Origin of the sequence: Methylobacterium terricola, assembly GCF_006151805.1 — a bacterium.
Lineage (GTDB): Bacteria > Pseudomonadota > Alphaproteobacteria > Rhizobiales > Beijerinckiaceae > Methylobacterium > Methylobacterium terricola.
This window is the reverse complement of the sequence record NZ_VDDA01000031.1, coordinates 1-50517: the sequence shown is the minus strand read 5'-3', so window position 1 is coordinate 50517 and position 50517 is coordinate 1. Positions and strand designations below refer to the sequence as shown.

44 protein-coding genes, 1 rRNA gene and 2 pseudogenes are annotated in these 50517 nt (G+C 70.0%); 19 read left to right on the top strand and 28 right to left on the bottom strand.

The features are described from left to right. Positions 1-180, bottom strand: a pseudogene (glyA, locus tag FF100_RS31550) (serine hydroxymethyltransferase); the annotation flags it as partial. A 474-nt stretch (positions 181-654) separates the two neighbouring features. Between glyA and FF100_RS31545 the strand changes: the two are divergent. The 3 genes from FF100_RS31545 to FF100_RS31535 all read left to right on the top strand — a co-directional run bounded on the left by FF100_RS31545 (position 655) and on the right by FF100_RS31535 (position 3709). Then, positions 655-1986: a quaternary amine ABC transporter ATP-binding protein gene (locus FF100_RS31545; protein WP_139039993.1), complete on the top strand. Its 1332-nt coding sequence runs from the start codon at positions 655-657 to the stop codon at positions 1984-1986. Continuing rightward, positions 1902-2753: an ABC transporter permease gene (locus tag FF100_RS31540; protein ID WP_139039992.1), complete on the top strand. Its 852-nt coding sequence runs from the start codon at positions 1902-1904 to the stop codon at positions 2751-2753. The genes FF100_RS31545 and FF100_RS31540 overlap by 85 nt, the downstream gene beginning before the upstream one ends. A 119-nt stretch (positions 2754-2872) precedes the next feature. After that, positions 2873-3709: a glycine betaine ABC transporter substrate-binding protein gene (locus tag FF100_RS31535; protein WP_139039991.1), complete on the top strand. Its 837-nt coding sequence runs from the start codon at positions 2873-2875 to the stop codon at positions 3707-3709. A gap of 159 nt (positions 3710-3868) precedes the next feature. Here FF100_RS31535 and FF100_RS31530 read toward each other — a convergent pair whose 3' ends face one another. Further along, positions 3869-4828, bottom strand: a complete 960-nt coding sequence (locus tag FF100_RS31530) for a GlxA family transcriptional regulator (RefSeq protein WP_246102592.1) — start codon at positions 4826-4828, stop codon at positions 3869-3871. A 295-nt stretch (positions 4829-5123) separates the two neighbouring features. On the opposite strand from FF100_RS31530, the gene FF100_RS31525 reads away from it, so the two are divergent. The 6 genes from FF100_RS31525 to FF100_RS31500 all read left to right on the top strand — a co-directional run bounded on the left by FF100_RS31525 (position 5124) and on the right by FF100_RS31500 (position 12625). Further along, positions 5124-6377, top strand: a complete 1254-nt coding sequence (locus FF100_RS31525; protein ID WP_139039989.1) for a sarcosine oxidase subunit beta family protein — start codon at positions 5124-5126, stop codon at positions 6375-6377. Positions 6378-6412: 35 nt separating this feature from the next. Continuing rightward, positions 6413-6745 carry a sarcosine oxidase subunit delta gene (locus tag FF100_RS31520; RefSeq protein WP_139039988.1) on the top strand — a complete coding sequence of 111 codons (333 nt, stop codon included), beginning with the start codon at positions 6413-6415 and terminating at the stop codon, positions 6743-6745. Beyond that, positions 6745-9729, top strand: coding sequence for a sarcosine oxidase subunit alpha family protein (locus FF100_RS31515; RefSeq protein WP_139039987.1), 2985 nt, complete (start codon positions 6745-6747; stop codon positions 9727-9729). Before FF100_RS31520 ends, FF100_RS31515 begins: the two co-directional genes overlap by 1 nt. Further along, positions 9722-10303, top strand: a complete 582-nt coding sequence (locus FF100_RS31510; RefSeq protein WP_139039986.1) for a sarcosine oxidase subunit gamma — start codon at positions 9722-9724, stop codon at positions 10301-10303. The genes FF100_RS31515 and FF100_RS31510 overlap by 8 nt, the downstream gene beginning before the upstream one ends. Next, the gene (locus FF100_RS31505) at positions 10300-11652 is read left to right on the top strand and encodes an L-serine ammonia-lyase (RefSeq protein ID WP_139039985.1); all 1353 of its coding nucleotides are present in this window, start codon (positions 10300-10302) and stop codon (positions 11650-11652) included. The genes FF100_RS31510 and FF100_RS31505 overlap by 4 nt, the downstream gene beginning before the upstream one ends. Positions 11653-12394: 742 nt before the next feature. Then, a complete protein-coding gene (locus FF100_RS31500) occupies positions 12395-12625 on the top strand; it encodes an HRDC domain-containing protein (protein ID WP_139039984.1) in 231 nt (76 codons plus the stop codon). A 126-nt stretch (positions 12626-12751) separates the two neighbouring features. Here FF100_RS31500 and FF100_RS31495 read toward each other — a convergent pair whose 3' ends face one another. The 8 genes from FF100_RS31495 to FF100_RS31460 all read right to left on the bottom strand — a co-directional run bounded on the left by FF100_RS31495 (position 12752) and on the right by FF100_RS31460 (position 19405). Then, positions 12752-13423, bottom strand: a complete 672-nt coding sequence (locus FF100_RS31495; protein ID WP_139039983.1) for a DUF1989 domain-containing protein — start codon at positions 13421-13423, stop codon at positions 12752-12754. A 235-nt stretch (positions 13424-13658) separates the two neighbouring features. After that, a complete protein-coding gene (locus FF100_RS31490; RefSeq protein ID WP_139039982.1) occupies positions 13659-14258 on the bottom strand; it encodes a DUF1989 domain-containing protein in 600 nt (199 codons plus the stop codon). Beyond that, on the bottom strand, positions 14255-15268 hold the full coding sequence (locus FF100_RS31485) for an arginase family protein (protein WP_139039981.1): 1014 nt from the start codon (positions 15266-15268) through the stop codon (positions 14255-14257). The genes FF100_RS31490 and FF100_RS31485 overlap by 4 nt, the downstream gene beginning before the upstream one ends. After that, positions 15265-16053: an amino acid ABC transporter ATP-binding protein gene (locus tag FF100_RS31480; protein ID WP_139039980.1), complete on the bottom strand. Its 789-nt coding sequence runs from the start codon at positions 16051-16053 to the stop codon at positions 15265-15267. The genes FF100_RS31485 and FF100_RS31480 overlap by 4 nt, the downstream gene beginning before the upstream one ends. Further along, positions 16050-16772 carry an amino acid ABC transporter permease gene (locus FF100_RS31475; protein WP_139039979.1) on the bottom strand — a complete coding sequence of 241 codons (723 nt, stop codon included), beginning with the start codon at positions 16770-16772 and terminating at the stop codon, positions 16050-16052. The genes FF100_RS31480 and FF100_RS31475 overlap by 4 nt, the downstream gene beginning before the upstream one ends. Positions 16773-16777: 5 nt before the next feature. Continuing rightward, on the bottom strand, positions 16778-17437 hold the full coding sequence (locus tag FF100_RS31470; RefSeq protein ID WP_139039978.1) for an amino acid ABC transporter permease: 660 nt from the start codon (positions 17435-17437) through the stop codon (positions 16778-16780). A gap of 104 nt (positions 17438-17541) precedes the next feature. Further along, positions 17542-18399, bottom strand: coding sequence for a transporter substrate-binding domain-containing protein (locus FF100_RS31465; protein ID WP_139039977.1), 858 nt, complete (start codon positions 18397-18399; stop codon positions 17542-17544). A 52-nt stretch (positions 18400-18451) separates the two neighbouring features. Further along, complete coding sequence (locus FF100_RS31460) at positions 18452-19405, bottom strand: agmatinase (RefSeq protein ID WP_139039976.1); 954 nt, start codon at positions 19403-19405, stop codon at positions 18452-18454. Here FF100_RS31460 and FF100_RS31455 point away from each other — a divergent pair. Then, positions 19381-20520, top strand: coding sequence for a LysR family transcriptional regulator (locus FF100_RS31455; protein ID WP_246102591.1), 1140 nt, complete (start codon positions 19381-19383; stop codon positions 20518-20520). The two genes, FF100_RS31460 and FF100_RS31455, sit on opposite strands and share 25 nt — an antisense overlap. A gap of 189 nt (positions 20521-20709) precedes the next feature. Continuing rightward, positions 20710-21163: pseudogene (locus FF100_RS38150) on the top strand (transposase family protein); the annotation flags it as partial. On the opposite strand, the gene FF100_RS38730 reads toward FF100_RS38150, so the two are convergent. The 5 genes from FF100_RS38730 to FF100_RS38140 all read right to left on the bottom strand — a co-directional run bounded on the left by FF100_RS38730 (position 21115) and on the right by FF100_RS38140 (position 25050). Next, positions 21115-21279, bottom strand: a complete 165-nt coding sequence (locus FF100_RS38730; RefSeq protein WP_425463373.1) for a hypothetical protein — start codon at positions 21277-21279, stop codon at positions 21115-21117. The pseudogene FF100_RS38150 and the gene FF100_RS38730 overlap by 49 nt on opposite strands. Positions 21280-21442: 163 nt before the next feature. Continuing rightward, positions 21443-22657 carry a M20 family metallopeptidase gene (locus FF100_RS31445; protein WP_205825106.1) on the bottom strand — a complete coding sequence of 405 codons (1215 nt, stop codon included), beginning with the start codon at positions 22655-22657 and terminating at the stop codon, positions 21443-21445. After that, positions 22576-23514 (bottom strand): polysaccharide deacetylase family protein, encoded by a 939-nt coding sequence (locus FF100_RS31440; RefSeq protein ID WP_139039995.1) that lies wholly within the window; start codon positions 23512-23514, stop codon positions 22576-22578. The genes FF100_RS31445 and FF100_RS31440 overlap by 82 nt, the downstream gene beginning before the upstream one ends. A gap of 122 nt (positions 23515-23636) precedes the next feature. Next, positions 23637-24542 (bottom strand): polysaccharide deacetylase family protein, encoded by a 906-nt coding sequence (locus FF100_RS31435; protein ID WP_139039974.1) that lies wholly within the window; start codon positions 24540-24542, stop codon positions 23637-23639. Further along, positions 24511-25050, bottom strand: coding sequence for an aspartate/glutamate racemase family protein (locus FF100_RS38140; RefSeq protein ID WP_246102590.1), 540 nt, complete (start codon positions 25048-25050; stop codon positions 24511-24513). The genes FF100_RS31435 and FF100_RS38140 overlap by 32 nt, the downstream gene beginning before the upstream one ends. Before the next feature lie 327 nt (positions 25051-25377). On the opposite strand from FF100_RS38140, the gene FF100_RS31425 reads away from it, so the two are divergent. Both FF100_RS31425 and FF100_RS31420 read left to right on the top strand, forming a co-directional pair. Beyond that, positions 25378-26598, top strand: a complete 1221-nt coding sequence (locus tag FF100_RS31425) for a CaiB/BaiF CoA transferase family protein (protein ID WP_342779039.1) — start codon at positions 25378-25380, stop codon at positions 26596-26598. Between the two features lie 73 nt (positions 26599-26671). Then, entirely contained in the window at positions 26672-27388 is a 717-nt protein-coding gene (locus FF100_RS31420) for a histidine utilization transcriptional repressor HutC (protein WP_205825103.1), read from the top strand. A 21-nt stretch (positions 27389-27409) separates the two neighbouring features. On the opposite strand, the gene FF100_RS31415 is transcribed toward FF100_RS31420, so the two are convergent. The 3 genes from FF100_RS31415 to FF100_RS31405 form a co-directional block, all read right to left on the bottom strand. Further along, positions 27410-28195, bottom strand: coding sequence for an amino acid ABC transporter ATP-binding protein (locus FF100_RS31415; RefSeq protein WP_139039970.1), 786 nt, complete (start codon positions 28193-28195; stop codon positions 27410-27412). Then, the gene (locus FF100_RS31410) at positions 28189-28842 is read right to left on the bottom strand and encodes an amino acid ABC transporter permease (RefSeq protein ID WP_205825101.1); all 654 of its coding nucleotides are present in this window, start codon (positions 28840-28842) and stop codon (positions 28189-28191) included. The genes FF100_RS31415 and FF100_RS31410 overlap by 7 nt, the downstream gene beginning before the upstream one ends. Before the next feature lie 65 nt (positions 28843-28907). Next, positions 28908-29762 carry a transporter substrate-binding domain-containing protein gene (locus FF100_RS31405; RefSeq protein ID WP_171070405.1) on the bottom strand — a complete coding sequence of 285 codons (855 nt, stop codon included), beginning with the start codon at positions 29760-29762 and terminating at the stop codon, positions 28908-28910. A gap of 254 nt (positions 29763-30016) precedes the next feature. On the opposite strand from FF100_RS31405, the gene FF100_RS31400 reads away from it, so the two are divergent. After that, on the top strand, positions 30017-30889 hold the full coding sequence (locus tag FF100_RS31400; protein WP_246102588.1) for an NAD(P)-dependent oxidoreductase: 873 nt from the start codon (positions 30017-30019) through the stop codon (positions 30887-30889). 397 nt (positions 30890-31286) lie between these two features. On the opposite strand, the gene FF100_RS31395 is transcribed toward FF100_RS31400, so the two are convergent. The 9 genes from FF100_RS31395 to FF100_RS31355 form a co-directional block, all read right to left on the bottom strand. Then, positions 31287-31859: a prolyl-tRNA synthetase associated domain-containing protein gene (locus FF100_RS31395; protein ID WP_139039967.1), complete on the bottom strand. Its 573-nt coding sequence runs from the start codon at positions 31857-31859 to the stop codon at positions 31287-31289. An 8-nt stretch (positions 31860-31867) separates the two neighbouring features. After that, on the bottom strand, positions 31868-32689 hold the full coding sequence (locus tag FF100_RS31390; RefSeq protein ID WP_139039966.1) for an adenine nucleotide alpha hydrolase family protein: 822 nt from the start codon (positions 32687-32689) through the stop codon (positions 31868-31870). Further along, complete coding sequence (locus FF100_RS31385; protein ID WP_139039965.1) at positions 32686-33927, bottom strand: electron transfer flavoprotein subunit alpha/FixB family protein; 1242 nt, start codon at positions 33925-33927, stop codon at positions 32686-32688. Before FF100_RS31385 ends, FF100_RS31390 begins: the two co-directional genes overlap by 4 nt. After that, complete coding sequence (locus FF100_RS31380) at positions 33924-35831, bottom strand: DUF3483 domain-containing protein (RefSeq protein WP_139039964.1); 1908 nt, start codon at positions 35829-35831, stop codon at positions 33924-33926. Before FF100_RS31380 ends, FF100_RS31385 begins: the two co-directional genes overlap by 4 nt. Before the next feature lie 348 nt (positions 35832-36179). Beyond that, positions 36180-38222, bottom strand: coding sequence for an NADH:flavin oxidoreductase (locus tag FF100_RS31375; RefSeq protein WP_139039963.1), 2043 nt, complete (start codon positions 38220-38222; stop codon positions 36180-36182). 71 nt (positions 38223-38293) lie between these two features. Beyond that, entirely contained in the window at positions 38294-39433 is a 1140-nt protein-coding gene (locus tag FF100_RS31370) for an FAD-binding oxidoreductase (RefSeq protein WP_139039962.1), read from the bottom strand. Positions 39434-39437: 4 nt separating this feature from the next. Beyond that, positions 39438-40697: an aromatic ring-hydroxylating oxygenase subunit alpha gene (locus tag FF100_RS31365; RefSeq protein WP_139039961.1), complete on the bottom strand. Its 1260-nt coding sequence runs from the start codon at positions 40695-40697 to the stop codon at positions 39438-39440. 384 nt (positions 40698-41081) lie between these two features. Next, entirely contained in the window at positions 41082-42950 is a 1869-nt protein-coding gene (locus FF100_RS31360) for a TRAP transporter large permease (protein ID WP_139039960.1), read from the bottom strand. Beyond that, positions 42947-43972 (bottom strand): TRAP transporter substrate-binding protein, encoded by a 1026-nt coding sequence (locus FF100_RS31355; RefSeq protein WP_139039959.1) that lies wholly within the window; start codon positions 43970-43972, stop codon positions 42947-42949. Before FF100_RS31355 ends, FF100_RS31360 begins: the two co-directional genes overlap by 4 nt. A gap of 219 nt (positions 43973-44191) precedes the next feature. Between FF100_RS31355 and FF100_RS31350 the strand changes: the two genes are divergently transcribed. From FF100_RS31350 to FF100_RS31330, 5 genes are all read left to right on the top strand, one after another. After that, positions 44192-45133, top strand: coding sequence for a LysR substrate-binding domain-containing protein (locus FF100_RS31350; RefSeq protein ID WP_139039958.1), 942 nt, complete (start codon positions 44192-44194; stop codon positions 45131-45133). A 187-nt stretch (positions 45134-45320) separates the two neighbouring features. Continuing rightward, positions 45321-46682, top strand: coding sequence for an NAD(P)H-dependent oxidoreductase (locus FF100_RS31345; protein WP_139039957.1), 1362 nt, complete (start codon positions 45321-45323; stop codon positions 46680-46682). Positions 46683-46759: 77 nt separating this feature from the next. After that, positions 46760-47086, top strand: a complete 327-nt coding sequence (locus FF100_RS31340; protein WP_139039956.1) for a putative quinol monooxygenase — start codon at positions 46760-46762, stop codon at positions 47084-47086. Next, positions 47086-47973 (top strand): NAD(P)-dependent oxidoreductase, encoded by an 888-nt coding sequence (locus FF100_RS31335; RefSeq protein WP_171070404.1) that lies wholly within the window; start codon positions 47086-47088, stop codon positions 47971-47973. Before FF100_RS31340 ends, FF100_RS31335 begins: the two co-directional genes overlap by 1 nt. Before the next feature lie 192 nt (positions 47974-48165). Then, entirely contained in the window at positions 48166-50310 is a 2145-nt protein-coding gene (locus FF100_RS31330) for a helicase-related protein (protein ID WP_139039954.1), read from the top strand. A gap of 108 nt (positions 50311-50418) precedes the next feature. On the opposite strand, the gene rrf is transcribed toward FF100_RS31330, so the two are convergent. Beyond that, positions 50419-50517 (bottom strand): 5S ribosomal RNA (gene rrf / locus FF100_RS31325); the annotation flags it as partial.

Genomic DNA, 50517 nt, shown 5'->3' with positions numbered 1-50517 from the left:
CTGCGCCTCGAGGACGGCGCGGGAGACGATGTTCTCCGAGGCGATCAGCTCGATCTCGTGCTGCTGGCGGCCGAGCTCCTGCGCGACCGCACCGGCGAGCTCCGGATCGACGTCGGACAAGGATGCGGAGAAGAACGAGTTGGACTGGGAAGGGGCGGTGGACGTGGCGGCTGCGGACATCGGGATCCTCACATCGGTGGCGGCCTGGCGGGCCGGGCGGGGCATCGTTGCGCCGGACAGCGCGGTCGTTGTCGAAGGACGTGGACCGCGGCGCGGTGACGGGATGACCGGAACCCCAGGTTACGACGCTCCCGGCCGAGCATTGCCGTGCGAGCGACACGCGGTTGCGTGCCAGCGACCTGACCTTATGGTATCGCCCTAATGTCCAGGGCATGGACTCAAGTCTCGCTGCACATGGCATGTTCATCCGCTGCACAATATGCTGCTGAACATGCCGAAACTGGCGCCAATGTTGCGCCGCAGCGATGATTTTCGGTGGTCAATGTCGCCGGTGTCGTCCTGGCGGCAAAAAATGTCGCAGGCGGACAAGCCGCGGGGCCTGCTCGGGATAGCTTTTCATAATACAAGGTAAACAGATGCGTTTCCGAAGCTTTCGGACGACGAAGCGCGCTGCTCCAAAAGGATCATACGCCTATGAGCCGCATTGTTTTGGAGGGCATCAGCAAGATCTTCGGCTCGAAGCAGGCCGAGGGGGTCGATCTGATCAAGCAGGGCAAGCGCAAGGCTGAGATCGCGGCGGCCTGCGGTGCCGTGGTCGGTCTGTGCAACATCTCGTTCGACATCGTCGAGGGCGAGATCCTGACCCTGATGGGTCTTTCGGGCTCGGGGAAATCCACTCTCCTGCGCTGCATGAACCGGCTCGTCGAGCCGAGCTGCGGCCGCATCGCGGTCGGCGACGTCGACGTGACGAAGCTCGGGCGCAAGGATCTGCTGGCATTCCGCCAGAAGACCTTCGGGATGGTGTTCCAGCACTTCGCGCTGCTGCCGAACCGGACGATCCTGTCGAATGTCGGCTTCGGCCTTGAGCTCAAGAACGTTCCGGTTGCGCGCCGGACCGAGGCCGCGATGCAGGCGATCGAGCTCGTCGGCCTCAAGGGCTGGGAAGCCAAGTATCCGCATGAATTGTCGGGCGGGATGCAGCAGCGGGCGGGCCTCGCCCGGGCGCTCGCCGCCGATGCCGAGGTGCTGCTGATGGACGAGGCGTTCAGCGCCCTCGATCCGCTGATCCGCCGCGACATGCAATCGGAGCTGCGCGACCTGCAGCGGAAGCTCAAGAAGACCATCGTGTTCGTCTCGCACGACCTCGACGAGGCCGTCGCCCTCGGCGGCCGGATCGTCCTGATGAAGGACGGCGAGGTGGTCCAGATCGGCCAGCCCGAGGAAATCGTGGCTCGGCCGGCGACCGAATACGTCGCCCGGTTCGTCGAGCATATCGACCGCGCCGCCGTGATGCGGGTGGGGCAGGTCGCGGACCGGTCCGCCGCGGTCCTGGCGCCGACGCTCACCGTCGCCGAGGCGCGGATCCGGATCGCCGGGGAGGGCGGCGATGCCTGGCTCGTCGCCGACGACGAGAGCCGCTTCGTCGGCTGCCTGCGCGCCGACCGGCTCGCCGCCGCCCGGCCGGAGGAGACCGTCGCGAGCCTGCTCGGAGCGGGCAGCGATGCCGTCGTGGCCGATGCCCGCCTTGATGCCGTGCTGGCCCGGGTCGCCGCGGAAGGCTGCGTGGCCGTGGTCGACCCGGACGGACGCCTGCTCGGCGCCGTCGGCAGCCGCGACGTGGTGCGCGCCCTGGCCGCTCACTCCGCCGAATCCCACGCAACGGGTCACGACGCGGATTACCCCGAGACCTCGATCCTTCAGACGACGGCAGGAGCGGAGCGATGGACTGGACCGTCCCGAAATTTCCCCTCGACACGCTCAGCGACCAAGGCCTCGACTGGCTCACCGACCATGGCGCTTGGCTGACCCGCGCCGTCAGCCGCTCGGTCTCCGACTGGATCGACGTGCTGACCACGGCGCTCGTCGCGGTGCCGCCCTGGGTGTTCATCGGGCTCGCGGCCTTCGCCACCTACCGGCTCGGCGGGCGCAGGATCGGCCTCCTGACGTTGTGCGGCCTCCTGTTCCTGTGGAACCTGCGGCTGTGGCAGGCCACGGTCGAGACGCTGGTGCTCGTCAGCCTGTCGACCGTCACCGCCCTGGTGATCGGGATTCCGGTCGGGATCTGGTTCGCCCTGAGCCGGCGCGCTTGGCGGACCTTCTCGCCGATCCTCGACATGATGCAGACGCTGCCGAGCTTCGTGTACCTGATCCCGGCCCTGCCGTTCTTCGGCCTCGGCGCCGTGTCGGCGTGCTTTGCCACCATCGTGTTCTCGGTGCCGCCGGTGATCCGGCTGACGGCGCTCGGCATCCGCAACGTGCCCTCCGAGCTCGTCGAGGCTTCGGATGCCTTCGGCGGCTCGACCACCCAGAAGCTGTTCAAGGTGCAGCTGCCGCTGGCGCTGCCGACCATCATGGCGGGCGTCAACCAGACCATGATGCTCGCCCTCTCGATGGTGGTCATCGCCGCGATGATCGGGGCGGGCGGCCTCGGCCGGGCGGTGTGGCAGTCGATCCAGCGCCTCGAGGCCGGCGCCGGGTTCGAGGCCGGCATCGGCATCGTGATCCTGGCGGTCATCCTTGACCGCTCGACCCAAGCACTCGCCGACCGCGCCCGCCCGCACGGGACGGCCTGAGCCAAGCCCCCCGCTCCGGCGGGGGATCCCCGACCTCCTCCCGGCGCCCGCACCCGCGGGCGCCGGGGGCAAGACCTCACCCTCCCTTCCGTCCCACCAGCCTCCTGGATCGGCTCCCCATGCGCGCGACTGTTCTCGGTGTCCTCCTCTGCCTCACCCTCGCCCAGACGCCCGCCGAGGCGGCCGGCAAGCCGGTGCGCCTCGCCTATGTCGAGTGGAGCGACGCGGTGGTGGCCACCAACATCCTCAAGCAGGTTCTGGAGGAGAAGGGCTACGAGGTGAAGGCGATCCCGCTCGCCGCCGCGGCGATGTGGCAGGCGGTGGCGACGGGCGACGCCGACGCGACCGTCGCGGCCTGGCTGCCGCTGACCCAGGCCGCCTATTACGAGAAGCTCAAGAACCGCCTCGAGCTGATCGGCCCGAACGTCACCGGTGCCAAGATCGGCTGGGCCGTGCCGGCCTCGTCTCCGCTCAACTCGATCGAGGATCTGAAGACCAAGTCGGCCGAGGTCGACGGCAAAGTGATCGGCATCGATCCCGGCGCCGGCGTGATGAAGACCTCGGAAGCCGCGATCAAGGCCTATGGCCTGCCGGTCAAGCTCGTCGACGGCAGCGACGCGACGATGACCAGCGCCCTCAAGGACGCGATCCGTCAGAAGAAGGACATCGTCGTCACCGCCTGGACCCCGCACTGGATGTTCGCGCGCTACGAGCTGAAGTACCTCGCCGATCCGAAGAAGGTCTTCGGCGACGACGAGACCGTGAACACCCTGGCGCGCAAGGGCCTGAAGGAGGACATGCCGGAGGTCTACGGCATCCTCAAGAAGTTCAAGCTGAGCATCAAGGACGAGGAGACCATGATGGCGGAGAACGAGGAGAAGGGCGCCAAGCCCTCCGAGACCGCCGCCAAGTGGATCAAGGCCAACCGGGCGACGGTGGACGGCTGGGTGAAGTAACGGGTTTCAAGGGCGGCCTCCCCGACGATTTCGGCGCCATCCACCAAACTCAACGATGCACCGCGTCATGTCGGCCTCCGCTACGCGGGCCTGGAATGACGCGGTGCATCGTCGTGTCCGGCAGCCCGACCGCGTCCATCCTTCACGCCGGCATGGCGCTCACACCTTCCGCTCGCTGCTCGGCGGCCGGCCGAAATGGTCGACGTAGGATTTCGAGAAGTGCGACGCCGAGGTGAAGCCACACTCGATCGCGATCGACAGGAGCGGCATCGCGGTCTGGCGGATCAGGTGGCGCGCGTGCTCCAGGCGGATGCGTAGGTAGTGCTTGGCCGGTGAGCGGCCGAGATATTTCAGGAACAGGCGCTCGAGCTGCCGCTTCGAGAGATGGACCGACTCGGCCAGCTCCTGGCTGCCGAGCGGCTCGGCGAAGGTCTTCTCCATCAGGCCGACCACGTGCAGCAGCTTGGGATGCGCCACGCCGAGGCGCATCCTGAGGTCCATCCGCTGGCGCTCGCCCGATTCGCGGATGCGGTGGTGGATGAGCTGGTCGGCGACGTCCGCCGCGATGTCCGCCCCGTGGTCGCGCACGATCAGCGACAGCATCATGTCGGCCGCCGCGGTACCGCCGGCGCAGGTGAAGCGGTTGCGGTCGATCTCGAACAGGTCGGAGCCGATCTCGAGGCCGTCATGCTCGCAGGCGAGGCTCGCCTGGTTCTCCCAGTGGATCGTCGCCCGGTAGCCATCGAGGAGCCCGGCCTTCGCCAGCACGTAGGTGCCGGTACAGACCGCGCCGATCGCGCCGCCGCGGATGCAGGTCCGGCGTAAGGTGGCCTGCAGCGCCCGGTGGTCGCATCGCTGGATGTCGATGCCGCCGCAGACGATCGCCATGTCGAGGGCGGGGTCGAGGCCCTGCGCCTCGCTGAAGCTGCCCGCCACCTGGACCTCGACGCCGTTGGAGGCGGTGCAGCGCGTGCCGTTTTCCGACCACAGCGAGTAGCGATAGAGATCGCGCCGCGCCGCCCGGTTGGCGAGGCGCAAGGGTTCGATCGCGGAGGAGAAGGCGATCATCGAGAAGTTCTCGACGAGCATGAAGCCGACGGAGGTGACCTCGTCGGGCATGGCGGCGCTGCCCGTCGCCACGGCGCTGGTCGTGCCGGCCGTCATCATCCGATCCATCGTCAGACTGTCATCGCATCGTCACCCCAGAATGACTCCAGGGAATACCCCGAGGCAAGCCGGTTTCGTGCTTCCCCTTGCGAGACCGTGACGGCCTCCCACCCTCCCGGTCTCCCGAGCTCCGCCGGCGCCCAAATTCCCCGGCATCCAAGTCGCAAATCCCCAACTCGCGGTCGCCAGCGCGAAAGTCCCGAACGCCCGGCCGCACGATGATCCCTCATCACAGCGAGGCCAACCGATGCGCCGATTTTCCCTCTCGTCGCTGCTCTCGGAATCCCTGAAGGGACACCGGGGTTGGGGCCGCCAGTGGCGGGACCCGCAGCCGAAACCCGCCTACGACGTCGTCATCGTCGGCGGGGGCGGTCACGGCCTCGCGACCGCCTATTATCTCGCCACCGTGCACGGCATCACCAACGTCGCGGTGCTGGAGAAGGGCTGGATCGGCGGCGGCAATACCGGCCGCAACACCACGATCATCCGCTCGAACTACCTCTACGACGAGAGCGCCGCACTCTACGAGCACGCGCTGAAGCTCTGGGAAGGCCTGTCCCAGGAGCTGAACTACAACGTCATGTTCTCGCAGCGCGGCGTGCTGATGCTCGCCCACAACCTGCACGACGTGCAGTCCTTCAAGCGCCACGTCTATGCCAACCGTCTCAACGGCATCGACAACGAGTGGCTGACGAAGGAGGAGTGCAAGGAGTTCTGCCCGCCGATCGATATCTCGGGGTCGTTGCGCTATCCCGTCCTCGGCGGCGCCCTGCAGCGCCGGGCCGGCACCGCGCGTCACGACGCGGTCGCCTGGGGCTATGCCCGCGGCGCCGATGCCCGCGGCGTCGACATCATCCAGAACTGCGAGGTCAAGGGCATCCGCCGCGACGCCTCCGGCGCGGCGATCGGGGTCGAGACGACCCGCGGCTATATCGGGGCCGGCCGCATCGGCGTCGTCGCCGCCGGCCACACCTCGACCGTGATGGCGATGGCCGACGTGCGGATGCCGCTCGAGAGCTACCCGCTCCAGGCCCTGGTCTCGGAGCCGGTCAAGCCGGTCTTCCCCTGCGTGGTGATGTCGAACGCCGTCCACGCCTACATCTCGCAGTCGGACAAGGGCGAGCTGGTGATCGGCGCCGGCACCGACCAGTACACCTCCTACAGCCAGCAGGGCGGCCTCCACATCACCACCCACACGCTGGACGCGATCTGCGAGGTCTTTCCGCAATTCACCCGGATGCGGATGCTGCGTTCCTGGGGCGGCATCGTCGACGTGACGCCCGACCGCTCGCCGATCATCGGCACGACCCCGGTCGCGAACCTGTTCGTCAATTGCGGCTGGGGCACCGGCGGCTTCAAGGCGACGCCGGGCTCGGGCCACGTCTTCGCCCACACGCTCGCCACGGGCAGCCCGCACGCGATCAACGCGCCCTTCACCCTCGACCGCTTCCGCACCGGACGCCTCATCGACGAGGCCGCCGCGGCCGCCGTCGCGCACTGATCTCCCCTCATCACCCAGACGCGACGAGACGCCCGATGCTGCTGATCGCCTGCCCGTATTGCGGCAACCGACCGGAGACCGAGTTCCGCTGCGGCGGACAGGCCCACATCGCCCGGCCCGCCGACCCGGCGGCGCTCTCCGACGAGCAATGGTCCGGCTACCTGTTCGTGCGCGACAACCCACGCGGGGTCCATGCCGAGCGCTGGAACCACGTCCATGGCTGCGGCCGCTGGTTCAATGCGCTCCGCGACACCGTGAGCGACCGTTTCCTCGAAACCTACAAGATGGGCGAGAAGCCCAGCCGCACCGAGTCCACCGAGGCCGGATCCACCCCGGTCAAGTCCACTCAAGCAGAGGCGAGGGCGTGATGGCACAGCCGTTCAGATTGTCCCGCGGCGGCCGCATCGACCGCACGCGCCCGGTCCGCTTCACCTTCAACGGCCGCACGGTCGAGGGCTTCCACGGCGACAGCGTCGCCTCGGCGCTCTTGGCCAACGGCATCCACCTCGTCGGGCGCTCGTTCAAGTACCATCGCCCGCGCGGCATCCTGAGCCACGGCCCCGACGAGCCGAGCGCCCTGCTCTCCGTCGATCGCGGGCCCGGGCGGATCGACCCGAACAACCGCGCCTCGGTGGTCGAGGCGCGCGACGGCCTCAAGACCCTGTCGCAGAACCACTGGCCGTCGCTCGAGCACGATATCGGCGCGGTCAACGACCTCCTGTCGCCGGTCTTCGTCGCCGGCTTCTACTACAAGACCTTCATGTGGCCCCGGACGTTCTGGGACAAGGTCTACGAGCCGTTCATCCGCGCCGCCGCGGGCCTCGGCAAGGCGCCGGCGGTTCCCGATCCCGACCGCTACGCCAACCGCCACGCCCATTGCGACGTGCTGGTGGTCGGCGCCGGCCCTGCCGGCCTCACTGCTGCGCTCGCCGCCGCCCGCACGGGCAAGCGGGTGATCCTCGCCGACGAGGGCCCGGAGCCCGGCGGCGCGCTGCTGCACGACGTCACCGCCGAGATCGACGGCCGTCCGGCCGCCGAGTGGCTGAGCGCGACGCTGGCCGAGCTCGATTCCCGCGAGAACGTGGTCCTGCTGCCGCGGACCACCGCGTTCGGCTACTACAACCACAACCACGTCGCGCTGGCCGAGCGGGTCACCGACCACGTGGCCAATCCCGGCACGGCGCCGCGCGAGCGGCTGTGGCAGGTCCGGGCCGGCGAGGTGGTGCTGGCCGGCGGCTCGCACGAGCGTCCGCTGGTCTTCGCCGACAACGACCGCCCCGGCATCCTGCTCGCCGAGAGCGTGCGGGTCTTCCTCAACCGCTACGGCGTGGCGCCGGGCCGGCGGATCGTCTTCGCGACGAGCGGCGCCTCGGCCTACGCCGCGGCCCTCGACGCCAAGGCGGCGGGGCTCGCCGTGACGCTCGTCGATCTGCGCACGGAGGCCGAGTGCGGGCCGGAGCTGGCGCGCCTCAAGGCCGCCGGCGTCGAGATCCTGACCGGCCACACGGTCGTCGGATCGAAGGGCACCAAGCGGGTCACCGGCCTGATCGTCGCTCCCGTCGACCGGGCCGGGCGCTGCGGCCCCCGCCGCGTGCTCGATTGCGACTGCGTCGGCATGTCGGGCGGCTGGACGCCGGCGGTGCACCTGTTCTCGCAGTCCCGCGGCAAGCTCGCCTATGACGAGCGGCTCGACGCCTTCCTGCCCGGCACCTCGGCGCAGGCCGAGCGCTCGGCGGGTGCCGCGAAGGGCACCTACGACCTCGCCGAAGTCCTCAAGGAGGGCTTCGCCGCCGGTGCCGCCGCGGCCGGCTCGGACGAGCGCAAGAGCTTCACCGCCAGCCCGACGCTGACCGGCTTCAAGCCGGTGCGCGCCATGCCGACTGATGCCGACCCGACCAAGGTCAGGGCCTTCGTCGACTTCCAGAACGACGTGACGGCCAAGGACATCAAGCTCGCGGTGCGCGAGGGCTTCCATTCGATCGAGCACGTCAAGCGGTACACCACGACCGGCATGGCGACCGACCAGGGCAAGACCTCGAACATGAACGCGCTGGGCATCGTCGCCGGGCAGCTCGACAAGACCCTGCCGGGCGTCGGCACCACGACCTTCCGGCCGCCCTATACGCCTGTGACCTTCGGCACCCTGGTCGGCCCGGCCCGCCACGCGCTGTTCGACCCGATCCGCACCACGCCGATCCATGAGTGGGCGGAGGCGCAGGGCGCGCTGTTCGAGAACGTCGCCCTGTGGCGCCGCGCCTGGTACTTTCCGAAGGCCGGCGAGGACATCCACGCCGCGGTCGCCCGCGAATGCGAGGCGGTGCGCAAGGGGGTCGGCATCTTCGACGCCTCGACCCTCGGCAAGATCGAGGTGGTCGGCCCCGATGCGGCCGAGTTCATGAACCGGATCTACGTCAATCCGTGGCTCAAGCTCGAGGTCGGGCGCTGCCGCTACGGCCTGATGCTGAAGGAGGACGGCTACATCCTCGACGACGGCGTCGTCGCCCGGATCGCGCCGGACTGCTTCCACGTCACCACCACCACCGGCGGCGCGCCCCGGGTGCTCGCCCACATGGAGGATTACCTCCAGACCGAATGGCCGGACCTCAAGGTCTTCCTGACCTCGACCACCGAGCAATGGGCGGTGATCGCGCTCCAGGGGCCGAAGGCGCGCGAGGTCATCGCCCCCCTCGTCGACGGGATCGACTTGTCGCCGGCGGCCTTCCCCCACATGGCGATGCGAACCGGCACGATCTGCGGCGTGCCCACGCGCCTCTTCCGGGTGTCGTTCACCGGCGAGCTCGGCTTCGAGATCAACGTGCCGTCCGACCACGCGAAGGCGGTGTGGGAGGCGATCTGGGAGGCCGGGCAACGGCACGGCATCACCCCCTACGGCACCGAGACGATGCACGTGCTCCGCGCCGAGAAGGGCTACATCATCATCGGCCAGGAGACCGACGGCACGGTCACCCCGGACGATGTCGGCTTGGCGGGCATGATCGCCAAGGCCAAGAAGGACTTCGTCGGCAAGCGCTCGCTCGCCCGGCCCGACGTGGTGGCGAGCGGCCGCAAGCAGCTCGTCGGCCTCGTCACCGACGATCCGAAGCTCGTCCTGGACGAGGGCGCGCAGATCGTCGACGATCCGGGCCAGCCGATCCCGATGCGGATGCTCGGCCACGTCACCTCGAGCTACTGGAGCCCGAATTGCAGCCGCTCCATCGCCATGGCCCTGGTGGCGGACGGGCGCGCGCTCCAGGGCCGCCCCCTCCACGTCACCACGCCCGAGGGCTTCGCCCAAGTCACCGTCGTCGATCCGGTCTTCTTCGATCCCAAAGGCGAGCGCATCCATGCTTGAGGCCCTCTACCGCACCGCCCGTGCGCTCCCCCTCGGCCGCGCCGCCGCCGATCCGGCCCGCTCCGGGATCGTCATCCAGCCCGCCGGCGCCGAGGCGCGCTTCGCGCTCCGGGTCCGCGACCCCGGCGCTTCGGCGGCCGGTCTCCCGCTCGACGGGCCGATCAACTCGGTGCGGGGCGACGACCGGCGCTGGATCGCCCGCCTCGGGCCCGACGAGTGGCTGATCGGCTGCGACGAGGCGGAGGCCGACCACCTGCCGGCAGCCATCGCGGCCGATCTCGGCGAGCGGGCCCACGCCGTCGTCGACGTCTCGCACCGCAATGTCGGCATCGACGTCAGCGGTCCGCTCGCGGCGGCGGCCCTCAATGCCGGCTGCCCGCTCGATCTCGGCGAGGCCGCCTTCCCGGCTGGCTCCGCGACCCGCACCCTGTTCGGCAAGGCGGAGATCGTCCTGATCCGCCGCCCCGGGCCCGAGCCGCGCTACCGCGTCGAGTGCTGGCGCTCGTTTGCCACTTACGTCCACGGCCTTCTCGTCGAGGCCTCCCTCGGGGTCGGCGAGACGGCCCGGCGATGATCAGCGCCTTCGATCTGTTCAAGATCGGCATCGGCCCATCGAGCTCGCACACGATCGGCCCGATGGTGGCGGCGCGGCGCTTCCGTGAGCGCGTCGCCCTCCGCGCCGACGTGGCGCGGATCAGTGCCGAGATCTTCGGCTCCCTCGCCTGGACCGGGCGGGGCCACGGCACCGATGGGGCGATCGCCCTCGGGCTGCTCGGGCACGACCCGGCGACCATCGATCCGGACCGGGTCGAGGACTATACCAAGGCCCTGGCCGAGACCGGCGAGACCGGGCTGCCCGGCGTCGCCTTCGCGCCGGACACGGATCTGGTCTTCAACTTCAAGGACCTGCTGCCGCGCCACACCAATGGCATGCGCTTTCGCGCCCATGACCGCGAGGGCGCGATCCTCGACGAGGTGGTGTGCTACTCGGTCGGCGGCGGCTTCGTCGAGAGCGAGGGCGAGGCGACGGGGGCCGGCATCGAGGCGGCGCCGGTGCCGCATCCCTTCGCCAGCGGCGCCGACCTCCTGGCGATCTGCGCCGCGACCGGCCTGACCATCGCCCAGGTGCAGCGGGAGAACGAGCGCGCCTTGCGCTCGGATGCCGCGATCGATGCCGGCCTCGACGCGATCCGTGACGCGATGCTCGCCTGCATCGCCCGGGGCCTGCGGATGGAGGGCATCCTGCCGGGCGGCCTCAAGGTCCGCCGCCGCGCCCGCCGCCTGCACGCGACCCTTGAGGCGTCACGGCTCTCGAACAGCCGGCCGGCCCACGAGGTGATGGACTGGATCGGCCTGTTTGCCCTTGCGGTCAACGAGGAGAATGCCGCGGGCGGCCGGATCGTCACCGCGCCGACCAACGGTGCGGCCGGCATCGTGCCGGCGGTCCTGCGCTACGGGATCGATTTCTGCCCCGGCTGGAACGAGGAGCGCGGCCGCGACTACCTCCTCGCAGCAGCGGCGGTCGGCGGCCTGATCAAGAGCCGCGCCTCGATCTCCGGCGCCGAGGTCGGGTGCCAGGGCGAGGTCGGCTCGGCCGCCGCCATGGCGGCGGCGGGTCTCGCCACGGTGCTCGGCGGCTGCCCGCGCCAGGTGGCGAACGCCGCCGAGATCGCCATGGAGCACCATCTCGGTATGACCTGCGATCCGGTCGGCGGGCTCGTCCAGGTGCCCTGCATCGAGCGCAACGCCTTCGGCGCCAACAAGGCGGTGGCTGCCGCCTCGCTCGCGCTCCACGGCGACGGCGTGCACTTCGTCAGCCTCGACCAGGTCATCGAGACGATGCGCCAGACCGGGCACGACATGCAGGAGAAGTACAAGGAGACGTCGCTCGGCGGGCTCGCGGTCAACGTGGCGGCGTGCTGACGACGTGACTCTCCCGGCCTACGCGCCGCTCTGCCCGGACAGGGGTTCCGTGATGGCGCTCGGTTCACGTCCAGCGGGCGCTAGCGCGAGCGGTGCTCCATCCTTGCTGGAGGAGGACCGGGATCACTCCGCGCAAGACGCGAGTTGGCTTCTGGTCAGGATTCCGGCGTCCCGTGCCGGCGATCGAAATCTCGGGACGATCGACAGGCAAAGCCCACCCCGGCACCGATGATGGTGCCAACCACTCCAACGAGGGCGGTCGTCACGGCCATGGTTACCCTTCTCTCGATCGATCGCAGGACGACATGCCCTGCAAATGGTCGCGCCAAACCGGCGAGATCCCGACGGAGGTCGACCAGAGTATTGTCCGATGACGTGCATGCCGGTTCATCGAAGGAAATGCGGCAAAATCAAAAACTACGGCACTGTCCGATTGCAAGGCAATCGGACAGGTCGATGTCAGCGTCAGCTGCTGGCATGCCCGCCATTTCCGGGCCGGTCACGTCCGGACTGACGGCAACGGCAAACGACGCCTTCGGGGCCTGAGTCTCGGCACCACGGCGCACGCCATCCTGAAGGGCGAGTTGAAGGTGGTGATGCCTGAGGACCGCCGGATGCGGGCGACCGAGGTAACGTCGTCGCCCAGGGCTTCCGTCGCCGCCCGGCAGCAGATCGCGCCCGGTGACGATGGGCTGTTCCAGACGCTCAAGGCGTACGCTCCGAACGCGCACGGCAGTCCGGCGTGCCGGCCTATGTCGGCGCCTCGGACACCACCCTGATCGCGATCACCCGCATCAAGCCTGCGGACGTGCAGGCCGTGGGCCTCGTGCCCGGGTTCGGACAGGCGAAGATCGCGAGATCCGGACCGGCCTTCGCGGCCGCCGCCGTCGACTCCCGCCACGAGAACCTGCCCGGCGACGACGCGTCTCCGGAGGCCGAGGAGGCGCTCTCCGCGCCGAGCCCAGGAGCGTAGCGGGCTCCGAGGTGAGGTGGACGACGACGGCGCGGCGTCCTGCGCTGCCGCTCTCCAGCATCTCCGCCCGACCTCCGAGGAGCAGCCCGCTGGCCACCGAGCGTTGGTGAGGGACGCGCGGGGTGGTCAAGGGGCAGAGGCCGCCGGCATCCAGGGGGGCGCAGGCGGGAGCCGGGGGAAGCCCGTGGCAAGAACCTGAAACGCGGCATCCTTCGGGGCGTTGGCGGCATGGCCATGAATCGGCACGATGTCCTGCGGGCAGGCCGACAGCGCCACCACGCAATCCATTTCGGCCTGTAGGGTGATGAAGTCGCCGGGACGCCCCAGGGTGGGGCCGGTGACAAGGCTTCGGCCGTCCGCATCGACGGCAATGTTCATGAAGATGTTGAAGGAGGCCAGGCTCGGCGCGGCGATGGTCAGTCCGATCCCGGCCAGGGCCTCGACCATGTTGTCGAGGCAGTTGCGATGGTAATGCGTGCAGCCGAGACGCTCGTAGCGGTGGCGGTCGCAGGCCGCCATAAAGGTGTCGTGGATGCCGGGCGAGGTGTCCTCCACCAGGGTGAGGATCGGGTTGCGCCGGGTGGTGACGAAGGTGTCGCCGACGACCGGGTTGAGCCGCTGGCTCCAGACGCGGCTCGCCTCCATGGACATGGCCTCGCCGAGGTCATGCGCGTTCCAAGCCCAGCAATCGACGACCTGCGTCCCATGGAGGTTGATGACGCGCAAGCCGTGACCGGCCGGCACGCGGACGGCCCTGCCATGCCGGGCGGGGAGGAGAATCGGTTCGCTCGCCGTCATGACTGTCCGATTCCGTCGCGCCGTCGAACGAACTCGTTCGACGGCGCCGGGCAAGCCCGAGCGGGCGTCGGCGCTGATGCGCCGGACGCCTTCGCGGTGATGGATCGATGCGACGGCGCGAGGGTTTCAGCCGTGTGTCGCCGACCCGGGGGACGGCCGAGAGGTTGTCGCGGTGCGCCCCTGGCGGCGAATCCAGGCCCGATCCCACCCGGGACGAGGTGGTCGTGGGCACAGGTCACGGCGTGACCACGAAATGAGCCTCGGTCGGTTGCCCCGCCTTGCCGTTGATCGGCAGGATGTCCTGGGGACAGGCCGAGAAGGCGATGATGAGGTCCATCTCGGCCCGCAGGAGCACGTAGCTTCCCGGCGTCGAGACCGGCGCTTCGAAGGAGATCGTCCGGTCCGGCTGGACCGGGATGTTCATGAACAGATTGAGCGGGCTCGGCGTTTCGGGAGCGTCGAGGCCGATCTCCTGCATGCAGGCGTGGAGATTGTCCTCGCAATTGTCGTGGTAGCCCTCGACGCCGAGGAACTTGTAGCGGTGCTTGTCGCACGCCGCCATCAGCGTGTCGTGAACGCCGCCCGCCGTGTCCTCCAGGAAGGTCAGGATCGGCCGGCGCCGGTTCGTCAGCATCGTGTCGCCGACCACCGGGATCACCTTGAGGATATGGGCGCGGGAATGCTCCATCGACATGAATTCCGTGCGGTCGTCGGCGTTGAAGGCCCAGGTGTCGACGACTTGCTCGCCATGCGTGTTGATCACCTTGATGGTTTGGCCTTTCGCCACGCGGGTCGCCTTGCCGCGGCGGGCGGGAATGGTCACGAGGTCGGTCATCGGGGATCTCCCAGTGGCGGGTGGTGGGGGGGCGGAGCGGCCGCGCGGCGGGCCAGGACGGCCGCGCGGCGGGATTCGAAGCGCGGCTGCGCGCAGATCTGGCCGAGGAACTCGGAGACGAGGAGCGCGCCCAGATAGGCGGTCGCCCCCGTCCCGACATCGAGAGGCGGGTTCACCTCGACGAAGTCGAAGCCGACCACGGCGCAGCGTTCGGCGACGAAGCGCAGGGTGTCGCGCAGCTCCGGATAGGTCATGCCGTTCGGCTCGCCCGAGACGCAGCCCGGCACGAGCGACATGTCGAGGGCGTCCACGTCGATGCTGACATAGAGAGGGGCGCCTTCGGGCAGCAGCGCGGCGATGCCGGCCGGCCCCAGGGCGCGCAGCTCGCCCATCGGGACGATCCGGTGGCCGGCCGCGATCATGTCCTCGTATTGCGAACGGCTGCTGCGCAGGGAGCGGATGCCGACCTGCGTCAGGCTGGCGACGCTGTCCAGCCCGGCTATGTGCCGGAAGGCGTGGCCGTTCGTGTAGCGCAATCCCTGCTCGAAGCCGGCATAATCCATATGCGCGTCGAACTGGAGCACATGGAGGGGACCCGGAAAGGCGCGCACGATCGGATAGGAGATGGAATGGTCGCCGCCGAGCACCACCGGCAGAGCGCCCCGCCCCAGGATCGCCGTGACGTCGGCGGTGATCGCAGCAAAGGTCTGCTCGACATGCGTCGGCGCGATGTCCACGTCGCCGGCATCGGCGATCAGGCCCGCGGCGAGATCCTGCCCGAGCAGGGTGAGGCCCGTCTCCGGATCGAACAGGCCTTCGGATCCGAACCTCAAGGAATGCTCGCGCAGGGCGCGGGGCGCCATGCGGCTGCCCGGCAGGAAGGGCGAGCCCTCGTCGAAGGGCACGCCGAGGATCGCCACGGCGGCGTCGAGCCTGTCGAGATCGGCGCAGACCGGCCCGCGCAGGAAGGAGGGGATGCCGACATAGCCGCGGTCGATGCGGGGTTTCATGCGGTCACTCGGGGGGAGGAGGGGAGCACGCGCCCAAGGAAGGCTCTCAGCCGCGGATCGGTGGGGTTGTCGAGGACGGCTCGGGCCGGGCCGGTTTCGACGATCCGGCCCTGGTCCATGAAGGCGATGCGGTCGGCGACGCCGCCTGCGAAGCCGATCTCGTGTGTGACGACGAGCATGGTCATGCCGGTGGCGGCGATCTCGCGCAGCAGCCCGAGTACCTCGCCGACGAGTTCGGGATCGAGGGCCGAGGTCGGCTCGTCGAACAGGATCAGCTCGGGCTCCATCGCCAGGGTCCGGGCGATCGCGACCCGCTGGCGCTGGCCGCCGGACAATTCGTGGGGATGCTTGTCCATCTGGCGCTCCAGACCGAGGCGCGCGAGCAGGGTGCGGGCCTGCGCCTCCACCGCGGCGCGTTTGCGACCGAGCACCACGACCGGCCCGCGGGCGACGTTCTCCAGCGCCGAGAGATGCGGCCAGAGATTCAGGTTCTGGAACACCAGCCCGATCTTCGGCCGCAGCGCATCGATCTCGCGGCGGGTCTGGCGGTGGACGACCTGTCCGACGACGGCGCGTCCGAACGGCCGTCCCCCGACCTCGATGAAGCCGTCGTCGGGCTCCTCGAGCCAGGTAAGGCAGCGCAGCAAGGTGGATTTGCCGCAGCCGGACGGGCCGATCAGCGTCACGACCTCGCCGCGCGCCACGTCGAGATAGATGGAATCGAGCGCCGTCACCCCGCGGAAGCGCTTGGTGAGTCCGCTCACCTTCAGGGCCGGGATGGTCATCGCGCGCTCTCCCGCTCGAGCAGCAGGTAGCTCGCCGCCAGGCGGTTGCGGCTGACGCTGCGGGCCTGGGCGACCCCGAGCCTGCGCTCCAGCCGATGCGCGGCGCCGGCAACGGCGAGGGTGATACCCCAGTAGATCAGCGTCACAGCGGCGAAGACCTCGAACGGTGCGAAGGTGTTCCCCTGCACGACGAGGCCCTGGTAGGTCAGCTCCGGCACGGTGATCGAGGAGAGGACCGCCGATTCCTTGATCATCGTCAGGGTCATGTTGGTGGAGGGCGGCACGATCGCGCGCGCCACCTGCGGGCCGACGATGTGGCGCATCGCCTGGAGCGGCGACATGCCGATGGCGCGGGCTGATTCGAACTGGCCCCGCGGCAGGGCGAGGATGCCGGCGCGGACGATCTCGGCGTAATAGGCGCTGGCGAACAGCCCGAGGGCTACCGTGCCGACGAGAGGCGCAGGCAGGCGCAGGCCCGAGAACGGCAGGCCGTAATAGATGACGAAGAGGATGATGATGAACGGGATGGCGCGCAGCACCTCGACATAGCTCGCCGCCGCAAGCCGCGGCAGCCGGCCCGGCATGAGGCCGAGCAGCGCCACCGCGATGCCGAGCGTGTAGCCGAGCAGGAACGCCTGGACCGAGATCTGGATCGTCAACCAGGCTCCCTGCAGGAAGAGCGGCCAGTACTGGACGAGGATCGCCGGATCGAAGGCCATGCGCGTCAGGCCCGCTGGACCGCGAACCGGCCCTCGACGCGGCGGCCGAGCAGGCTGATCGTCAGGTTGATCGCCAGGAAGACCAGGGCGGCGCCGATCAGGGTCTCGAATGGGCGGTAGCTCGCACTGGCGATCTGCTGGGCGGTGCGCAGCACGTCGACCACGGTGATGACGGAGAGCAGGGCGGTCCCCTTCACGACGATCGTCGCCTCATTCACCAGCACCGGAAGGACTCGCCTGAAGAGCTGGGGAAGGATGACCTTCGCCCAGACGAGATGGCGCGGGAGCGACAGGGCGGTGGCCGCCTCGATCTGCCCGGGATCGATGGTGATGAGGGCGCCGCGCATCGTCTCCGAGATGAAGATCGAGGAGTTGAGCGCGATCGCCGCCACGCCGGCCACGGTGGGGCTGAGATCGAGGCCGATGGCCGGCAGCACGTAGTAGAACAGGAAGATCTGGATCAGCAGCGGCGTGCCGCGGATGAAGCTGATCAGGACAGCGATGATCGCGTTCACCGGACGGATCTTCAGGGAGCGCAGGATCGTGAGGGCGGTGCCGCCGATCAGGGCCAGCACGATGATCATCGCCGACAGGCGCAGGTTGACGAGGGCGGCGACGGCGAGGTTCGGCATCAGGCCGGCGAGGTAGGCGAACTGGAAACTCATGCGTCGCTGCCTCGCTCGTTGCCGTACCGAGGACCGTCCGGACCGCTTGCAGCCCGACGGGTATCCGTCAGAATGGTGGAACTGATCTCGGCCCGCCTCGTCCGTCAGACGGCGCCCGGCGGCAGGTAGCCGCTGTCGGGGATGTCCATCTTGAAGCCGAACCACTTGTCCTGGAGCGCGCCGAGGCGGCCGTCGTCGCGCATCGCCTTGATGGTCGCGGACAGGAAGTCGCGCAGGTCGGTGTCGCCGGGGCGCGTGACCCAGGACAGGTAGGTGAAGGCGCCCGGTGCGGCCACGGAACAGGCGAGCGCGAAAGTGTCCGGCTTCTCCTTCGCCAGCACGGCGAGGCTGGGCAGGCTCTGGATGACGGCGTCGACCTCGCCGTTGGCCAGGGCGACGTAGCTCTCGGTGAAGGCGGTGAAGAGCTTGAGCTCCTTGAAGCCCGGGCCGCCGGCCTGCTTGAGGCGCGCATCGAGTGCGCGGGCGACGGGTTCCGTCGACGAGGCGAGCTGGGTCGCCACGACCTTGCCGTTCAAATCCTCGGGCTTCGCCATCGCGTCGCCCTTGCGCTTCATCGCATAGGGCTCGCCGTTGGCGATCGGCATCGTGTAGGCGTAGCGCTTGGCGCGTTCCTCGTTGATCCCGACCGTGGTCGCCACGAAGTCGAACTTGCCGGCGAGCACGCCCGGCAGGATCCCCTGCCAGGGCAGGTCGAGCTGGTTGAGCTTCGGGTTCCCGAGCGCCTTGACGACCTCCGCCAGGATGTCGCTGCCATAGCCGACGATCTTGCCGTCCTTGACGAATTCGAAGGGCGGGAAGGCGGCTTCCGTGCCGACCGTCAGCACCTTGGTCCGGCGGATCCTCTCGAGGGTCGTCTCGGCATAGGCCGGACCGGCGAACCCGACGGCTGCGGCCGAGGCCGTCGCCAGCAGGCCGAATTGGCGTCTCGTGACGTGCGGCATACCAAAATCCTCCGACGGGCTGCGCCCGGATCGCAAGAAGAAGTTGAAGCGTTCAGTCGAAATACCCCGCGCGCACCGCCGCGCCGATCAAGTTCACGATCAGCCGGCCGGCGACGATGCTGGTAATGTTGTTGACGTCCGAGGACGGCGTGATCTCGACGATATCCATGCCGAGCACGCGACCCTTGGCGACGAGCCCGTGGATCAGCTTGCGGACCTGATGGAAGCTGAGCCCGCCCGGGGCGGGACCTTCGACCGCCGGCATCACGCTCGGGTCGAGCCCGTCCGCGTCGATGGTGATGTAGTAGCGCCCGCCATCGGGGATGCGGGCCAGGACGGCCTCGATGCCGCCGTCATGGACCTCGAAGGCCGGGATGATGGTGGCGCCGTAGGCCTGCGCCGCCGCGACCTCCTCCGGGCGCCCGCTGCCCTGGGCGCGGATGCCGATCTGGAAGATGTCGCCGATATGCGGCATCTCGGAGGCCCGTCGGATCGGGCTCGACAGGCCGTCGCGCACGCCGTTGACGTCGTCGCGCCAGTCGATGTGGGCATCGACCTGGATCAGCGTGACCGGGCCGTGGTCTTCGAGGGCGCGGAAGATCGGGATCGGGATCGCATGGTCGCCGCCGATCGTGATCGGCATCGCCCCAGCCTTGAGGATCTTGCGTACCGCTGTCTCGGCCCGTGCGACATGCGAGGTGCGGTCGTGGATGTCGAACGGCACGTTGCCGACATCGACCGCCTTGATCGGCCGGCCGTCATAGATCGGGCCGCCGACATCGAAGTCGTAGCGCTCGAGGTTGCGGCACACCCGGTCGGTCACCCGGCGGACGGCATCGGGCGCGCGACTCTGGTCGTTCGACATGGCGTGCGGCTCGTAGGCGCTGCCGTAGGGAATGCCGAGGAAGGCGATATGCGCGTCGAGCGTGTCGAGGTCGGTATGGACGGGCGACCACAGGAAGCTCGGGTGACCTGGATGGCTTGGTTGCGTCAGAGGAAGCGACATCGGCGCCCTTTTCTCGTCCTACGGTCGAAATTTTGTGCTCAGTGTATTATTTTTCAGCACTAGATGCACATCTCTTCAACAAGAAGCGAGTCTATCCCGGTGACATGCTGCGGAATAGGCGCAAAGATCGAAACCTCGCTTGTAGGGAATGCAACATGGCAGCAAGGAAAGCTGCGCTGGTCTCCGAGATCACGGAGAGCGATCTGCGTCTGCTGCGCATCTTTCGCGCCGTCGCCGAATCCGGTGGCTTGAGCGCGGCTGAGGCGCGGCTGCGGATGGAACGGTCGACGATCAGCCGTCACGTCCAGACGTTGGAGACCCGCCTCGGCGGCGCGGTCTGCTTGCGCGGCCCGGCCGGGTTCGAGCTGACCGAGCTGGGCCGGGCCGCCCTGCAGGCGGCGATCACCGCTTGCGACACTCTCGATCAGGTCCGCGACCAGCTGAACAGCACGCATGACGTCGTGATCGGCCAGCTCGCCCTCGGGCTTGCGGACAATTGCCTCACGAACTCGGATGCGAAGATCACGGAGGCGATCCGGCAGTTCCGCCTGCGGGCGCCCGCCGTCCAGCTCCACATCTCGGTGCGGCCGCCCGTAGATCTGGCCGCCGACCTTTTGACGCGCCGTCTCCACATGGCGATCGGCGGTCCCTCGTTGGCCGATCCGCGTCTGGAAACGCATTGGTTGTTCAATGAGGAGGCCAAGCTCTACACCGCGGCGCCGGTGGATCCCAAGGCCGACGCTGCCGCGCTCGTCGGGCGCGGCTACGCCGTCGTGACGCGCGACCGCGACCGGCACAGCCTCGCCCTGGCCAACCGGCTCGGTGCGGAGCGCTGCGTCGTAGCCTTGGGCCTCGAAGCCGTCGCGACGCTCCTGGCTGCGGGCAATTGCATCGGCTTCCTGCCGACGCACCTCGCCCGCTCCCTCTCGCAGAGCAAGCCGCTGGTCGAGGTGCCGCAATCCGAGGAATGGAGCTACGGCTTCGACTTCTCCCTCATCCACGGCGTAGCCCGCCCCCTGTCCCGCGCCGGCCATCTGATGAAGGACATCCTCCTCGCCGCGCATGCCGCGGACGCATCCTCTGCCGACCCGGGGAGGGCGCGGTCCGGCTCGTGATCCCGACGGGCGTCGGTCCCGATCCAGGGCGACGGGGAGGCGCCCGGTGCGAGGGGTTCCAGGGCGGCCGGCGCCTCGCCGAGCCCGACACCGCTCGCCCGACCTTTGCCCCCGGCATGCCCCGACGCTGGACGGGGTCCCGCATTGATGTTTGATCCCCTGGTTTGATGGTGCACTCGTCACCCCGGTGTGGAGGGAGGTGCCAGGGGACGGGGGCGTCACGGCAGCGCCACAACGACGGAGGCAGTCCGCCGCGCGATCCAGCATAGTCAAGCGAGCCTGAGGGCGCTGGCCAAGCGCGACGGCATCGACCCGACGACCGTGGCCAAGTGGACGCGGCGCAACTCGGTCGCCAACCACAGCGCACCGGCCCCAAGGAGCTTCGCTCGACGGTACCGTCCTGTCGGCCGACGAGGAGGCGATCGTTGTCGCCTTCCGGCGCCCTCCGCTGCCGCCGCTCGACGCTTGTCTCTACGCGCTCCAGGCTACCATCCCGCACCTGACCCGCCTGTCGCTGCATCGATGTCGGCAGCGCCACGGCATCAGCCGCCTGCCGGATGTCGATGGTGAGCCGAAGCGATCCCGCGTCAAAGTCTACCCGCTCGGCGGCTTCCCCGACGACCTCGCCGAGGTGCACATAGCGGGGCCGGCCGGGCGGTTGATCGAACCGGCGAGACCTTCGGCGTTGAAGCGCTGGACGGCCTCGCACAGCGCCTGACGCTCGAGGCCAGCGGCCCGCGCCGCATCCGCCCGGCTCATGCCATCGAGGGCGTTGGCCGCCGCAGCAGGCGCGGAACTGTCCGCCGGCGCAGGGCTCCGGCTTGGCCTGCTGCCGTAGCCTCGAACGGCCTGCTTCGGCCTCTGCGTGGGCCGTGGTGCGCACGGCCCATCACGACGTCGTCAACCGATCGCATACCTCTCGTCAGCGGCCGAGTTCGCGGAGAAGCGCTTCCATCAGGGCGGCCCGGCGTGGGAGGGCAGGCACGACGATGTGCTCGTCGGGCGAATGCCACGTGTTGCCGATCACGCCGAGGCCGTCGAGGGTCGGGACCCCGTAGGCCGCGGTGAAGTTGCCGTCGCTCCCGCCGCCGCTGCCGGTCTCCGAGAGGGCGATCCCCGCCTCCGCGCACAGCCTCCGGGCGATTTCGAACAGCTCGAGCGTCGCGGCGGACCGCTCGAGGCAGGGCTTCTCGATCTCGCCCGTCACGGTGATCCGCATGTCCCGCCCGATCGGCCTGAGGCCGTGGATCGTCCGGTCGAGCGCCACCCCCAGGGCGTTGTCGGAGAAGCGCAGGTCCACGTGACAGAAGGCTCGCTCGGCCACCACATTGGTCGCGGTGCCGCCGCCGATCTCGCCGACGTTGATCGTCGTGCCGGTCCCGTCATCGGTCAGACCGTCGAGTGCGACGATGTGCCGGGCGAGTTCGGAGACGGCGCTGCGGCCCTCCCCATGCGCCGAGCCCGCATGCGCGGCGCGACCCGTCACGTCGATGCGGTATTTGGCACGGCCCTTCCGGACCGTGACGACCTCGTCCCGCCGCGCCGGCTCGGCGATCAGCGCGAAGCGCGCGTCACGCGACAGATCCGCGATGACGTCGCGCGAGGTCGGCGAGCCGATCTCCTCGTCGGACGTGAACAGAACCGTGAACGGCAGTGGGGCTTGGCCCGGCAGGGCCGCGATGCGGCGGGCAGCCTCCAGGGTCAGGAAGGCGCCGCCCTTCATGTCGGCAATGCCGGGTCCGTAGCAGCGCTCGCCGTCGCGGCCCGTGCGGACCGTGCCGGGGACGCAGACGGTGTCCAGATGCGCCACGGAGAGGATCCCCGGTCCGGATCCCCAGGGCATGCGGACCAGCAGGTGGTCGCCCAGCCCGTCGCGGCCGGGGATGCGCGTCATGGCGGCTCCGAGCGGGGCGAAGTCCCCGGCCACGCGGTCCAGGAGCCGGGACATGCCCGGGACCTCCCCGGTCGGCGTGTCGATCTCGACCCAGCGCAGCAGGCCCGAGAGGATGCCCTCGGCGTCGTAGCGGTCAGGATGAAGGCTCATGATGCCCTGCCTCAGCTCCTGCTGCCGGGATAGTCCACCCAGATGGAGGGGCTCGGACGCAGCTTGGTCTCCGGCGGCATGGTGCGTGCCCAATGGTCCGCACACTCCGCGCCGGTCGCGTTCCAAAGGTCGGAATGGGCCGCAAGGGTGCCGAGCAGCCGCTCCAGCGCCAGTGTGCGATGGCCCCAGCCGATTCCTCTCGGATGCAGCGTGATCCCGAAATAGCGACCGCGGCGATACTGGGCCCGGAACTCGACCTGCCAGTTCCGTTCGAGCGCATCGAGCCGCTCCAGCCCGGTCCCGGCCGCCGGAAACATGAGGAAGTACTGATCATCGAAATGATAGTAGTAAGGCAGAGTGAGGAGGCTGCGGCGGCTGTCGAAATCGGCCACCCAGTAATGGGGCGCGTCGTCCGCCAGGCCATTGCCGAAGTACCGGTACCCGCCGTCGATCAGAAGGTCGATCGTGTTCGGGCTGACGGTGCCCACCGAGAAGGCGTCGCCCGGACGGGGCAGGGAATACCAGCCGACAGGCCTCGAGCCGGTGACGTCGGCGAGGATCTCGGTCGTCGCCTGGAGCCGGTCGGCCTCGATGGCGCGCGGGAGTTCGGTCACATCTTCATGGAGATAGCCGCCGGCTGCGATTTCATGGCCGCGCTCGACGATCTCGCGCACGCGTGCGCCGTAGACCCGCGCCATCGCGGCCGGGACCACGAAGGTCGCGCGACGTCCGAAGCGGTCGAGCGTCGCGAGGAGACGGTCCAGGCCCTCACCCATCCCGAAACGCGAGCTCGGCTGCGAGAGATCATCCGGCGTGATGCCGGCCGGGCCGGATGCGACACTGAGGTCGACGACGATCGAGATGCAGCAACGCCGCCCGTCCGGCCATTGTATCTCGGAATCGGCGAGCGCTACCTCATCGGAGATCGTGTAGTCTTGCTTCCAAGGCATCATCGATCCTAAGCGGATGTCGCGAAGATAATTGCCGGGATTTGCAGCGTAAACCCGCGATGGAATCATTCAAGCGGACGATGCGGTGGCGGGCCAGCGCAGGTCCGCACGGGCGAACGGCGTTAGAGGCGATCCGGATGGTGGGCGACGCAGTGGCGGGCCACGTCCTCGCAGGTGGGGAACCAGACGCCCGGCAGCGTCTTCATGCGCGTGATCAGCCGATCGAGCATGTCGACGCGCAGCGCCCGCCCGGAGACGAACGGGTGCATCAGGATGTTCAGGTAGCCGCCGCGCGTGTACTGGTCCTGGAAAGCGCCCCACCAGTATTCGAGCACCTCGTCGACGTCCATCAACCTCTGTTGTTCGGTCCTGGTCCCCATCCAGCCGAAGCTGAAGTACATCGCGTCGTCGATCGCATGGTGGAACGGAAGCTCGACCAGCGTGCTGCCGCCGTCGACGGCGTCGAGATAGTACGGTCCGTGATGGGTCGAGCTGAACGAGTTGTAGATGAAGCCTTCCCGCTTGAGCAGTGCCTGCGTGTGGCTGCTGCGGGTCCCGACCGGCCTTCGCCCGGCGATGCGTTCCAGCGCCGCGACGGTCTTGAGGAGGTGATCTTCCTCCAGGGCCGGGTCCTCGGGGACGTGGTGCTCCCACATGTGGTCGGCGAGTTCGTGCCCGGCCCGTACGGCTCGATGCAGGACGTCGGGGTAGAGTTCGCAGATGCGTCCGGGCGTGAATACGGTGGCTTTCACGCCATGACCGTCGAAGAGCTCGAGCAGGCGCCAGATCCCGACCCTCCCGCCGAACTCTCCCTTCGCGATCTGCAGAGTGGGCTCGTTCCACAGCCGCCGGAGCAGCATCGCGTCGAAGTCGAGCGTGACGTTGACGGCGATCCTGTTCCCGTCCGGCCATGTCAGGCCCTTGATCGGCCGACAGCGGACCTCGTTCCGCCGGACAGCTTCGACCAGGTGGTCGAGAGGCGGTCGCGCACCGCCTTCACCGGCCTTCGAGCGAGACGACGCTGTCATCGGTCTTCCTTTCCGGCCGCGTTGAGGTCAGCCCGAGGGCGAGGGCGGCTTCGGCCGTCTTGAGCGCGGCCACAACGGGGTTGATGACGGGCGCGCCGACGTTCTCCGTGAGCCGTGCGACGAGCCCTCGCTGAAAGCCCATCCCGAGGCAGCCGAGCACCAGGATGTCCGCACCGTCCTGCAGGCAGCCCTTGCCGGCCGCCACGATGCGGTCGAGCGCCTTGTCGGGCCGTCGCGCGAGATCGAGCACGGAGCAGCCCACCATGCGCTCGGAGACGAACAGGTCGGCCACCCCGAGGGCGCGGAAGCGGGCGTGCAGCCCCGTCGGCGTCGGCTCTGATGACAGCACACCGAAGCGGTCGCCGAACTGCGCCGCCAGATGGACGGCGCTCGCCCCCGGACCGATCACCGGTAGGCCGGCAACCTCGCGCAGGGCCGCAGCCGGGGGTGTAGGCCGGCGCGAAGCCGAGATCCTCGGCGACGCCGCGCACCATGCTGAGAGTGGCATGGGTGTGGACGTTCACGAGACCGGGCGTGATCACCCGCCCCGGCAGATGGAGGCGCTTCGCGGCAGTCACAGGCGGCCCGCCCGCCACCGCGGGCTCCACGCGAACGAACTGACCATCCGACACGGCGAGGACCGCGTCGTCGATGACGGGCCGCGCCGCGACGCCGGTCAGGAGCGTCGCTCCCGTGACCACGAGATCGTAACCGGGCCGGGAGGCGGGCGGGCCGGACACGGAAGCGGGGCCGTTCGGATCGGCGCCGGGCAACACCATGCTTTGCTCCTCCTCCCAGCTTATATATACATGTCTCTATGAGACCGGCGGCGGGGATGGCAATGGCCTTCGACGAGACACGCGATGCAGGTTCCGCGCCCCTCTCCGGCGTGCGTATCCTCGATTTCACCCGCATGCTGGCAGGGCCTTTCTGCACCGCCATGCTGGCGGATGCCGGTGCCGAAGTGATCAAGGTCGAGAACCCGAAGGGCGGCGACGATGCCCGCCATTTCGCGCCGCGCATCGGCACCGAGAGCGCGTTCTTCCTCCTGATCAACCGCGGCAAAAAGAGCATCACCGTCGACATGAAGACGGAGGAGGGCAAGGTCCTCATCCGCGATCTCGCCTGCCGCTGCGATGTCGTCATCGAGAACTTCAAGCCCGGCGTCGCGGCGAAGCTCGGGATCGACCACGAGAGCCTCAGGACGATCAATCCGGGCCTCATCCATGTCAGCATCTCCGGCTACGGGCAGGCGGGACCGCTCGCGCACCGGCCGGCCTACGACATCATCGCCCAGGCCGTGGGCGGCATCATGGGCGTCAACGGCCATGCCGGCCTCCCGCCGACGCGGGTCGGCGAGTCCATCGGCGACATCACGGCCGGCCTCTATGCCGCCTGGGGCATCAGCGCCGCGCTCCATCGCCGGGCCAGGACCGGCCAGGGCGAACGGATCGACGTCGCCATGGTCGACTCGATCTTCTCGCTCCTGGTGACGGGCCTGTCGCAATTCCTGTATGCCGGCGAGGTGCCGGGCCCGATCGGCAACGCGCATCCGATCAGCGCACCGCTCGACAGCTTCCGCGCCGCCGACGGCATGCTCATCATCGCGGTCGCGAACGACGCCCTCTTCGCCAAGCTCTGCGCGGCCATCGGGCGGTCCGACCTGATCTCCGATCCGCGCTTCCTGACCGACCCCGACCGCAAGCGGAACGACCGGGCCCTCAAGGATATCATCGAGGCCTGGTCGGGCACGTTTTCCGTACAAGCGGCGGTGGCTCTGCTCGATGAGGCGGGCATCCCCGCCTCGCCCGTCCTCACGCTCGACGCGGTGGTGGCGAGCGACCATGCGCGGCATCGGGAACTCGTGCGGACCGTCACCCATCCGACGCTCGGCGACATCCGGCTCGTCCCGCAGCCGGTGCGGTTCGAGGAGACCCCGGCGCAGCCCCTCGCCCCACCGCCGCTGCTCGGGGAACACACCGAGCCGGTGTTGCGGGAGATCCTCGCTCTCGATGCCTCCCGGATCGACGCGTTGCGTGCTAAGCGGGTGGTCTGAGCGGACAGGCGAGACCGACGATTCGGCCCGGGACCAGATGCAGCGTCGTGTAGGATCCCGGGCGGCAGGCCCAGTGCCGCTCTACGAGCGGATCAAGCACCACGTTCTCGACAGCATCGAGCAGGGGACGTTCAAGGCGGGCGACAAGCTTCCGAGCGAGAACGAACTCGCTGCTGAACTCGGAGCCTCACGCCTCACCGTCCATCGGGCCCTGCGCGAGCTCACCACCAGCGGCGTCGTGCAGCGCGTCCACGGGGTCGGCTCCTTCGTCGCCGAGCCGAGGGCGGCGGCGACCCTCATCCGCATCCACAACATCGCTGACGAGATCCGCGAGCGCGGCCAGTCGCTTGAGATCCGCGTGATCGAGCTGGCGCGCGTGAGCGCGCCCGCGAGCGTCGCGCGCGAGATGGGGATCACGCCCGGCGAGCCGTTGTTCCGCAGCCTGATCGTCTATTGTGCGGATGCCAGCCCGGTCCAGATCGAGGACCGCGCCGTGCTGCCCTCCTTCGCACCCGATTTCCTGCATCAGGATTTCGCGCGCGGGTCGACGACGGACTATCTCCAGGCGATCGCCCAGCCGACCGAGGCGTCCAACGAGATGCGGGCGGTCCTGCCCTCGGAGGCGGAGGCGGCGCTGCTCGACATCCCGCCCTCCGACCCCTGCCTGCTGATTCGGCGCACGACCTGGGTCCAGGGTGTCGTGACGACGATCACGCGCTTCCTGCATCCGAGCTCCCGTTACAGCATCGTCAGCCGGGTGAGCCTGACCGGGGACGACAACCGCGGCTGAGGCCCCCCACGGATCCGGGCGTCAGCGGTTCAGGACGTGGGTGAGGAACTGGCGCGTGCGCGCGTCCCGCGGCTCGCCGAAGATCCGCTCGGGCGGTCCCTCCTCGACCACGAGCCCGTCCGCCATGACCATGACGCGGTTCGCGACCTGCCGGGCGAAGGACATCTCGTGGGTGACGACGATCATCGTCATGCCCTCGGCCGCGAGGGCGCGCATCACGTCCAGGACCTCGTGGACGAGTTCCGGGTCCAACGCCGAGGTCGGCTCGTCGAACAGGATGAGCCGCGGACGCATCGCGAGGGCGCGGGCGATCGCGACCCGCTGCTGCTGGCCGCCGGAGAGCTGCGAGGGGCGCTTGGCGAGATGGGCGCCGAGCCGCACGCGCTCGAGTTCGGTGGCGGCCCGCTCGAGGGCCTGGGCCTTCGACAGGCCGAGGACGCGATGAGGCCCGACCGCGACATTGTCGAGGGCCGTAAGGTGCGGGAACAGGTTGAAGCGCTGGAACACGAAGCCGAACTGCCGCTGCTGGCGTGCGAGCGCCGCCTCCGAGAGCGCCTCGCGCGTGTGGGACTCGGCGACGAGGCGGTAGCCGACCGGCTCGTCGCCGAGGCGGATATCGCCCGCATCCGGCACCTCGAGACGATTGAGGCAGCGCAGGACGGTCGTCTTGCCGGAGCCGGAGGGACCGATCAGGACGAACGTCTCTCCGTCCATCACCGTAAAGGAGATCGACTTGAGGATCTGCCTGTCTCCGAAGCTCTTGGACAGGCCCTCGACCGTCAGGAGCGGCTTGCTCCCGCTCACCATGACGGCAACCTCCGCTCCACCAGCCTCGACGCATAGGTCAGGGCAGAGACGATCACGTAGTAGTAGATGGCGAGCAGGGCAAAGATTTCGAAGGGCACGAAGCGTGCCGCAATGATCGCTTGGCCCGAGCGCGTCAGCTCGTAGACCGAGATGACCGACAGGAGCGAGGAGTTCTTCACCAGCGTGACGAGATCGTTGGTGAGGGCGGGGATCATCGGGCGCAGCGATTGCGGCAGAAGGATATAAACGAGGATCTGGCCGTGGGTCATGCCGATCGAGCGTGCCGCCTCGGTCTGCCCCTTCTCGACGCTGCCGACCGTGCCGCGCACGACCTCGGCGACGTAGCCTGCGCAGTTGAAGGAGAGGGCGAGGGTTCCTGCCCAGAACTCCCCGAGCCGAAGGCCGAGGACCGGCAGGCCGAAGAAGACCAGGAAGATCTGGATCAGGAGCGGCGTCCCGCGCACGAAATCGACGTAGCCGCGCACGAACCAGCGGCCTGCCCTCCAATGGCTCAGCGAAACGAGACCGAGGACGATCCCGCCGATCCCGCCGATCACCATCGCGAGGGAGGAGATCTTCAGCGTCGTCATCGCGCCGACGGCCAGGAGGGGGATCGCCATCTCGATCGATTCCCAATCGATGCCCATGGATGGTCCCGGCAATGAGGGGATGGGAGGGGCCGCGCGGCGATAGGGGCCGCCGCGCCCGAGGATCAGGAGAAGCTCGGGATCGCCTCAGCGAGCTGCATGCGCGTGCCGAACCACTTCTCCTGAAGCGCGTAGAGTTCGCCGCCCGCCTTCAACTGCGCGAGGCGCTGGTCGACGAACCCGATCAGATCCTTCTCGTCCTTGCGGGTCGCGATGCCCGACCACGTCATCGGCCCGACGTTGCGGATGATCGCGTACCGACCGGGGGCATCCTTCAGCACCTGGGTCAGCGTCGCCAAGGTGTTGATGACGCCGTCGACCGAGCCCTGTGCCAGGGCCAGGTAGGCGGCAGGGTGGTCATCGTAGGTCTTCACCTCGGAGAAGCCCTTGCCGGCCTTGGCGGCAACACGCTGGTCGAGGGCGGTCTTCATGGTGTCTCCGGCCGAGCCGAGCTTCACGCCGAGGATCTTGCCGGACATGTCTTCGACCGCCTTGACCTTGCCGGCGTCCGCTGCGCGGATGAGCATCTCCTGCGTCGCCTCGGCGTAGGGGATGCTGAAGGCCACGCGCCCGACCCGCTCCTTGGTGTAGGTCATCGCGCAGTGAATGACGTCGAAATTGCCGGCATAGAGAGCCGGCACGATGCCGGACCAGGCCGTGTCGATGAAGTCGCACTTCACGCCGAGCGGCTTGTAGATAATCTCGGCGAGGTCGACGTCATAACCGACAATCTTTCCCTGATCGCGAAAAGTGAAGGGGCGGTAAGCCGCTTCGCATCCAATCCTCACTGAACCGTTCTTCTTGATTTGATCGAGCGTCAGCGGTGCGGCGACGGCCGGAACGGCCGAGCCTGCGAGGCCGAGACCAAGGCCTGCCAGAAGCTTGAAACAGTCTCTGCGATCCAAGTTCAGCGCGTCCATGTGATCACCCATCAAGAGAAAACAGGAGTGGAGCGTCGGTGCGTGCCGCCGTGCTCGCCAGTCACCGGCCGGAGAGGAAGACCGGCGGGGACCGACCCCGGGCCAAGGCAGCTCCGCCCGTGCCGCATCGGATCGAGGGAGTTCGTACCCCTAGGGGCGTTATACCTATGACAGACTTATATATACATGTATGTATGATATCGGAGGCGTGTCAACTCGCCGGCGTCGCGCGGGCGTGACGCATGGAGGCCCCGATGCAAGTTTCGATCCTGGGCACCGGACTGATGGGCTCGCCGATGGCGATCCGCCTGCGTCGTGCCGGCTACCCCCTCACGGTCTGGAACCGCACATCCGGAAAGACGGCCCCTGCCGTCGAGGCCGGAGCCCGCTTCGCCGCGACGGCGGCCGAGGCCGTCGCGGGAGCGGACGTGGTGCTGGTGATCCTCGAGAACGGGCCCGTCGTCGAGCGCGTGCTGTTCGAGGACGGCGTCGCCGGAGCGCTCGCGCCGGGTGCGGTGCTCGTCGACATGAGCTCGATCTCGCCGGAGGCCGCCCGCCTCCATCATGATCGGCTGGCCGCGCTGGGCGTCGCGCATCTCGACGCTCCGGTTTCAGGTGGTCCCGGCGGGGCAGAAGACGGCACGCTCGCGATCATGGTCGGTGGCGAGGAGGCGACCTTCGCGAAGGCGCGGGATTTGCTCGGCGTGATGGGCCGCCCGACTCTCGTCGGTCCTCCGGGATCGGGCCAGCTCGCCAAGCTTTGCAGTCAGATCCTCTCGGCCACGGCGATCGGAGCCTTGAGCGAGGTCTTCGTCCTCGCCCGGCGCTACGGGGCCGACCCCGCCATGGTCCGCCAGGCTCTGCGCGGCGGCTTCGCCGAGAGCCGCGTCCTCGAGGTTCACGGCGACCGCATGCTGCGGCGCGACTTCGAGCCGGGCGGCCATGTCCGCACCTTCGTCAAGGATCTCCGGACCGCGATGACGATCGCGCAGGGCCAGAACCTGTCCCTGCCGTTGGCCGAGCTCGCCTACGACCTCTTTGCGCGTTTCGAGCGCTCCGGCGGTGGAGACAGCGACATCTCCGGGCTCCTGCAGCAGACAGAAGGTGGTTCGGTGCCTTCGTTGTAGTCGATGATCGCCTCTCCCTGCGCCCGGCATGTGGATCGACACCGACGTGGAACCCGGGCCGGGTCAGGAACAAGCCCCTGACGCTACCTTGGAAATGTCACTCAAGGCGGGGTCCCGATCGGCGCCGATCAGGACCCCGCTTGGGGCCATTTGTCTCATTTAAGATCGATAGTTGAGGGGAAATGCTTGGTGGGGGTCCGCTTCGGTGCCGATACCATGCACCTCGCAGGAGTGCCGCAAGCGACCGCGACGCTGCCGGCTCCCAGACGGACTGCTACGTTGCAGGCCGATCGGCCGACGCTCGTGTCGGCCCACCGGTCGGGCGGGGCTGAGCGGTAACGCGCGCCCGCCGGGCAAGGCGCGATTTCGTCGGAAGCGGATCCGGTCGGATCGACCGTCAAGCCTCCGCCCGCCCCTCCGGCAGGGCGAACACCGTCACCTCGTGTCCCTCCTCCCGCAGGGCGGCCATCAGGTCGCCCGGGACCAGGTTGAGGGTGCGGGTGCTCACCAGCGGATGGACGTTGATCCGCGTCTCGTCGAGCAGGCTGTCCTGAAGGAAGACCTTCACGCTGCCCGGGGCCGCGTTGAGGGCGGCGAGCGGCGAGACGGCGCCGCTCTCGACGCCGAGCTGCTCCCGCAGGGCGTCGGCGCTGGCGAAGGACAGGCCGCCCTTCGCGCCGAGCACCGGCCGGAACGCCTTGAGGTCGACGGCTGCGTCGTGATGGAGCGTGACCAGGAAGTAGGTCTTCTTGTTGTCGCGCAGGAACAGGTTCTTGGTGTGGGCGCCGGCGATGCCGCCGCAGACCGCCATCATCGCCTCGACCGTCAGGACCGGCGGATGCTCGAAGAGCTTGTAGGCGATGCCGCGCCCGCGCAGGCGGGTCAGGAGGTCATCGGGGCTCAAGAGCGAGCGGGTCTCGGGCTGGCAGGTCTCGGGCAGGCAGTTCTCGGGCACGCAGGTCTCGGACATGGGGCTCCTCACGGGTGCGGATGGCTGGCCGGTGGCGCGACGACGCCGATCCGGCGCAGATAGGCCAGAATCTCCCGCGCCGCCTCCTCCGGATCGGGATCGACGAGGAGTCGCCCGCGCGAAGCGGCGCCGGATTCCCCCGTCGCCGCCTTCAGGCGCTCCGCCGCCGAGCCTCCGGCGGGGGCCCCCTTCACGACCTTCGGACGGCGGCGATAGGGCCGCTCCTCGACCGGGATGACCGGTCCTGCGCCGGGATCGGCGGTGGGGCCGAGCGACACGATCGTTCCACGCCGCGCCCGGCCGAACGCGTAGGCGAGGGGGGCCGGCGCGTCGGGATGCACCGTCGCCAGGACGGGTCCGCGCACGACCACGCGCCGCAGCGCCCCGCGGCCGAGGCTCTGGTCGAGGCGCAGCGTCCCAGCCTCGTCGCCGGGCGCGACCGCGACCACGTCGGCGATCAGCGGCCGGTCGAGCGCGGCGGCGAGCGCGTAGGGTACGATCCCGCTCTCGCCGCCGCCCTGGCCGCGCCGCCCGGCGAGAATCAGGTCGGGCGCCGTCGCGGCGAGTCGTGCGGCGAGCGCCGGCACCGGATCGGCGCCTTCGGACAGCGCGATGTGCTCGAGGCGGCCGAGGCCCTGCCCGAGCGCGTCGGCGACCGCGGCGGCATCCGGCCCGGCATGCAGGCCGAAGGGCGCTGCGGCCTCGTCGGGCACGCCGAAGGCCGCACCGAGGCGGGTGGCGATCCGGATCGCCTGCGCCTCGAGCCGCGGCAGCACGGCCGTGCTGGAGACCGGATGACGGCCCGCAGAGAGAAGGACGGCGATCTTCACGACGGGTCTCCTGCCGGATGGCCTGCCTCTTGCTCTCCGGCTTCCTGCGCCAGCAGCCGCAGCAGCGCCGGCATCACGGCCTGGGCGTCCTGCACGATCGCGAGCCCGGCCCGCTCGATCATCGACGCGTGCAGGTCGGTGTTGACGGCGACCACGTGCTCGCAGCCGGCGATGCCCTGGAGATGTTGCGGCGCGCCGGAGATGCCGAGCGCGAAATAGCAGGTCGCGGCGAGCACCGTGCCCGAGGCGCCGACCTGGGTGTGGCGCGGCATCAGCCCGGCATCGCACAGGACGCGGCTGGCGCCCGGGGTGGCGCGCAAAGCCGCGACGACCTGCCGGAAGGTGTCGAGGTCGGTGAGGCCGTTGCCGGCCGCGGTGACGAACTCGGCCAGCGCCAGCGGCACCGTCGCCGGGTCGGCCGGGATGCGCTCGGTCGATAGGAGGCGTGACGCCGGGGCCGGCGCCGTCGCGACCGTCAACACCCGCGCCTCCCGCGGCGCGCCCGCATGATCGGGGACCGCATCCGCCGCCACGGTGGCGAGGCGGCCGGGCGCCGCCCGCTGCTCGACCCGGCGCCCGCGGGCCGGGCGGACCAGGCCGGCGGCGGCGACCACCTCGGCATTGTCGAACAGGGCGACGCCCATCCGCACCGCGATCCGGCGGGCGAGGTCGCCGCCATCGAGGGATTCGGGGAACAGCACGTGGCGCGGCTCGAGATCCGCGAGCGCCGCCGCGATCGTCGCGGCCCGGGCCGCCGGGTCGGGGCCGGGATCGTCGAGGACGACGTGGCGGTCGGCGCCGGCCGGCCCGCATCCCTCGCAGGGACCGGCCGAGACGACGACCACGCCGCCCTCGCGCCCGGCCAGCGTCCGGGCGGCGCCCAGCACCTGTCGGTCATGGCCCGAGAGGCGGCCACCGGTGGCGTCGGGCACCACCGCGACCAGGAAGGCGGGATCCTCGACGACGACGATCCGCGGGGCCGCCTCCGGCGCCGGCCGGGGCCGGGTCTCGGCGACGACCGGCCTGTCGCCGTGCAAGGCCTGACTCAGAATGATCGGGCTGAGGTCGAAGCGTGGGCGGCTCGCCCCGGGGACGCGCTGTCCGGCGCGCTCGGCGCGGGGGTCGCGGCGCGGGCGGCCGCCCGCCGGTTTCGCGGTCCGGTCGTAGCGCGGCCGGGTGCCGGCGGCGACCCGAATCGCGGTTCGCTCGGCGCGGGGATCGCGACGGAGCCTCGTCATCGTCCCGCCTCCACGGCCTGGAGCAGCAGCTCGGCGACGTCGCGAACGTCCGCCTTGCGGTCGGTCACGCCCTCCAGCATCGCGGTGCAGGACGGGCAGGCGACGGCGACGATCCCCGCGCCCGTCTCCGTGGCCTGGGCCATGCGCAGGTCGGGGATGCGGCGCTCGCCCGGCACGTCGCTCACCGGCGCGCCGCCGCCGCCACCGCAGCACATCGCCCGCTTGCCCGAGCGCGCCATCTCGACCCGCGACAGGCCGATCGCGTCGAGGACGGCGCGGGGGGCCTCGGTCTCGCCGTTGTAGCGGGCGAGGTAGCAGGGGTCGTGATAGGTCACCGAGAGGTCGGGCAGGCGCTGGGGCGAGAGTTGGCCCGCCCGGATCAGCTCCAGCAGCAGCGCGGTGTGGTGGACCACCGTGTAATGCCCGCCGAAGGCCGGGTACTCGTTGCGCAGGGCGTGCAGGGCGTGCGGGTCGCCGGTGACGATGCGGGCGAAGCGGTAGCGCGCCAGCGTCGCGATGTTCTCCCGCGCCAGGGCTTGGAAGGTCGCCTCGTCGCCGAGCCGGCGGGCGAGGTCGCCGGTGTCGCGCTCCTCCGCCCCCAGCACCGCGAAATCGACATTCGCCCGGCGCAAGAGCCGCACCAGGGCCCGCAGCGTCCGGCCGTAGCGCAGGTCGTAGGCGCCCTCGCCGAGCCAGAGCAGCACGTCCACCTCAGCCTGGGCTTGGCCCCGGTCGGCCATCAGCGGCAGGTCGAGACCGGCGGCGAAGTCGGTACGGGCGGCGAGCGGGCGACCACCCGGATCGCCGGCCTGGCGCAGCTCGGTCACCGGGCCGATCGCCTTCTCGGGCAGCGCGCCGCGCTCCAGCGTCTGGTAGCGGCGCAACGACACCACCGCGTCGACATGCTCGATCATCATCGGGCATTCCTCGACGCAGGCCCGGCAGGTGGTGCAGGACCACAGCGTATCCGGGTGGATGCGCGCATCCGGCCCGATCAGCCGGGCGAGGGGGCCGCGCGGCCCCTCCGCCGCGCGGCCGCCGGGATAGGAAGTGCCGGCGTAAGGCGGCTCGGCGGGGTTGAGGCCCGCGACGAGGTCCTGGATCAGCCGCTTCGGGTTGAGCGGCTGGCCGGCGGCGAAGGCCGGGCAGGCGGTCTCGCAGCGCCCGCAACTCACGCAGGCATCGTAGGAGAGGAGCCGGTTCCAGGTGAAGTCCGCCGGCATCGCGGCGCCGAGGCGGGGTGCGTCGAGGTCGAGGGGCTGGAGCGCGGTGTCGGGCCGGCCCTCGAACCGGCCGGGCCGGGGATGTGCGGCGAGGTGGAGCGCGCCGGCCACGGCGTGGCGCATCGGCCCCTGCCGTACCTCGAAGGCGAGGCCGAGGCCCCCGGCCGCCGCCAGCAGGGCGAAGGGGAGGGCGATCCCGCCGGCGCCGAGGGCCAGCAGCAGGGCGGTGAGCGTGCCGCCGACCGCGTAGGCGAGGAGCAGGACCGGCAGGATCTGGAAGCGCCCGGCCGAGAGGCGCTTCTGCTTGACGGGGTAGCGCCGCGCGCCGACGAGGAGCGAGCCGGCCGCCGTCACCGCGAAGGCCAGCGTCACCAGGAGCCAGTAGGCCCGGGAGCCGGCGAGCGGCGGCAGGATCGCCAGGGCCGTGAGCAGCGAGGCGGCGAGGAGCCCGCCGGCCACGACGGCGTGCATGCGGGAGGCGTGAGGATCGCGCGCCACGACGTGGTGGACGTCGACGAGGTAGCGGCGCGGCAGCCGGGCGAGGCCGTGGAGCCAGGCCACCGGCGCCGCGGCACCGACCCGCCAGAGGGACGCGCGCCGGGAGGCCTGGACGAGGGCCAGGGCCGCCATCGTCCAGACGAGGCCGGGAAACACCGTGGTCAGGGGCATGAAGCTGGTCATGACGGCGGGCCTAGGGGCTTGGCGATACGATGGAATTCAGGCCTGCGGGCAGCACCGCGCCAACCCTCCCCCTTCCGCGGGGGAGGGCGCCCCACGGAGTGGGGCGGGAGAGGGGGAACCCGCTTCCGGAAAGGTCGCGACCTCCATGACGGGCGCCCGCAGGATCAGCGTCGCGCTGCCGCTCTCGGCGGGACTTCGTCCCGCTGCGCTCGCTCCGCTCGCCACCCTCCCCCGACCCAAGTCGGGCATGCCCGACTTGGGCGCGTGGATGCGGAACTCGGGCAAGCCCGAGTTCCATGGGGGGAGGGTTGGGCGGCGCGCTGCCCGCGTTCGATCGGCTCACAGGACTCAGATGTCCTTGCACAACCTCAAGGCATCATAGATCGCCGCGTGGATGTTGCGGCCGGCGACCGCGTCGCCGACGCGGTAGAGGGCGTAGCCCTTCGACAGGTCGTAGGGCTGGGGCTCGCCGCGCAGCATCGCGTCCTGGTCGGTCTGGCCGCGATTGACGGAGCCCGCCTTCAGCGCGCGGTAGAGACGATCGACCGGCAGCGTGCCGTGATCGACCACGATGCGGTCGACGACCCGCTCCTCCTCGGCATCCGTCATGGTGTTGCGGAGCGCTGCGACGAAGCGGTTGCCCTCGGGGTAGATCTCGATCAGCTCCATGTTCGGCGTCATCACGACGCCGAGCTTGTAGAGCTCGCGCAGGTGGATCGGCTGGTTGGTGGTGCCGACCTCCTCCGCCACCATGCGGTCGTGGGTGGCGACCTCGACGAGGCAGCCGCGCTTGGCGAGCAGCTCGGCGACGGACGAGGCGTTGTGCTGCCCCATCTCGTCGTAGAGCAGCACCGAGCCGGTCGGCTCGACCGCGCCCGACAGCACCTCGGCGGTGGTGACGGCGTGCTGTTCGGCGCCCTTGGCATGGCCGCGGGACGGCATGCCGCCGGTCGCCACGATGACGACGTCGGGCGTCTCCGCCAGCACCGCCGCCTCGGTCGCCTCGGTGTTGAGCCGCAGGTCCACCCCGAGCTTCGTCACCTGCGCCACGAGCCAGCGCGGGATGCCCGACATCGCCTCGCGCCAGCCGGCCTTCGCGGCAAGCCCGATCTGGCCGCCGGCGACGGCGCTCTTCTCGAACAGCACCACCGCGTGGCCGCGCTCGGCGCAGACCCGGGCCGCCTCGAGCCCGCCCGGCCCGGCGCCGATCACCACGACGCGCCGGCGCAGATCCGCCTTGCGGATCTCGTGCGGCATCGTCGCCTCGCGGCCGGTGGCGGCGTTCTGGATGCAGAGCGCGTCGCCGCCGACATAGATCCGGTCGATGCAGTAGCCGGCGCCGACGCATTGGCGGATGTCGTCGGCCCGGCCCTCGGAGAGCTTCCGCACCAGATGCGGGTCGGCGATATGGGCGCGGGTCATCGCCACCATGTCGACGTGGCCCTCCGCGACCGCTCGGGCCGCCGTCGCCAGGTCGGTGACGCGCTGGGCGTGGAAGACCGGCACGTCGACCTCGCGCTTGATCGCGCTCGGCAGGAACAGGAAGGGGGCGACCGGGAACGACATGTTCGGCAGCGAGATCGCGTGGGCGATGTGGTCGCGCGCCTGGCCGCCGAGCACGTTGAGGAAATCGACGAGGCCGCGCCTGGCGTACTCGGTCGCGATCGTCAGGCAGTCCTCCTGGCTGAGACCGTCGGCGATCATCTCGTCGCCGGACATGCGGATGCCGATGACGTAGTCGTCGCCGGCCGCTGCCCGCATCGCCTCCAGCACCTCGATGCCGAAGCGCATCCGGTTCTCCAGGCTGCCGCCGTACTTGTCGGTGCGCTGGTTGACGCTCGGCGACCAGAACTGGTCGATCAGGTGGCCATGCGCCGCCGAGACCTCGCAGCCGTCGAGCCCGCCCTCGCGGCAGCGGCGCGCGGCCTCGGCGAAGCCCTTCACCACCCGGGCGATGTCCTCCTCTTCCATCTCCTTCGGGACGGTGCGGGAGGCCGGCTCGCGCCGGGGCGAGGGCGAGATCGTCGGCAGCCAGTGCTCGGTGTCCCACTTGGTGCGCCGGCCCATATGGGTGAGCTGAATCATCAGCTTGGCCCCATGGGCGTGGACCCGGTCCGAGAACTGCCGGAAATACGGGATCACCGAATCGTCGGCGACCGAGATCTGGTTCCACGGTGCGGCCGGGCTGTCGGGAGCGACCGAGGACGAGCCGCCGAACATGGTGAGCCCGATGCCGCCCTTCGCCTTCTCGGCGTGGTAGAGCTGGTAGCGCTCCTGGGGCTTGCCGTCGCGGCCGTAGCCCGGCGCGTGGCTCGTCGACATCACCCGGTTGCGGATGGTGAGGCCCTTGATGGTCAGCGGCTTCAAGAGCGCGTCGGCATTGGCGATCACGGGACGACTCCCGAAGGCAAGGGACCGGGGGAATGGGGCCAGGATTCTGAAAGACGAGAACGGATGGGCCGTCAGCGCTCGACGACGAGGTCGCTCGTCGGCTTCGAGCAGCACAGCAGCGCCATGCCGGCATCGATCTCGCGCTGGCGGATGCCGCCGGCATGGGTCATCGCGACGGTGCCCTTGGTGACCTTCGACTTGCAGGTGCCGCACAGGCCCTTGGCGCAGGACGAGGGCAGCCGGATCCCGGCCTTGCGGGCGGCGTCGAGTACGGTCGAGTCCTCCGGGCAATCGAGCGCCCGGCGGGTCTTGGCGAACTCGACCCGGAAGGTCCGCACGGCAGGTGCGGCGTCGGCCTCGGCCAAGGTTTCGGCATCCAGCGCCCGGCCGGCTTCCGCCGCCGCCTGCTGCTCGGCCTCCGGCAGGGCGCCGAAATCGAAGCTCTCCTCGTGGTACCGGGCCATGTCGTAGCCGGCATCGCGCAGCATCAGTCGCACGGCGTCCATGTACGGCTTCGGCCCGCAGACGAAGACCTCGCGCTCGCGGAAATCCGGCACCGCCTGGGTGAGGATGTCGAGGGACAGGCGGCCCTTGGGACCGGTCCACGCCTCGCCCAGTCCGTCGGCCTCGCAGATCGCCTGGAAGCGGAAGGACGGGTCGAGCCGGGCCATCGTCTCGAGTTCGCCGCGGAACACGATGTCGGCCGGGCTGCGGGCGGAGTGGACGAAGGCGACGTCGCGGGCTTGGCCGAGGTCGTGGAAGGTGCGCGCCATCGCCATCATCGGCGTCACGCCGCTGCCGCCCGAGAGCAGGAGGTACTTTTGGGCCGGATGGGTGAAGCAGGAGAAGTCGCCCATCGGCCCGAGCGCCCGCACGGTGTCGCCGGCCTTGAGCGTGTCGTGCAGCCAGTTCGAGACCGGGCCGCCGGGCACCCGCTTGACGGTGATCGACAGGGCGTGCGGCCGGGTCGGCGCCGACGAGATGGTGTAGCAGCGATGGATCGTCTCAGCCCCGATCTCGAACGAGAAGGTCAGGAACTGGCCCGGCGCGTAGGCGAAGCGCCGGGGCTCGGCGGGCGCCAGCACGAAGGTCTTCACGTCGTGCGTCTCGTCGCGGACGGCGAGGCAGACCAGGGCGTCGTCGGCCTCCGCATCCCAGGACGCGGTGGCCGCGAGGCGGGTGGCGGCCGGCTCGGTGGAGGTCGACGTCATGGCTCTAGCGCCCCAGATGCGCGGCCATGCGGCCGACATACCAGTTGCAGAACTTCTCGACGAGCATCTCGGTGTTCGGCGAGTAGGGACCGGGCTCGTAGGCCGGGCTGGCGATGCCCTGCTGGCAGATGCCGACGAGCTCGCTGTCCTGGTCGTTGGTGGCGTCCCAGACGCCGATCAGGTTGGCGAGGTCGTAATCGACGCCCTCGACCGCGTCCTTGTGGACGAGCCACTTGGTGCGCAGGAGCGAGCGCCCGGCGTCGAGCGGCAGCACCGAGAAGGTGACGATGTGGTCGCCGAGGAAGTGGTGCCAGGAATTCGGCTGGGTCCAGACCGAGAGGCCGCCGAGCTTGGCATTCGTCAAGTCGCCGAGCAGCTTCCTGCAGGCGGCCTTGGTGTCGAGGGTGTGCGACTCGCCCTCGCCGTCGAGGGGCAGGCGCTCGGTGCGGAAGCCCGTCACCATCGTGTCGAGTTCGTCGATCTCCCGCGACGGCAGGCCTTCCGCCTCCCACTCGCCGTGCCGGGTCTTGAGCAGGCAGCCGTAGCGCTCGGCTTCAGCGCGGTCGTGCTCGCCCATCTCCTCCGGCGCGAAGCCGAAGCCGTAGGCGAAGAGCGGCACGGTCAGTTCGGGATGGTTCGCCCCGCAGTGATAGCACTCGCGGTTGTTCTCCATCGTGAGCTTCCAGTTGCCCGGCTCGATGATGTCCTTCTGGAACGCGATCTTGGTCTCGCGCACGTTGTGGGGCGCGATGTAGGGGCCGAGCCGGGTCACCATCTCGTCGAAGTCGCTCGGTGCCTCGTCGGCGAGGCAGATGAACAGCAGGCCTTCGAGGGAGCGGATGTGCACGGGCTTGAGGCCGTGGCAGCCCGTCTTGAAGTCCGGGCCCATATGCTCGGCATGGATCAGGTTGCCGGTGAGGTCGTAGGTCCAGGAATGGTAGCGGCAGACGAGGTTGCCGACGGTCGTCTTCTCGTCGTGGACGAGCCGGGCGCCGCGGTGGCGGCAGACGTTGTGGAAGGCGCGGATCTCGTTGTCGTCGTCGCGCACGATCGCCACCGAGGTCTTGCCGATGTCGACGACCATCACGTCGCCGGCCTCCGGCACATCGGGCTCCACGCCGACATAGATCCAGTGACGGCCGAAGATGACCTCCATATCGGCCTCGAAGATCTCGGGGCTGAGATAGAACGGCGCCGCCAGGGTGTAGCCGGGGCGACGCTCACGCAGGAGGCGTTGCAGCGGAGTGGGCGTCACGTCGAGCATGGGGCCTCGCAAAGCCGTATCGAGCGAGACCGACTATCCCCGCCCGGCCGCCCTGCCGCTGCCGCGTCAGCGACATTCGCTTGAGCCGGGGCGACGCGGGTTGGCGAGGGAGCGGAGGCGTGACGATCGGGGCGGCAAGGGTGGGGGAGGCGTCGCGTTGCCCGGTCGCCGCGCAAGGTCGAGGAAGGTCGGCGAGCGTGCAGCGTGCATGAAAACGCCTCCCGGAGGCATCCTTCCGGGAGGCGACATCGAGGGCCTGGCTCCACCGACGGTCTTCACTCTCTCCTCGTCATTCTCCTCGTCATTCCGGGGCCGCGCAGCGGAGCCTTCCCCCCTCCGTCACGATGGGACGGCTCCGCCGCCCGCGCGCGGCGCGCTCCCCGCTCACAAGAACCCGATCGAGAACCACGGCACGAAGGTGAGCACCAGAAGGCCGACGAACAGCGCGCCGAGATAGATCCAGATCCGCCGCATCCCGGCCTCGGGCGCCACCCCGCCGATGATGCAGGCGGCGTAGTAGCAGAGGCCGAAGGGCGGGGCGAACAGGCCCAGTCCCATCGCCAGGATCACGATCATGCTGTAGTGGACCTCATGGATCCCGAACTGGTGCGCGATCGGGAACAGCAGCGGGCCGAACAGCACGATCGCCGGGATGCCTTCGAGCAGGCTGCCGAGCACGATGAAGGCCACCACCGAGATCAGCAGGAACCCGGTCTTGCCGCCGGGCACCGCCGCCATCGCCCGGGCGAGGTCGTGCGAGAAGCCCGACTGGGTCAGCGCCCAGGCCATCGCGCTCGCAGCCCCCACGATGAACAGGATCGCCCCCGACAGCGAGGCGGTCCGCGCCAGCATCGGGATGATCTCGGCGCGCTTGAGCCCGCCGCGATAGATCACCAGCCCCAGCACCAGCGAGTAGGCGATGCCGATCGTCGAGACCTCGGTGGCGGTCGCCACGCCCTCGACCACCGCCGTGCGGATCAGGAACGGCAGCAGCAGGGCCGGCAGCGCGACGAGCAGGGTCTTGCCGACCACCGACAGCGGGGCGCGCGGGATCGCGACCGCGTCCTCCTCGCGCCCGGCGCGGTAGCGGGCGACCACCGCCAGCACCAGGGCGAGCACCAGGGCCGGCAGGATCCCGGCGGTGAACAGGGCGGCGATCGACACGCCCGTGGCGGAGGCGATGGCGATCAGCACGATGGAGGGCGGGATCGTCTCGCTCATCGCCCCCGAGGCGGCGAGGATCGACAGGAGTTCGCCGTCCTTCATCCCGCGCTTGCGCATCTCGGGAAACAGCACCGGGGCCACCGCCGACATGTCGGCGGTCTTCGAGCCGGAAATCCCCGAGACCAGCAGCATCGCGCCGAGCAGCACGTAGGACATCCCGGCCTTCACGTGGCCCAGCAGCGAGGCCAGGAACGCCACCATCACCCGGGCCATCCCGGTCGCGTCGACGAGCTGGCCGAGCAGTACGAAGAGGGGAATCGCCAGCAGGATCAGGCTGCTCATCCCCTCGTCCATCCGCCCGACCACGATGGTGAGCGGGGTGGAGGTGGTGGTGAGCAGGTAGGCCGAGGTGGCGAGCGCGAACGAGAACGCGATCGGCACGCCGGCGAGGATCCCGATCCCGAGCAGCCCGACGAAGAACACCAGGAGCGCCCAGTTGCCCATGCCGGTGAGCACCGGCGCCCCGACCGCGAGAAGCGCCACGACGCCGAGCAGCACGGCGCCGACGCCGAGGAGGTCGGCCGGGCGGTGGCGGGCGAGACGCAGGGAGCAGGCGAGCAGCGCCAGCACGAAGCCGACCGGCACGGCGAGCGCCCGCACGGTGCCCGACCAGCCGAGCGCCGGCGTCTCCACGAAGGACTGGTCCTCGGTGTAGTCGTAGGCCGCGTGCATCAGCAGCGCCAGGAAGGCGAAGACGGTGCCGACGGCGAGCGCCTCGCACCAGGCCCGGGCGCGCGGCGACAGCGCGCCGACCACGAAGGTCAGCCGCATGTGCTCGCCCCGCTGCACCGCCACGACGCTGCCGAGCATCGCGAGCCAGAGGAACAGGATCGAGGCGAGCTCGTCGCTCCAGATGATCGAGTGGCCGATGGCCCGCGAGACGATGCCGGCGAACAGGATCGCCGCCTCGGCGGCGACGAGGATCGCCGCCGGCACCTCGACGACGAGGCGCAACGCCCGCTCGGCCGCGGAGAGCCAGTCGGAGGAGAGGGCGGCCGGGTGGGGGTGAGGCTCTGCGAGCACGCTCATGCCAGCCCCCCGGTCACGGCTTCGAGCGCCTTCCAGGCCTCGGGGCCGAATTTGTCCTTCCAGTCGCGGTAGAAGCCGGCCTGGGTCAGGGCCTTGCGGAAGGCCGCCTTGTCGGCAGTCTCGAAGACCAGGCCGCGGGCGGTGAGCTGGGTCTTGAGCGTACCGTTGAGGCGCACGACGTCGTCGCGCTGCTCGGCCGCGGCGCGGTCGAGCTCGCGCCGGACGATCTCCTGCAGCGGCTCGGGCAGCTTCCCGAAGGCACGCCGGTTGGCGACGATCCAGAAGGGGTCCCAGATGTGGTTGGTCTCGGAGACGTATTTCTGCACCTCGTAGAGCTTGCCGGACTCGATCGCCACGAGGCCGTTCTCCTGGCCGTCGACCAGCCGGGTCTGCAAGGCGGTGTAGAGCTCGTTGAAGTTGATCGAGGTCGGGCTGGCTCCGAGGCTGGAGAACAGCGAGGTGAAGATCGGCGCCACCGGCACGCGGATGCGGTAGCCCTTGAGATCCTCTGGCGTCTTGATCGGCCTGGCGTTCGAGGTGATCTGCCGGAAGCTGTTGTCGGCGGCCTTGGCGGCGATGAGGAGGCCGGCCTTCTCGACCTGGCTGCGGACGTACTGGCCGATCGGCCCGTCGACCCCGCGCCAGACTTGGTCGTAATCGGAGAAGGCGAAACCGACATTGGTGATCGCCGCGCCCGAGGCCACGGTCGAGATCACCGAGCCGGCGATGTTGAGGAACTCGATCCCGCCGGTGCGGACCTGGGTGATCAGGTCCGTGTCGGAGCCGAGCTGGCTCGCCGGGAAGAACTTCAGCTCCATCCGCCCGCCGGAGGCCTCGCGGATGCGCTGGCAGGCCTGGTCGAGCCGGGCGTTGATCGGCTGGGTCAGGGACTGGCCGGTGGCGAGCTTGTAGTTGAATTCCGCGGCGCGCGCCGGCCCTGTTCGGATCGCGACGAGGGGCATCGCTGCGGCGCCGGCCAGGAACAGGCGGCGCGAGGGCCCGGATTCGGGTTTGGACGTCATGGGCTTCCTCCGGCGCGCCGGCATCCGCGGGGCTCGCGGTGCGGCATCGTTCAGTCCGAGACGGAAGGAAGGCGCGAGGTCGGCGCTCGTCATCCTCCCCATGCGGCGCCCCTGTTGCCGGGGCGTCTCGTCTCGCTGGGTGCCGACACTACGGAGGGGCGTCCATGTAGGACAATCCAGATTATTTGCGCATCCGTGAAGCGCCGCTAAACTGTCCCCATGTCGGTCCCGCTTCGCGCCATCACGGTCTTTCACGCCGTCGCCCGCTCCGGCAGCATCACCCGGGCGGCGGAGGATCTCGGCGTCACGCCCTCGGCGGTGAGCCAGCAGGTCCAGGCGCTGGAGGTCAGCCTCGGCACCGCGCTGATCGGCAAGGCCGGCCGCAACGTCGTGCTGACCGAGGCCGGCGAGCGCTATTTCGAGATGATCGGCGCCGAGATCGACCGGATCATGGAGGCGACGCAGCGCATCCAGGGCTTCCGCTCGGTGACGACGCTGACCGTGCGGGCGACGCCGAGCCTGTCGACCAAGTGGCTGCTGCCGCGCCTCGCCGGCTTCCTCAAGGCGCATCCCGACATCGAGTTGCGCCTCGACGGCACCAACGAGCCGACGGCGTTCCTGAAGGAGAGCGTCGACATCGAGATCCGCCACGGCACCGGCGGCTGGCCCGGCCTCTTCGCCGAGGGGCTGGTGGAGGAGAGCTTTCGACCCGTCTGCGCCCCCTCCTTCGCGGCTCCCGGTAGCCTCGCGGTGGAGGATCTGCCCCGCCACCTGCTGATCCACTCGGTCAAGTCGCAGGTGCAGTGGGCGCACTGGTTCAAGCTTGCCGGGGTGGTGCCGGCCTCGCGCTGGCGCCGCCTCCTGTTCGACCGCACCCACATGGCGATCGACGCCGCCGCCGGCGGCCTCGGCATCGCCCTCGAGAGCGACCTGATGCTCTGGGGCGACCTGCGGGCCGGCCGCGTCGCCTGCCCGCTCGCCTCGCCGCCGCGGATCACCCTCGTGACCCAGTGGGTGACGTGCCCGCCCGATTACCTGCGCCAGCGCAAGGTGCGCGCCTTCCTCGACTGGATCCGCCGCGAGCGCGACGCCTGGACCGCCGAGCGGGACGGTGCTGCCGAGCGGGACGGTGCTGCGGAGCAGGCCGGCGCGACGCTTTAGGCAGGCTTCACGGTCGGCTCGGAAATCTGGATTGTCCTTCACGGATCCGGCTTCTAGCGTTTGCAGGTCAGACCTCGCCGGGCCGCTCGGGCCGACGAGGCCACGCCGAAACCGGCCCCGCCCTTCCCGAGAGGAAGCTGCGGCGAGAGACCGGTCGGCCCAAGAAGAGACCTGCCGGAGGAAACCCATGAACCTCTCCACCCTGCTCCTCGCCCGCGCCTCGGCCGGCCGCCCGGTCCGCGTCGGGCTGATCGGCGCCGGCAAGTTCGGCTCGATGGTGCTGGCCCAGGCCCAGCGCATCGAGGGGATGCACGTCGTCGCCGTCGCCGACCTCGATGTCGGCCGCGCCCGCGCCTCGCTCGCCCGCGTCGACTGGCCCGAGGAGCGCTACGCCGCGACCTCGATGGGTGATGCGGTCAAGAGCGGCCGCACCTTCGTCACCGACGATGCCGGTGCGCTGGCCGCCTGCGACGAGATCGAATGCATCATCGAGGCGACCGGCCACCCGATCGCCGGCATCCGCCACGCCATCCAGGCGATCGACGCCCGCAAGCACGTCGTGATGGTCAACGTCGAGGCCGACGTGCTGTGCGGCCCGCTGCTCGCCGAGCGGGCGCGCCGCCAGGGCGTCGTCTACTCGATGGCCTATGGCGACCAGCCGGCGATCATCTGCGAGCTGGTCGACTGGGCCCGGTCCTGCGGCTTCGAGCTGACCTCGGCCGGCAAAGGCATGAACTTCGAGCCGCGCTACCGCTACTCCACCCCCGACACGGTGTGGGGCTTCTTCGGCTGGTCCGAGGAAGAGGTGAAGAAGGGCGACTTCAACCCGAAGATGTACAACTCGTTCACCGACGGCACCAAGGCGGCGATCGAGATGGCGGCGGTGGCCAACGGCACCGGGCTCGACTGCCCCGATGACGGCCTCGCCTTCCCGCCGACCGGCCTGCAGGACCTCGCCCGGGTCTTTCGCCCGGTGAGCGACGGCGGGCGGCTGCCGCGCTCGGGCCTCGTCGACATCGCGGCGAGCCAGGAGCCGGACGGGCGCGAGGTGTTCAACAACATCCGCTACGGCGTGTTCGTCACCTTCAAGGCGACGAGCGAGTACACCAAGGCCTGCTTCAAGCAGTACGGCCTGCTCACCGATCCGTCGGGCTGGTACGGCTCGATGTGGCGTCCGTTCCACATGATCGGCCTTGAGACCAGCGTCAGCGTGCTGTCGGCCGTGTTGCGCAACGAGCCGACCGGCTGCTCGAAGGAGTTCCGCGGCGACGCCGTCGCGACCGCCAAGCGCGACCTGAAGCCCGGCGAGATGCTCGACGGCGAGGGCGGCTACGCGGTGTGGGCGAACGCGATTCCCGCCTCGAAGAGCCTGGCCCTCGGCGCGCTGCCGATCGGTCTCGCCCACAACGTCAAGCTCAAGCGCCCGGTCGCCCGCGACACGATCGTCAGCGTCGACGATGTCGAGCTCGTGGCCGACCTCGACGTGGTGGCCCTGCGCCGCCAGATGGAGGACACGACCCGGCAGATGGCGGCGCCGCAGGCGGCCTGACGCAGGACGGGAGCGGCGCCGGAGGGGCCGGCGCCGCTCCCTGTTCGTCCCTCTGTCTCCGTACCGCGAGTCCCGCCATGCCATCCTCCTCCCGGCCCTTCGTGGTCATCGCCGAGTTCCGGGTGAAGCCCGGCTCTCTCGACGCCTTCCTCGCCCTCGCCCACGACGATGCCCGCTCCTCGGTGGCCGACGAGCCCGGCTGCCGCGCCTTCGACGTCGCGGTGAGCGAGAGCGACCCGCAGGCTGTCGTGTTCTACGAGGTCTACGACGACCGCGCCGCCTTCGACGCCCATCTCGAAACCCCGCACCTCGCCCGGTTCCGGGACGGCTTCCCGGCCCTGATCGCGGAGGAGCGGCCGGTGCGCTTCCTCGCCCGCACCCTGTCCGGGGCAGAGCCGCAGTGATGGCCCCCCTGACGGTCGGCTTCCTCGGCACCGGCATCATGGGCGCCCCGATGGCGCGCCACCTGTGCCGGGCCGGCCACGCCGTGCGGGTCTGGAACCGCTCGCCCGGTAAGGCCGCCGCCGTCGCGAAGGCGGGGGCGAGCCTCGCGACCGATCCGGCCGAGGCGGCGCGGGGCGCCGACGCGGTCATCTGCATGCTGAGCTCCGGCCCGGTTTGCGACGAGATCCTGCTCGGGTCGTCCGGTGCGCTCGCCGCGATGGCGCCCGGCAGCCTGCTGGTGGTGATGAGCTCGATCCCGGTCGAGACCGCGCAAAGCCAGGCCGCTGCCGCGGAGGAGGCCGGTCTCCACTACGTCGATGCACCGGTCTCGGGCGGCGAGCGGGGCGCGGTCGCCGGCACGCTCGCGATCATGGCCGGCGGCAGCCCCGAGGCGTTCGGCCGGGCCGAGCCGCTGCTCGCCGCGATGGGCCGCCCGACCCATGTCGGGCCGGCGGGCTGCGGGCAGCTTGCCAAGCTCGCCAACCAGGCCATCGTCGCCTCGACGATCGTCACGGTGGCCGAGGCGATCACCTTTGTCGCCCGCGGCGGGGCCGATCCGGCCAAGGTCCGCGAGGCGCTGCTCGGCGGCTTTGCCGATTCGACGATCCTCACGCAGCACGCCCTGCGGATGATCGAGCGCGATTTCGCACCGGGCGGTCCGGCCAAGTACCAGGTCAAGGATACCGGAACGGCGCTCGCCCACGCCGCAACGCTCGGCCTGACGCTCCCCGTCCTGTCCCTGGTCGACCGGATGTTCTCGGACATGGTCGCGCATGGGGACGGCGACCTCGACCACAGCGCCGTCATCCGCGAGCTTTACCGCAGCAACGGCCTGCCTCTGCCCTGAGCGGCGCCGCGCCGCGCCACGACGATCGTGCGCACGCCGCTGCCGGGTCGTTCGACCCGATCCGCCGCGGGTCGATCCCGGTGCTCCGCCCTGTTCGTCGGGGCCCGCCCGCATAGATGTCGGTGATGAGCCCATGGTACTCTCGACGCTGTCGGGAGGCCCGGGCACCGGCAGCGGGGAAGGAGCATATTGGTGGCACGCAGGCGCGTCCAACCCACGACCGAGATCCTGGGCGAGATCGTCGCCCGCCTCGGGCAGCCGCCCCGCTCGGTCGACCTGGAGGCCCTGCGGGTCCAGCTCGGCCTGCCGGAGTTCAACGGCGAGACCGACGACGCCCGGGTCGCGCGCGCCCTGCGGGCGATGAAGGCCAACCGCGCCTTCGCCGAGACCGGGGTCGAGGCCCTGCGGCGGACCGTACCGGCTTTGCGGTCCGCGGTCTCGGGTGGCCACACCGTCGACTGGACCATCCGCGTCGCGATCCCGCTCCTCGACGACGGCCGGCTGGAATTGCGGGTCGATGCCCCGCCGGACACGATCGTCGCCGGCCTCCTGCGCGGCATGGCCCACCGCAACGACCCGCGCTGGCGGCTCGACGAGTTGCGGGAGGCCGTCGCGCAGGTCGCGTCCCGCACCACCGAGGCCCTGCGCCGGCCGGTGGACCGCCTCCGCGACCAGGTCCGCCTCGACCTGCGCGAGGTCGGCGCCGATGCCTCGGCCTATATCGCGCAACTCGACCGCTCGCTCCGCTCCCGGCCCTTCGTCCTCCGGGACGATCTCGGCACCTCGCTGTTCCAGACCCTCACCCCCGTGCGCAAGCGGGCGCGGGTCGTGGCGCGCCAGGATTCACGGCTGCGGCGGTTGCAGGACCGGGTCGGCTTCGGCGCCTATATCGAGAAATTCACCGCGGCGCGTCGGCTCAACCGGCGCATCGTGTTCCATATGGGGCCGACCAATTCGGGCAAGACCTACGCCGCCCTGAAGGCGCTGACCGAGGCTCCCACCGGCACCTACCTCGCTCCCTTGCGCCTCCTGGCGCTGGAGAACTACGAGGCCTTGCAGGAGCGCGGCCTGCAGGCCGGCATGGTCACCGGCGAGGAGGTTCTGGGCGAGGTGCGCCCGACCCACACCGCCCGCACGATCGAGACCGCGGACCTGACGCGCCCGGTCGACGTCGCGGTGATCGACGAGATCCAGATGCTCGCCGATCCGGATCGCGGCTGGGCCTGGACCAACGCGCTGTTCGGCGTGCCGGCGAAGACCGTCATCGTCTGCGGCTCGGACGACGCGCTCGCCTACGTGCGGCGGGCCGCCGAGGCCGCGGGCGAGTCGCTGGAGGTCGTTCCCTTCGAGCGCAAGACGCCGCTGGTGCTGCTCGACGCGCCCGTCCCTCTGGAGAAGGTCGAGCCCGGCGACGCCGTCGTCGCGTTCTCGCGCCGGGCCGTGCACGAGAACCGCGAGATCCTGGTCGCGGCCGGCCACCGCGTCGCCACCATCTACGGCGCGCTCTCGCCGGAGGTGCGCCGGGCGGAGGCCGCGCGCTTCCGCGGCGGCGAGGCCGACGTGCTGGTGACCACCGACGCGATCGGCATGGGCCTGAATCTCGGGCCGCTGAAGCGCATCGTGTTCTCGGCGGTGCGCAAGTATGACGGCGTGGGCGAGCGGGCGCTGACCAATTCGGAGATCCGGCAGATCGCTGGCCGAGCCGGACGCTTCGGTCATCACGAGGTCGGCTACGTCGCGGCCAGCGAGGAGACCGGCATCGCACCGTTGCGCACCGCGCTCGGCGGCGCGCCGACGGCCCCGGCCGCCGATACCCGGTTCTTCGTCCGGCCCGACCTCATGGCGATCACCTCGGTCGCCGAGGAGATGGGCACCGACAGCCTGCGCGAGGTGTTGGGCCATTTTGCCCGCGCCACCTTCTATGCCGGCTCGCCGTTCCAGCCCTCGGCGCTCGAGGAGATCCTGGAGGTGGCGCGCCTCGTCGACCGCGCCCGCCTGCCGATCCACGAAAAATTCGTCTTCTCGGTCTGCCCGGTGGATCGGCGGGACGACGTCGCCATGGCGGTTCTGGAGCGCTGGACCCAGGCCCGCGCCGCGGGCGCCGGGGTCCCGGCCCTGCGGGCGAACCTCCACGGCGAACTCGACTACCAGGAGCGTACGGTCAAGCTCGCGAGCGCTTACCTCTGGTTGTCGCGGCGGTTTCCCGAGACGTTCGACGACGTCGAGGCGATCCGGACCATGCGGGGCCAGGCGAACGACGCCATCGAGCAGCACCTGAAGGAGACCGCGACGCGCCGGGTCGAGCGCCGGTCGCGACGGACGGCCAACCGGCGGTGAGGAGGAGCGGCGAGAGGCGAGGGCCTGAACGCGACGAAGCCCGCCAGGGATGATCCTGGCGGGCTTGCGTGTCGAGGTCGTGACGAGGGAACGTGACGTGCTTGGCAGGTCTGGCGGTGACCGACTCTCCCGTGTCTTGAGACACAGTACCATAGGCGCTGGGGCGGTTAACGGCCGAGTTCGAGATGGGATCGGGTTCAGATCACC

Excerpts from the sequence above, each read along its gene's own strand:
- FF100_RS31545 (WP_139039993.1), top strand. The coding sequence starts at position 655 with ATGAGCCGCATTGTTTTGGAGGGCATCAGCAAGATCTTCGGCTCGAAG.
- FF100_RS31540 (WP_139039992.1), top strand. The coding sequence starts at position 1,902 with ATGGACTGGACCGTCCCGAAATTTCCCCTCGACACGCTCAGCGACCAA.
- FF100_RS31535 (WP_139039991.1), top strand. The coding sequence starts at position 2,873 with ATGCGCGCGACTGTTCTCGGTGTCCTCCTCTGCCTCACCCTCGCCCAG.
- FF100_RS31530 (WP_246102592.1), bottom strand. The coding sequence starts at position 4,828 with ATGCCCGACGAGGTCACCTCCGTCGGCTTCATGCTCGTCGAGAACTTC.
- FF100_RS31525 (WP_139039989.1), top strand. The coding sequence starts at position 5,124 with ATGCGCCGATTTTCCCTCTCGTCGCTGCTCTCGGAATCCCTGAAGGGA.
- FF100_RS31520 (WP_139039988.1), top strand. The coding sequence starts at position 6,413 with ATGCTGCTGATCGCCTGCCCGTATTGCGGCAACCGACCGGAGACCGAG.
- FF100_RS31515 (WP_139039987.1), top strand. The coding sequence starts at position 6,745 with ATGGCACAGCCGTTCAGATTGTCCCGCGGCGGCCGCATCGACCGCACG.
- FF100_RS31510 (WP_139039986.1), top strand. The coding sequence starts at position 9,722 with ATGCTTGAGGCCCTCTACCGCACCGCCCGTGCGCTCCCCCTCGGCCGC.
- FF100_RS31505 (WP_139039985.1), top strand. The coding sequence starts at position 10,300 with ATGATCAGCGCCTTCGATCTGTTCAAGATCGGCATCGGCCCATCGAGC.
- FF100_RS31495 (WP_139039983.1), bottom strand. The coding sequence starts at position 13,423 with ATGACGGCGAGCGAACCGATTCTCCTCCCCGCCCGGCATGGCAGGGCC.
- FF100_RS31490 (WP_139039982.1), bottom strand. The coding sequence starts at position 14,258 with ATGACCGACCTCGTGACCATTCCCGCCCGCCGCGGCAAGGCGACCCGC.
- FF100_RS31485 (WP_139039981.1), bottom strand. The coding sequence starts at position 15,268 with ATGAAACCCCGCATCGACCGCGGCTATGTCGGCATCCCCTCCTTCCTG.
- FF100_RS31480 (WP_139039980.1), bottom strand. The coding sequence starts at position 16,053 with ATGACCATCCCGGCCCTGAAGGTGAGCGGACTCACCAAGCGCTTCCGC.
- FF100_RS31475 (WP_139039979.1), bottom strand. The coding sequence starts at position 16,772 with ATGGCCTTCGATCCGGCGATCCTCGTCCAGTACTGGCCGCTCTTCCTG.
- FF100_RS31470 (WP_139039978.1), bottom strand. The coding sequence starts at position 17,437 with ATGAGTTTCCAGTTCGCCTACCTCGCCGGCCTGATGCCGAACCTCGCC.
- FF100_RS31465 (WP_139039977.1), bottom strand. The coding sequence starts at position 18,399 with ATGCCGCACGTCACGAGACGCCAATTCGGCCTGCTGGCGACGGCCTCG.
- FF100_RS31460 (WP_139039976.1), bottom strand. The coding sequence starts at position 19,405 with ATGTCGCTTCCTCTGACGCAACCAAGCCATCCAGGTCACCCGAGCTTC.
- FF100_RS38730 (WP_425463373.1), bottom strand. The coding sequence starts at position 21,279 with ATGAGCCGGGCGGATGCGGCGCGGGCCGCTGGCCTCGAGCGTCAGGCG.
- FF100_RS31440 (WP_139039995.1), bottom strand. The coding sequence starts at position 23,514 with ATGCCTTGGAAGCAAGACTACACGATCTCCGATGAGGTAGCGCTCGCC.
- FF100_RS31435 (WP_139039974.1), bottom strand. The coding sequence starts at position 24,542 with ATGACAGCGTCGTCTCGCTCGAAGGCCGGTGAAGGCGGTGCGCGACCG.
- FF100_RS38140 (WP_246102590.1), bottom strand. The coding sequence starts at position 25,050 with ATGCCACTCTCAGCATGGTGCGCGGCGTCGCCGAGGATCTCGGCTTCG.
- FF100_RS31425 (WP_342779039.1), top strand. The coding sequence starts at position 25,378 with ATGGCAATGGCCTTCGACGAGACACGCGATGCAGGTTCCGCGCCCCTC.
- FF100_RS31415 (WP_139039970.1), bottom strand. The coding sequence starts at position 28,195 with ATGGTGAGCGGGAGCAAGCCGCTCCTGACGGTCGAGGGCCTGTCCAAG.
- FF100_RS31410 (WP_205825101.1), bottom strand. The coding sequence starts at position 28,842 with ATGGGCATCGATTGGGAATCGATCGAGATGGCGATCCCCCTCCTGGCC.
- FF100_RS31405 (WP_171070405.1), bottom strand. The coding sequence starts at position 29,762 with ATGGACGCGCTGAACTTGGATCGCAGAGACTGTTTCAAGCTTCTGGCA.
- FF100_RS31400 (WP_246102588.1), top strand. The coding sequence starts at position 30,017 with ATGCAAGTTTCGATCCTGGGCACCGGACTGATGGGCTCGCCGATGGCG.
- FF100_RS31395 (WP_139039967.1), bottom strand. The coding sequence starts at position 31,859 with ATGTCCGAGACCTGCGTGCCCGAGAACTGCCTGCCCGAGACCTGCCAG.
- FF100_RS31385 (WP_139039965.1), bottom strand. The coding sequence starts at position 33,927 with ATGACGAGGCTCCGTCGCGATCCCCGCGCCGAGCGAACCGCGATTCGG.
- FF100_RS31380 (WP_139039964.1), bottom strand. The coding sequence starts at position 35,831 with ATGACCAGCTTCATGCCCCTGACCACGGTGTTTCCCGGCCTCGTCTGG.
- FF100_RS31370 (WP_139039962.1), bottom strand. The coding sequence starts at position 39,433 with ATGACGTCGACCTCCACCGAGCCGGCCGCCACCCGCCTCGCGGCCACC.
- FF100_RS31365 (WP_139039961.1), bottom strand. The coding sequence starts at position 40,697 with ATGCTCGACGTGACGCCCACTCCGCTGCAACGCCTCCTGCGTGAGCGT.
- FF100_RS31360 (WP_139039960.1), bottom strand. The coding sequence starts at position 42,950 with ATGAGCGTGCTCGCAGAGCCTCACCCCCACCCGGCCGCCCTCTCCTCC.
- FF100_RS31355 (WP_139039959.1), bottom strand. The coding sequence starts at position 43,972 with ATGACGTCCAAACCCGAATCCGGGCCCTCGCGCCGCCTGTTCCTGGCC.
- FF100_RS31350 (WP_139039958.1), top strand. The coding sequence starts at position 44,192 with ATGTCGGTCCCGCTTCGCGCCATCACGGTCTTTCACGCCGTCGCCCGC.
- FF100_RS31345 (WP_139039957.1), top strand. The coding sequence starts at position 45,321 with ATGAACCTCTCCACCCTGCTCCTCGCCCGCGCCTCGGCCGGCCGCCCG.
- FF100_RS31340 (WP_139039956.1), top strand. The coding sequence starts at position 46,760 with ATGCCATCCTCCTCCCGGCCCTTCGTGGTCATCGCCGAGTTCCGGGTG.
- FF100_RS31335 (WP_171070404.1), top strand. The coding sequence starts at position 47,086 with ATGGCCCCCCTGACGGTCGGCTTCCTCGGCACCGGCATCATGGGCGCC.